Annotated in this window: 55 protein-coding genes, 1 tRNA gene and 1 pseudogene (1 of these 57 running past the window's edge); 39 read left to right on the top strand and 18 right to left on the bottom strand. The window is 28.0% G+C overall.

What is annotated here, in order from left to right; genetic code table 11:
* Window positions 1–102: 102 nt before the first annotated feature.
* The 4 genes from A966_RS08210 to A966_RS08225 form a co-directional block, all read right to left on the bottom strand.
* Window positions 103–1,992 (bottom strand): tetratricopeptide repeat protein, encoded by a 1,890-nt coding sequence (locus A966_RS08210; RefSeq protein WP_008724500.1) that lies wholly within the window; start codon window positions 1,990–1,992, stop codon window positions 103–105.
* Window positions 1,964–2,509, bottom strand: a complete 546-nt coding sequence (nusB, locus tag A966_RS08215; protein ID WP_008724501.1) for a transcription antitermination factor NusB — start codon at window positions 2,507–2,509, stop codon at window positions 1,964–1,966. The genes A966_RS08210 and nusB overlap by 29 nt, the downstream gene beginning before the upstream one ends.
* A 119-nt stretch (window positions 2,510–2,628) precedes the next feature.
* Window positions 2,629–3,186, bottom strand: a complete 558-nt coding sequence (locus A966_RS08220) for an adenylate kinase (RefSeq protein WP_008724503.1) — start codon at window positions 3,184–3,186, stop codon at window positions 2,629–2,631.
* A gap of 92 nt (window positions 3,187–3,278) precedes the next feature.
* The gene (locus A966_RS08225) at window positions 3,279–4,877 is read right to left on the bottom strand and encodes a PEGA domain-containing protein (protein ID WP_008724505.1); all 1,599 of its coding nucleotides are present in this window, start codon (window positions 4,875–4,877) and stop codon (window positions 3,279–3,281) included.
* A gap of 320 nt (window positions 4,878–5,197) precedes the next feature.
* On the opposite strand from A966_RS08225, the gene A966_RS08230 reads away from it, so the two are divergent.
* From A966_RS08230 to galT, 5 genes are all read left to right on the top strand, one after another.
* Window positions 5,198–6,394, top strand: a complete 1,197-nt coding sequence (locus tag A966_RS08230; RefSeq protein WP_008724506.1) for a pyridoxal phosphate-dependent aminotransferase — start codon at window positions 5,198–5,200, stop codon at window positions 6,392–6,394.
* Window positions 6,395–6,556: 162 nt separating this feature from the next.
* Entirely contained in the window at window positions 6,557–7,756 is a 1,200-nt protein-coding gene (locus tag A966_RS08235) for a pyridoxal phosphate-dependent aminotransferase (RefSeq protein WP_008724508.1), read from the top strand.
* 525 nt (window positions 7,757–8,281) lie between these two features.
* Window positions 8,282–9,073, top strand: a complete 792-nt coding sequence (gene proC, locus A966_RS08240) for a pyrroline-5-carboxylate reductase (RefSeq protein WP_008724510.1) — start codon at window positions 8,282–8,284, stop codon at window positions 9,071–9,073.
* Window positions 9,074–9,211: 138 nt separating this feature from the next.
* A complete protein-coding gene (locus tag A966_RS08245; RefSeq protein WP_008724512.1) occupies window positions 9,212–9,574 on the top strand; it encodes a response regulator in 363 nt (120 codons plus the stop codon).
* Window positions 9,575–9,581: 7 nt separating this feature from the next.
* Window positions 9,582–10,583, top strand: a complete 1,002-nt coding sequence (gene galT / locus A966_RS08250) for a galactose-1-phosphate uridylyltransferase (protein WP_008724515.1) — start codon at window positions 9,582–9,584, stop codon at window positions 10,581–10,583.
* Here galT and proB read toward each other — a convergent pair.
* Both proB and A966_RS08260 read right to left on the bottom strand, forming a co-directional pair.
* Window positions 10,578–11,723, bottom strand: coding sequence for a glutamate 5-kinase (proB, locus tag A966_RS08255; protein ID WP_008724517.1), 1,146 nt, complete (start codon window positions 11,721–11,723; stop codon window positions 10,578–10,580). The genes galT and proB overlap by 6 nt on opposite strands.
* Before the next feature lie 63 nt (window positions 11,724–11,786).
* Window positions 11,787–13,034 carry a hypothetical protein gene (locus A966_RS08260; protein WP_039955724.1) on the bottom strand — a complete coding sequence of 416 codons (1,248 nt, stop codon included), beginning with the start codon at window positions 13,032–13,034 and terminating at the stop codon, window positions 11,787–11,789.
* 233 nt (window positions 13,035–13,267) lie between these two features.
* Between A966_RS08260 and A966_RS08265 the strand changes: the two genes are divergently transcribed.
* The 9 genes from A966_RS08265 to A966_RS08305 all read left to right on the top strand — a co-directional run bounded on the left by A966_RS08265 (window position 13,268) and on the right by A966_RS08305 (window position 20,821).
* Window positions 13,268–14,143 carry an ankyrin repeat domain-containing protein gene (locus A966_RS08265; protein ID WP_008724521.1) on the top strand — a complete coding sequence of 292 codons (876 nt, stop codon included), beginning with the start codon at window positions 13,268–13,270 and terminating at the stop codon, window positions 14,141–14,143.
* A 67-nt stretch (window positions 14,144–14,210) separates the two neighbouring features.
* Complete coding sequence (locus A966_RS08270) at window positions 14,211–15,041, top strand: RecB family exonuclease (RefSeq protein ID WP_008724524.1); 831 nt, start codon at window positions 14,211–14,213, stop codon at window positions 15,039–15,041.
* A gap of 54 nt (window positions 15,042–15,095) precedes the next feature.
* Window positions 15,096–16,364 (top strand): GNAT family N-acetyltransferase, encoded by a 1,269-nt coding sequence (locus A966_RS08275; RefSeq protein WP_008724526.1) that lies wholly within the window; start codon window positions 15,096–15,098, stop codon window positions 16,362–16,364.
* A 50-nt stretch (window positions 16,365–16,414) separates the two neighbouring features.
* On the top strand, window positions 16,415–17,320 hold the full coding sequence (locus tag A966_RS08280) for an Rpn family recombination-promoting nuclease/putative transposase (protein ID WP_008724528.1): 906 nt from the start codon (window positions 16,415–16,417) through the stop codon (window positions 17,318–17,320).
* 9 nt (window positions 17,321–17,329) lie between these two features.
* A complete protein-coding gene (locus A966_RS08285) occupies window positions 17,330–18,526 on the top strand; it encodes a class I SAM-dependent RNA methyltransferase (RefSeq protein ID WP_008724530.1) in 1,197 nt (398 codons plus the stop codon).
* A 93-nt stretch (window positions 18,527–18,619) separates the two neighbouring features.
* A complete protein-coding gene (gene rfaE2, locus A966_RS08290) occupies window positions 18,620–19,081 on the top strand; it encodes a D-glycero-beta-D-manno-heptose 1-phosphate adenylyltransferase (protein WP_008724533.1) in 462 nt (153 codons plus the stop codon).
* 31 nt (window positions 19,082–19,112) lie between these two features.
* Window positions 19,113–20,069 carry an ADP-glyceromanno-heptose 6-epimerase gene (gene rfaD, locus A966_RS08295; RefSeq protein WP_008724534.1) on the top strand — a complete coding sequence of 319 codons (957 nt, stop codon included), beginning with the start codon at window positions 19,113–19,115 and terminating at the stop codon, window positions 20,067–20,069.
* A gap of 72 nt (window positions 20,070–20,141) precedes the next feature.
* Window positions 20,142–20,588, top strand: coding sequence for a CAP domain-containing protein (locus A966_RS08300; RefSeq protein WP_008724536.1), 447 nt, complete (start codon window positions 20,142–20,144; stop codon window positions 20,586–20,588).
* A 23-nt stretch (window positions 20,589–20,611) separates the two neighbouring features.
* The gene (locus tag A966_RS08305; protein ID WP_008724539.1) at window positions 20,612–20,821 is read left to right on the top strand and encodes a hypothetical protein; all 210 of its coding nucleotides are present in this window, start codon (window positions 20,612–20,614) and stop codon (window positions 20,819–20,821) included.
* Between the two features lie 79 nt (window positions 20,822–20,900).
* Here A966_RS08305 and A966_RS08310 read toward each other — a convergent pair whose 3' ends face one another.
* The 3 genes from A966_RS08310 to gltX all read right to left on the bottom strand — a co-directional run bounded on the left by A966_RS08310 (window position 20,901) and on the right by gltX (window position 24,346).
* On the bottom strand, window positions 20,901–21,869 hold the full coding sequence (locus A966_RS08310) for a glycosyltransferase family 32 protein (RefSeq protein WP_008724541.1): 969 nt from the start codon (window positions 21,867–21,869) through the stop codon (window positions 20,901–20,903).
* A 621-nt stretch (window positions 21,870–22,490) separates the two neighbouring features.
* On the bottom strand, window positions 22,491–22,883 hold the full coding sequence (locus A966_RS08315) for a response regulator (protein ID WP_008724544.1): 393 nt from the start codon (window positions 22,881–22,883) through the stop codon (window positions 22,491–22,493).
* Between the two features lie 17 nt (window positions 22,884–22,900).
* Window positions 22,901–24,346 (bottom strand): glutamate--tRNA ligase, encoded by a 1,446-nt coding sequence (gene gltX, locus A966_RS08320; protein ID WP_008724547.1) that lies wholly within the window; start codon window positions 24,344–24,346, stop codon window positions 22,901–22,903.
* A 233-nt stretch (window positions 24,347–24,579) separates the two neighbouring features.
* Between gltX and gmk the strand changes: the two genes are divergently transcribed.
* The 12 genes from gmk to A966_RS08380 all read left to right on the top strand — a co-directional run bounded on the left by gmk (window position 24,580) and on the right by A966_RS08380 (window position 36,092).
* Window positions 24,580–25,131, top strand: coding sequence for a guanylate kinase (gene gmk / locus A966_RS08325; protein WP_008724551.1), 552 nt, complete (start codon window positions 24,580–24,582; stop codon window positions 25,129–25,131).
* 30 nt (window positions 25,132–25,161) lie between these two features.
* Window positions 25,162–25,578: a DNA-directed RNA polymerase subunit omega gene (locus tag A966_RS08330; RefSeq protein ID WP_008724553.1), complete on the top strand. Its 417-nt coding sequence runs from the start codon at window positions 25,162–25,164 to the stop codon at window positions 25,576–25,578.
* Between the two features lie 7 nt (window positions 25,579–25,585).
* Entirely contained in the window at window positions 25,586–26,512 is a 927-nt protein-coding gene (gene miaA, locus A966_RS08335) for a tRNA (adenosine(37)-N6)-dimethylallyltransferase MiaA (protein WP_008724554.1), read from the top strand.
* A gap of 115 nt (window positions 26,513–26,627) precedes the next feature.
* Window positions 26,628–27,128 (top strand): CinA family protein, encoded by a 501-nt coding sequence (locus tag A966_RS08340; RefSeq protein ID WP_039955727.1) that lies wholly within the window; start codon window positions 26,628–26,630, stop codon window positions 27,126–27,128.
* A gap of 221 nt (window positions 27,129–27,349) precedes the next feature.
* Window positions 27,350–29,053, top strand: a complete 1,704-nt coding sequence (gene fliF / locus A966_RS08345) for a flagellar basal-body MS-ring/collar protein FliF (RefSeq protein WP_008724558.1) — start codon at window positions 27,350–27,352, stop codon at window positions 29,051–29,053.
* A gap of 47 nt (window positions 29,054–29,100) precedes the next feature.
* Window positions 29,101–30,132, top strand: a complete 1,032-nt coding sequence (gene fliG / locus A966_RS08350) for a flagellar motor switch protein FliG (protein WP_008724563.1) — start codon at window positions 29,101–29,103, stop codon at window positions 30,130–30,132.
* Window positions 30,133–30,172: 40 nt separating this feature from the next.
* Window positions 30,173–31,075 carry a flagellar assembly protein FliH gene (gene fliH / locus A966_RS08355; protein WP_008724565.1) on the top strand — a complete coding sequence of 301 codons (903 nt, stop codon included), beginning with the start codon at window positions 30,173–30,175 and terminating at the stop codon, window positions 31,073–31,075.
* 34 nt (window positions 31,076–31,109) lie between these two features.
* Window positions 31,110–32,567, top strand: coding sequence for a FliI/YscN family ATPase (locus tag A966_RS08360; RefSeq protein ID WP_039955729.1), 1,458 nt, complete (start codon window positions 31,110–31,112; stop codon window positions 32,565–32,567).
* 31 nt (window positions 32,568–32,598) lie between these two features.
* On the top strand, window positions 32,599–33,051 hold the full coding sequence (locus A966_RS08365) for a flagellar FliJ family protein (RefSeq protein ID WP_008724568.1): 453 nt from the start codon (window positions 32,599–32,601) through the stop codon (window positions 33,049–33,051).
* A gap of 11 nt (window positions 33,052–33,062) precedes the next feature.
* Window positions 33,063–33,794, top strand: coding sequence for a lytic transglycosylase domain-containing protein (locus A966_RS08370; protein WP_008724570.1), 732 nt, complete (start codon window positions 33,063–33,065; stop codon window positions 33,792–33,794).
* 73 nt (window positions 33,795–33,867) lie between these two features.
* Window positions 33,868–33,940, top strand: a tRNA-Thr gene (locus A966_RS08375).
* Between the two features lie 49 nt (window positions 33,941–33,989).
* On the top strand, window positions 33,990–36,092 hold the full coding sequence (locus tag A966_RS08380) for a 6-bladed beta-propeller (protein ID WP_008724572.1): 2,103 nt from the start codon (window positions 33,990–33,992) through the stop codon (window positions 36,090–36,092).
* 191 nt (window positions 36,093–36,283) lie between these two features.
* Here A966_RS08380 and A966_RS08385 read toward each other — a convergent pair.
* From A966_RS08385 to A966_RS08395, 3 genes and pseudogenes are all read right to left on the bottom strand, one after another.
* A pseudogene (locus A966_RS08385) lies at window positions 36,284–37,229 on the bottom strand (Rpn family recombination-promoting nuclease/putative transposase).
* Between the two features lie 115 nt (window positions 37,230–37,344).
* Window positions 37,345–39,324 carry a lysozyme inhibitor LprI family protein gene (locus A966_RS08390; RefSeq protein ID WP_008724574.1) on the bottom strand — a complete coding sequence of 660 codons (1,980 nt, stop codon included), beginning with the start codon at window positions 39,322–39,324 and terminating at the stop codon, window positions 37,345–37,347.
* A gap of 132 nt (window positions 39,325–39,456) precedes the next feature.
* Window positions 39,457–41,124 carry an ankyrin repeat domain-containing protein gene (locus tag A966_RS08395; RefSeq protein ID WP_008724576.1) on the bottom strand — a complete coding sequence of 556 codons (1,668 nt, stop codon included), beginning with the start codon at window positions 41,122–41,124 and terminating at the stop codon, window positions 39,457–39,459.
* A gap of 231 nt (window positions 41,125–41,355) precedes the next feature.
* Between A966_RS08395 and A966_RS08400 the strand changes: the two genes are divergently transcribed.
* Window positions 41,356–42,951, top strand: a complete 1,596-nt coding sequence (locus tag A966_RS08400) for a potassium/proton antiporter (protein ID WP_008724578.1) — start codon at window positions 41,356–41,358, stop codon at window positions 42,949–42,951.
* Between the two features lie 154 nt (window positions 42,952–43,105).
* Here A966_RS08400 and A966_RS08405 read toward each other — a convergent pair whose 3' ends face one another.
* The 4 genes from A966_RS08405 to def form a co-directional block, all read right to left on the bottom strand.
* The gene (locus tag A966_RS08405; protein WP_008724580.1) at window positions 43,106–43,933 is read right to left on the bottom strand and encodes a GGDEF domain-containing protein; all 828 of its coding nucleotides are present in this window, start codon (window positions 43,931–43,933) and stop codon (window positions 43,106–43,108) included.
* Between the two features lie 131 nt (window positions 43,934–44,064).
* A complete protein-coding gene (locus A966_RS08410; RefSeq protein WP_008724582.1) occupies window positions 44,065–45,303 on the bottom strand; it encodes a M23 family metallopeptidase in 1,239 nt (412 codons plus the stop codon).
* A 99-nt stretch (window positions 45,304–45,402) separates the two neighbouring features.
* Window positions 45,403–46,065, bottom strand: coding sequence for an HAD family hydrolase (locus A966_RS08415; RefSeq protein ID WP_008724583.1), 663 nt, complete (start codon window positions 46,063–46,065; stop codon window positions 45,403–45,405).
* 6 nt (window positions 46,066–46,071) lie between these two features.
* Entirely contained in the window at window positions 46,072–46,635 is a 564-nt protein-coding gene (def, locus tag A966_RS08420; RefSeq protein WP_008724586.1) for a peptide deformylase, read from the bottom strand.
* Between the two features lie 193 nt (window positions 46,636–46,828).
* Between def and A966_RS08425 the strand changes: the two genes are divergently transcribed.
* The 8 genes from A966_RS08425 to A966_RS08460 all read left to right on the top strand — a co-directional run bounded on the left by A966_RS08425 (window position 46,829) and on the right by A966_RS08460 (window position 53,014).
* Window positions 46,829–47,488, top strand: a complete 660-nt coding sequence (locus A966_RS08425) for an HAD family hydrolase (RefSeq protein WP_008724588.1) — start codon at window positions 46,829–46,831, stop codon at window positions 47,486–47,488.
* Between the two features lie 4 nt (window positions 47,489–47,492).
* Window positions 47,493–48,569, top strand: coding sequence for a tetratricopeptide repeat protein (locus A966_RS08430; protein WP_008724590.1), 1,077 nt, complete (start codon window positions 47,493–47,495; stop codon window positions 48,567–48,569).
* Between the two features lie 94 nt (window positions 48,570–48,663).
* Window positions 48,664–50,079: an AAA family ATPase gene (locus tag A966_RS08435; protein WP_008724591.1), complete on the top strand. Its 1,416-nt coding sequence runs from the start codon at window positions 48,664–48,666 to the stop codon at window positions 50,077–50,079.
* On the top strand, window positions 50,080–50,793 hold the full coding sequence (locus tag A966_RS08440; RefSeq protein ID WP_008724593.1) for a hypothetical protein: 714 nt from the start codon (window positions 50,080–50,082) through the stop codon (window positions 50,791–50,793).
* A 94-nt stretch (window positions 50,794–50,887) separates the two neighbouring features.
* On the top strand, window positions 50,888–51,316 hold the full coding sequence (gene flgB / locus A966_RS08445) for a flagellar basal body rod protein FlgB (RefSeq protein ID WP_008724596.1): 429 nt from the start codon (window positions 50,888–50,890) through the stop codon (window positions 51,314–51,316).
* Between the two features lie 35 nt (window positions 51,317–51,351).
* Window positions 51,352–51,813 carry a flagellar basal body rod protein FlgC gene (gene flgC / locus A966_RS08450; RefSeq protein WP_008724603.1) on the top strand — a complete coding sequence of 154 codons (462 nt, stop codon included), beginning with the start codon at window positions 51,352–51,354 and terminating at the stop codon, window positions 51,811–51,813.
* Window positions 51,814–51,838: 25 nt separating this feature from the next.
* Window positions 51,839–52,207 carry a flagellar hook-basal body complex protein FliE gene (gene fliE, locus A966_RS08455; RefSeq protein WP_008724605.1) on the top strand — a complete coding sequence of 123 codons (369 nt, stop codon included), beginning with the start codon at window positions 51,839–51,841 and terminating at the stop codon, window positions 52,205–52,207.
* Between the two features lie 21 nt (window positions 52,208–52,228).
* Window positions 52,229–53,014: a hypothetical protein gene (locus tag A966_RS08460; RefSeq protein WP_039955610.1), complete on the top strand. Its 786-nt coding sequence runs from the start codon at window positions 52,229–52,231 to the stop codon at window positions 53,012–53,014.
* A 1-nt stretch (window position 53,015) separates the two neighbouring features.
* Here A966_RS08460 and A966_RS08465 read toward each other — a convergent pair whose 3' ends face one another.
* Both A966_RS08465 and A966_RS08470 read right to left on the bottom strand, forming a co-directional pair.
* Complete coding sequence (locus A966_RS08465) at window positions 53,016–53,363, bottom strand: nitrogen regulatory protein P-II (RefSeq protein WP_008724609.1); 348 nt, start codon at window positions 53,361–53,363, stop codon at window positions 53,016–53,018.
* A gap of 72 nt (window positions 53,364–53,435) precedes the next feature.
* The gene (locus A966_RS08470; RefSeq protein WP_008724612.1) at window positions 53,436–54,188 is read right to left on the bottom strand and encodes a hypothetical protein; all 753 of its coding nucleotides are present in this window, start codon (window positions 54,186–54,188) and stop codon (window positions 53,436–53,438) included.
* Between the two features lie 160 nt (window positions 54,189–54,348).
* Between A966_RS08470 and A966_RS08475 the strand changes: the two genes are divergently transcribed.
* The 4 genes from A966_RS08475 to A966_RS08490 form a co-directional block, all read left to right on the top strand.
* Window positions 54,349–55,383 carry a mechanosensitive ion channel family protein gene (locus A966_RS08475; protein ID WP_008724614.1) on the top strand — a complete coding sequence of 345 codons (1,035 nt, stop codon included), beginning with the start codon at window positions 54,349–54,351 and terminating at the stop codon, window positions 55,381–55,383.
* A 38-nt stretch (window positions 55,384–55,421) separates the two neighbouring features.
* A complete protein-coding gene (locus A966_RS08480; protein ID WP_008724615.1) occupies window positions 55,422–56,276 on the top strand; it encodes an aldo/keto reductase in 855 nt (284 codons plus the stop codon).
* Window positions 56,277–56,363: 87 nt separating this feature from the next.
* Window positions 56,364–57,062 (top strand): glycosyltransferase family 8 protein, encoded by a 699-nt coding sequence (locus tag A966_RS08485; protein WP_008724617.1) that lies wholly within the window; start codon window positions 56,364–56,366, stop codon window positions 57,060–57,062.
* 469 nt (window positions 57,063–57,531) lie between these two features.
* Window positions 57,532–57,671: the 5' portion of a hypothetical protein gene (locus tag A966_RS08490; RefSeq protein WP_008724619.1), read on the top strand. It continues 907 nt past the right edge of the window; only the first 140 of its 1,047 coding nucleotides appear in the window; it begins with the start codon at window positions 57,532–57,534; the stop codon falls past the right edge of the window.

Here is a 57,671-nt window from a genome sequence, read left to right on the forward strand (position 1 = left end):
GTTTTTGAATACTATAAAATCCAAATATAAAAATTGTGAGCCTATAGCAAAGTCATTTGCTATATATTTTTAGCGAACAATTTTTATTAGCAATAATAAGTATTAATACATAAGTTCTTTTTTGCTGAGTACCTGTCTTAAACCGTCTTTAGCCTGAGAATTTCCGCTGTCATAGCTTAAAGCATTTCTATAACTTTCTTCAGCATTATCAAGCTCATTCATTCTGTAATAACATTTACCCAAAACTAAATTAATATCAAACATATCCCTTTTTGATGATGCCAAATTTAAAGCTTCATTATATGCATATATAGCTTCATTGTATTGAAGTCTTCTATAAGAAAATGAACCGTAAAGCATGTAATTTTCAACACTAGGAGACATCTCTACTAATTGTCTGTAATAGGCAGAAGCATCATTATAAGAGCGTATTTCTTCCATCATTGTAGCCAATGTTATCCAAGCATTTTCTCTTACCAATGTAGTATTATTTTCATCATTAGCAGCTATTAGTAATGATTCTTTTGATTTTTCATAATTCTTAGTTTTATAATAAAGCATTCCTGCTCTGTATATACTTTCTCTGTCTTTAGGGTATTTAGAAAGAGTGTAATTATAATAATTTAATGCCTCATTATTATTACCTATACTTTCATAATAAATAGCTAATGTTCTGCTAGGGAAGGCATTTCCAACATCTTCTGCAATAGAGTCTTTTAATAATTTTATTCCTTTATCAGAGTTTCCATAGTATAATTCTAATTCTCCAAGTCTAGGCATAAATATTGCATTATTAGTTTCTATGCTGTATATTTCCTGATAGTATCTTAAAGATGAGATAAAATCTTTTTGTCTGTATGTGATATCTCCAAGTCTTTCCAATGCAGTTTTATATAAATCATCTTTATTATCAGCCATTATAATTTTTTTATAATTTGATTCTGATTCTTTTAACATACTTCCTTTGTAGTATGCATTAGCAAGCAAACCTATAGCTTCATAAGTATTGGTATAATCTTTCATTTTTACCAATTTTAAATAATATTTTATAGCCCTGTCATAAGCATTTTCTTTTTCATATAATTCACCCAATGCAAGTATTGTATCCACATCATTAGGATTTTGTTCTAATATCTGCTCATATACTTTTTTTATGCCGTCATAATCTTCAACCTGCTCATATATTTTCACAAGTCTTTTTATAGAGTCTGGTTTTGTATCTGAATTAGCCAAACTTTTCAAATACATTTCTATAGCACTGTCAGTATCTCCGGATATTACATATATATCACCTAATATTGTAGCAGCCTTATCAGCATATTCTCCTTTGCTTCTTCTCACTAATTTAGTTAAAGTATCATAAGCAACACTTTGGAAGCCTTCATTAAGTGCTATTAATCCTACATAAAATAAAGCCTCATCATTTTCTTCTAAATTTAAAACTCTCTCATAATATCCTTTAGCCAAACGAGGCAGATCTCTTTCCATATAAAATCTTCCCAATGTGAGCAGGCTAGGTATATAATTGCTGTTTATTGATAATGAAGTTTCTAATGATACTAAAGCTTCATCATACATTTCTTTTTTGAGATATGATATTCCTAAATTATGTTTTAACTGCTCATCTAAATACAATGAATTTGTCATAGTATTAAATACTTTTATAGCATCATCATAATCTTTAGTTTCATTGTATATTTTTCCTAGAAGTATATTAGCTTCATATTCTTTTTTAGGATCTATTGTGTTTCTTATTTCTTTTTTCAATATGGATTTGGCTTTATTATAATCTTTATTTTTATAATATTCTTTAGCCAAAGTATAATCATCTACAATTTGAGAATTTAGTTTTACTTTTCCCTGTATTATTGCTACATTTAAAGATATTATAGCTATTAAACCTAATGCCCCTATAGATAATATAAAAACTATCATCTGAATATTTTTATATTTGGCTAATCTTTTATTGTATGTCTTTTTCTTGTATACCATCTAAAATCCCATTTACAAATTTATAAGAATCTTTATCGCTAAAAATTTTAGAAATTTCTACAGCCTCATCTATTACTACAGATTTAGGTATATCTTTCAAAAATATTAGCGAATATATTGACATTCTAATAATTGATTTATCTACATATTGTATTCTTTTTATATCCCAATTATTAGAATATTTTTCTATTAAATTATCTATTCTTTCTAAATTATTTATAGTTCCTTCTACCAAAGTTCTAGTGAATGCAAATATATTTTGAGGTATTTTTTTATCATAATCAAAACTAAGTATTTCATCTATATTTTCTTTTCTATCATTAATTTCATAGGAATATAATGACATAACAGCATATATTCTAGCCTGTCTTCTTGCTCCGTAAGATGATAAATCCAAATCTTTGATATTTTCTTTATTTTTAGATTTTATTATCATTTTTTTCTTAACAGCTTTTCTAGGGAGAGCTTCAGTATTTTCAATTTCATTATTATTATTTATCTCTTTTTCTTCAGACATACACAAACCTGCTGATAATATTTCTTTTTTATATTTTCGGAATATATATCATAAAAATAATTTGCATATAAAAAAGGCTATGATTATAAATCATAGCCTAAAAATATAATAATTATAAATTATAATACATCTAATTCTTTTTTTATTTTGGCATACACTTCTTCAGGAGTGCCTATACTTTCTATTTTTATTATTTTTGCTTTATCTTTATAATAATCTAATACAGGCTTGCTCTGATTTTCAAACACTTTTAATCTGTTTTTAATTGTTTCTTCATTATCATCAGCACGGCCTCTTTTTAATAATCTTTCTATGATTACCTCTTCTGAAACATATATATCTATTACCGCAGATATTTTATAGTTAAGACTTTCTAATATATTAGATAATTCTTTAGCTTGTTCTATAGTTCTAGGGAAACCATCAAGCATAAATCCGTTTTTACAGTCATCTTTTTTTATTCTGTCTTTAAGCATATCAATTACTAAACTGTCAGGCACCAATTCACCTTTATCCATATATGATTTAGCTGTTTTTCCTAATTCTGTACCATTTGAAATATTATCTCTTAACATATCGCCTGTAGCAATATGTGATATGTGATAATCTTTTTCTATTAAGGCAGATTGAGTTCCCTTTCCAACTCCGGGAGCTCCTATAAAAATTATATTAAGCATATTATAACTCCTAAAATTATATATTATGTTAGTAGTATAGTAAATAATAATGTTTTGTCAAATATAATTTAGAATTTTATTTATGTAGGAAGCTACCACCGCCAGGCATACATGAGGTTAACTCCGCTGTAATCTGCATTAAATGAAAGTTCCTCAACAGAAAAATTGCTTTCATTTATCCAAAGCATATAATATACTCCGGTAGTTAAAGCAAAAGCACCTGTTATTACCATTCCAGCTATATATATATTCATCGCTGTATTATAATTATTTAAATTTATAGGCGGTCTGTTAGCGGCATTTTTATATTGATCATAATAGTTAACCATAGTAGAATCTAATATTTCCCCAGCATATATATATGTTCCGACTGTGAATATGGCACTTGCTATAGTAAGTCCTAAAAATATTTTTGTGTTTCTTTCATAATTTTTAAATATTTTGTCAGCTAAAGTAGGTTCATGATATTTTTTCATATTAGGTGTGAGAACTAGAGAGTTCGTACTGTCTACTGTAAATGTTCCATAATAATCTATATAATTTGTGTTTGTTATTTTTATAGAATATGTTCCGAATCCGAAATATCTATTTATTACATTAGTTGGCGTTTCTTTTATTCCATTAATAACTACAGAACTTTCTTCTTCTCCGGGTATATTTATCTGAACCCTTGCACTTTCACTTAGTTCTTTTAATTTGAAATTAAGAAGAATGTTTTCATTGGTTTTTTCAAATGAAAGCATAGTATCTATGGTTTCATAATATTCTTTTTTTATTGTGAATCTGTGATTATTTGTTGTTAATGCCGGCACATATAATGTTTGTCCGCTTTTTCCTATAAATACATCATCTACATATACAAAAGCATCTTCCGGACTTACATCTATTGCTATAACTCCTGTTTTATCTAAGTAACTTATTTTGTTTGCTATTTCCAATGCATAATTTGGTATTTGCTCGTCAATCTTTGCTTCCGGTATCGTTATGGAATACGATGTTATTTTTCTATCTTTAATATATGCTATGTATGTTACAACATTTATATTTGGTCTATCATATTTTATTGAGCCGAATATAGCTATATCAGAATCTCTAGTGAATATATATTTTTTTATATCATCTCCGAAATATTCATAGTAAGTTTTACCTATATCTACTTTTTGGATAAAATCATTGGTGCCTTTTAATATTACATTACTTCCATTATAGTCAAATAGCATTTCATTGGTTTCTAAGAAAAAACCTTCAGTATCTGGAGTAATTAATTGAACATTACTTCTTACATCTCCCCAATTAGTATAAGTTGTGGTTTCATAATTAGTGATAATAGTTATATTGCTCCCTTCGCTTCTGCTGGTATAAGTTATGTTTGTAAATTTAAATACTTTGTAATCGTATGCTTTTTCAAAATCTACAGGAATAATTGTGTAGTTAGTTTCTGACTGAAGTCTTAATGTTTTATTATATTCTATTTGATTTGCAACCGCATCAGCTACTGCGAAGCATAAATAATTATAATTTGTATTATCTCCTAAATTAGTATATACAAATATGTCTATTTTTACATTTTCTTCAGTTGTATAATAAGGTCTTACTTTTTCTATTGTAATTGGTTTTCCGCCGAAAGGGTATAGCGGAATACATAGTAAAACAGCTGCGATTATTAATGTTATAATTTTTTTTATATGCATACCTAAAATTCATTTTTTTATTTTATCGGTCATTTTATATCAAAAAACATCTTTTATCAATATTTTTTAATATTTTATTGACTTACATAAAAAAATAATTTACAGCTATTGTAATTTAATAATTATAATACTATTTTTTTCACTTTATAATGTTATTTATATAATTTTAATATAGTTTTTATTCACAGATAATGTTGTATTTAATGATTTTTTTTATTTATTTATTAATAATGAAATAAAATATCTTGACAATTTTTAATGTTTCGTATATATTTAATTAGTTAAAAAATTACTATTTATAATAATTACGGAGAGCCATCATGGATATATCTAAAAGAATTCAGAGATTAAAAGTTTCACCTGTTAGAAAGTTAAATCCTTATGCTGAAGACGCTGTAAAAAGAGGTATAAAAATATATCATCTTAATGTAGGTCAGCCTGATATAGAAACACCTAAGATATTTTTTGAAGCTATATCTAAATACAGCGGAAAAACTCTTAAATATGAACATTCAAGAGGTATGAAGCCGCTTATTAATAAAATTCAAGCATATTATGATAAATTAGGTGCTCATTATGAGGAAGAAGATATAGTAATTACAAGCGGAGGTTCTGAGGCTATATCTTTTGCTATGCTTGCTATATTCGATGAGGGTGATGAAATATTAGTATCTGAGCCTTTATATGCGAATTATAAAAGTTTTTATGATGTTTATGATATAAAATATAATGCGGTAAGAACTTATGCTGAAGACGGTTTCCATCTTCCTAGCCGTGAAGAGATAGAAAAACATATTACTCCTAAAACTAAAGCATTTATGCTTGCTAATCCTTCTAACCCTACAGGTGTTGTTTATACTCAAAGAGAGTTAGACGATATTGCTTATATTGCTAAGAAATATGATTTATATATTATAAGCGATGAGGTATACAGAGAATTTGTATATGGAGATAGAAAAGCTATTAGTTTTTGTACTTATAAAGATTTAGAAGAAAATGTTATTATAATAGATTCTATATCAAAAAGATTTTCAGCATGCGGAGCTAGAGTGGGCTGTCTTATAAGTAAAAATAAAAAATTGATGACAGCTGTATTTAGAGAATGTCAGGCTAGATTATGTCTTCCTACATTGGATATGATAGGAGCTGCTGCTTTATATGATTTGCCTGATAACTATTTCGACGAGGCTTTAAAAGAGTACGATCATAGAAGAAAGATCATATTTGAAGAGCTTGCTACTATGGAAGGTGTTGTTGCTAAGGAACCTGAAGGTGCTTTTTATGTACTTGCTAAACTTCCTGTAAAAAATGCTGAAAATTTCATAATTTGGCTTTTAAAAGATTTCAATATTAATGGAGAGACTATAATGTTCGCGCCGGGCGAAGGTTTTTATGCCACTGAGGGATTAGGAAGAGATGAAGTGAGAATCTCTTATGCATTAGATGCGAATGATTTGAGAAAATCTATGCATATACTTAGAGAAGCGTTGATTAAGTATAGGGAAATAGATAAATAATAGTCTTATGAATATGAAGAGAATTAAAAGGGGCTGTAATTTATCTTATAGCTCCTTTATTTTTTTATATAGCATATATTAAAATATTACTTATTATTAATAAATAATTTTTTATATTATTAAAATTTTATTTATTATGTATATAACAAATTGGAGTTTATCATGTATCTATCTAAAAGAGTACAGCAGCTTAAAGCTTCGCCTATAAGAAGATTAAATATTTATGCTGAAGAAGCTGCAAAAAGAGGAATAAAAATACATCATCTTAATATAGGGCAGCCTGATATAGAGACGCCTAGTGTATTTTTTAATGCCATTGCTAATTGCAATATGAAAACAGTTAAATATGAACATTCAAGAGGAACAAAAGAACTCATAAGAAAAATTCAGGCATATTATAAAAGATTAGGACTTCATTATGAGGAAGATGAAATAATAATAACCAATGGAGGAAGCGAGGCGATACTTCTGAGTTTGATTGCAATATTTGATGAAGGCGATGAGATGCTAGTGGCAGAACCTTATTATGCTAATTACAATAGCTTTTATGATATACTTAATATAAAAAGGAATATTATTAGAACTTATGCTGAAGATGGATTTCATTTGCCGAGCCGTGATATAATAGAAAAAAGTATTACAAAAAAAACTAAGGGGTATTTATTTTCAAACCCTTCCAATCCTACGGGGGTTGTATCTACAAAAAGGGAATTAGATGATATTGCATATTTGGCTAAAAAACATGATTTTTTTGTTATAAGTGATGAAGTATATAGAGAATTTGTTTATGGGGATAAAAAGGCTATAAGTTTTGGAAGTTACAATGATATAGCGGAGAATGTTATTCTAATAGATTCTATATCGAAAAGATTTTCTGCATGCGGAGCTAGGATAGGGTGTATAATTAGTAAGAATAAGGAATTTATGGAGGCTATTTTTAAAGAATGTCAGGCTAGATTATCAGTACCTACGCTTGAAATGATAGGGGCATCTGCTTTATACGATCTGCCTGCGGATTATTTTGAATCTTCAAGAAAAGAATATGATAGCAGAAGAAAGATTCTTTTTGAGGAGCTTACAAAAATGGATGGGGTGTTTATGAGAGAGCCTGAGGGGGCTTTTTATGTTCTTGCTAAACTTCCTGTTAAGGATGCTGAGGATTTTGCTATTTGGCTTCTTAAAGATTTTAATATTGATAATGAAACTGTGATGTTTGCTCCTGCTGAAGGTTTTTATGCTACTGAAGGACTTGGAAAGAATGAGGTAAGAATGTGTTATGTAATTGATTCAAAAGATTTGAAAAAGGCTATGAGAATTCTAAAAGAGGGTTTGATTAAATATAAAAGAGAAGTAGAGAAGTAAATAATTATTTTATTTTTAAAAATGATGGGAGAGATTAATTTTATACCCTATTTTTATATTAGAGTTGTTTAAAAACTACTTGAAAATATTATTTATAAAATTGTACGATCTGTTGATTTAGTGTATAAATAGATAGTTATTTACCTGACAACTGCTGATGTAAGAATTATTAGTGATGTATACTTTATCTGCACATAGGGTCATACTTACCTAGTATGTGGCACCAACTAGTATTTATCTTTCCTATGGCCGTAAATTTATATGTTACAATATGGGTAGGCTTTGCATTAATTAATAAATAAAATTAGTTTTAAAATAAGTCTAAAGCTAAGGATTATGCAGCTTTAATTTATATATTGGAGGCTTGTAATGTATAAATATATTAGAAAATATGAATAAAGTATGTTCTAAAATAATAAATTAATATAATTATTTATGAAAGTTTAATAAAATATATTTTTACATTTTTTTATATTTTGGTATTATTTTATATAAGTTTTAATTTTTATATAAAAAGGAGTTAATATGATAATAGGATTTATTGGTGCCGGAGCTATGGGCGGAGCTTTAATAGAAGGCTTTATCAAATCCGGAATAGAGTATACCAATATTGTAGCAAGCGTAAAAACTATGGAAAAGAAAGATTATCTTGAAAAGAATCTAGGAATAAAAGTTTATACTGATAATAGAAAAGTAGCCAGCGAAGCAGATGTTTTATTTTTGGCAGTAAAGCCTTATATGATTCCTGCTGTTGCTGCTGAGATATCATCATCTATTAAGGTTGGTGCTACTATTATAAGTGTGGCTGCTTCTGTATCTAAAAAGGACTTATCCAGATATTTTAGCGGAAGCAGAATAGTGAGGATAATGCCTAATACTCCTGTTAAAACATGTAATGGTTTTACATCTGTTGTTGAAACAGAAAATAAGGTTGTTGAGAATGGTGTTGTAGAATTGATGAAAAAAGTAGGAATGGTTAAGGTAATTAAAGAAGAAGAAATACATGCTTATAATGCTATGGCTGGCTGTTCACCTGCTTTTATGTACATATTAATAGAAGCTATGAGCGATGCAGGAGTTGTTATGGGAATAGACAGAAAAACATCTATAGAAATGGCAGCACAGGTTTTTAAGGGAACAGGAGCTATGGTATTGGAATCAGGAAAGCACCCTGCTCAATTAAAAGATGGTGTATGCACTCCTGGAGGACTTACTATAAAGGGAGTTGAGGTTTTGGAAGAAAAGGGACTTAGAAGCGGTATTATAGAAAGTGTTATTGCAAGCTATAATAAATCTATAGAAAGTGAAAAAAAGTAAAAATTGTAGTATAAAATGCCGTTTTTTTATAATCGTTTATTGATAAAAAATATAATTGTAATAATCAAATTAAAAAATTCTATTTGACTTTTTTAACTCAATTATTATAATATGAATATAAGATACTTGGAGAATACTATGGCTAAGAAGACAATTTTAGTTTTAGATGATGAAAAAAGCATTAGAACTCTTTTTGAAGAAGAGTTTAAAGATGAAGGATATGATGTTGTATCCACAGATAGCGGGGAGGAAGCTTTAGAAATGCTTGATAAAGGTACTCCTCATATTGATCTAATAACTTTAGACATAAAAATGCCTAAAATGGACGGCTTGGATTTTTTGGCTAAGGTTAGAGAAAAACATAGAGAATTACCTATCATAATATGTACAGCATATAACAATTACAGACATGAGTTTTCTGTTTGGAATGCTGACGGCTATATATTAAAATCAGGAAATCTTACAGAGATTAAAGATAAGATAAAAAGATTAATAGGTTGATATTTTTATGCCGCATATTCGTAAAGACCCTGTAACAAAGCAGTCTGTAATTATTTCATCTGAGAGAACAGGAAGACCTAGTGATTATGTTAATTTAGATAAAAATCATATAGTTAATTCTGAGCTCAGTTGTCCTTTTTGCAGAGGGCATGAGATGAAAACTCCGGATCCTGTTTATACTGTTTATGCTGAACAAGAAGAAATTTGGCAGGTTAGAATTGTACCTAATAAATACCCTATAATATCTGAAACTCATGAGAATGAATTGCCTAAAGAAAATAAGCTTTTTCATGCCAGCAGTTCTAAGGGGTTTCATGATGTAATTATAGAACATCCTAATCATTATTTTAATTTTTATCATGCACAAACAGAAGATTTTTTCTATATTTTTAAAGCTGTTATGATGAGGCTTAAGGATTTAGGAAAAAATGAAGATATGATGTATAGTCTTTATTTTAAAAATTTCGGACCAGAGGCAGGAGCTAGTCTTTATCATTCACATTCTCAGATTATAACAACTCCTTTTATACCAGTTCAAATGTACGAGGAGATTAGCGGTGCTTTAGAATATTATACTGAAAATGAAAGATGCGTATACTGTGATATAATAAAAGAAGAAAAATCTTTAAATGAAAGGGTAATATGTGAAAATGAAAACTTTATAGCTATATGTCCGTTTGCTTCAAGATCTCCGTATCAGATATATGTCATTCCTAAAGAGCATGCCGACAGCATTATACATGTTTCTAGTTCTAATATTTTGGATTTTTCAAGTATATTAAAAGATATATTCGACAGATTATATAAACTTTTGGGTGAAGTTAGCTTTAATTATGTGCTTCATACTCTTTTGCCTACACTTGAAAATAAATATAAAAATTCAAGTCATTGGTTTTTAGATATAATGCCTAAAATGAGTAAATTGGCAGGCTATGAATTGGGAAGCGGAGTATTTATCAATTCTATTACTCCTGAAGATGCCGCCAATCAATTAAGAACTATATTATAATAATACTATATAATCTCTTGTAATAACAGCGTCATAATTTTTATAGCCTAGTATTTTTAATATATCATCAGAGTGATGTCCAATTATTTTCTCTACATCATTAGAATTGTAATTAATTATCCCTCTAGCAAATTCATTTCCGTTTTCATCTATTATACTTACAATATCGCCTTTTTTGAAAGTGTTAATTACTTTTGTTATACCTATAGGAAGAAGGCTTGATTCTTTTTCTAAAACTGCCTTTTTAGCTCCAGCATTAACCATTAATTTACCTATTATTGTTGTGGCATAAGCAATCCATCTTTTTTTTGTAGAAAGCTCATCATGCTCTTCAACAGGATAGAATATTGTTTTATCTTTTGTTTCAAAAATATCATTAAGTACATTAGGTTTTTTACCATTTGCTATGAATAATGCACATCCGGATCTTGTAACTATTTTAGCAGCCTGAAGTTTTGTTTTCATTCCGCCTCTTCCGCCTTTTGAAGCATCGAGTCCTAAATCTTCTATTTCCTTTGTAACTTCAAATACTTCATGTATGAATTTAGCATTAGGATTGGTTTTAGGATTATCATCATAAAGCCCATTTATATCTGATAGTATTATAAGTAAATCCGCATCCAATTCGCTTGCTACCAAGGCAGAAAGTTTATCATTATCAGAAAAACTTATCTGGGTAACATCATATAATTGTTTAAGCTCATCGCTTGATACTGTATCATTTTCATTTATGATAGGTATAACTTTATATTTTAAAAGCATACTCAAAGTAGAATGCAAGTTTAAATATCTTCTTCTGTTGGAGAAATCTTCTTCGGTTAGAAGTATTTGTGCAGTGATTATATCAAATTTTGAAAATCCGTCTTCATATATTGACATAAGCTGCGACTGTCCTATAGCGGCACAAGCCTGTTTTAAAGCCACTTCATCTAAATCTACGGCATTAATTTTTTTAGCACCTAATCCCACAGCTCCTGAAGTAACTATTAAAACTTCTTTTCCCATTTTATGAAATTTGGCAATGGCTTCTATAAATGAATATATTCTAGCTAAAGATATATAACCGTCATCATTTCTCAAAACATTAGTACCGAATTTGAATACTATTCTATTTATCTTGTTTAAATCTATACTTTTCATGCGAAGTATTATAAACTATATAATAAAAAAATAAAGATTTTATTTTTAATTATTTTTAATAGTTTATTTATTACCCCATACTCCTCCGAATTTAAAACTTAACCCTAAATAAAAATCATTATCTACAGTATAATGTCCGTTTTTTTCATTATAAGAAATAACCCCAACCTGATTTCTATTTTCTAATTCATAATATTGATAATTATTTTTATATACAGGATCATAAGTAAATGTATCTGAAATCATTATTTTAAAGTCATCAGTTACATTAAAAGTTATTTTTAAGAAAGCTCTGTATTTAAGCTGATAAATATCTTCGGCATCAGAAAATATATTATTATCATGTATACCGAAATGAGCAGTTATATCGAATTTCCATAATCTTCTAGCCTCAAAAAATATGAATCCGCTCATACCATAATATGGTTTTCCGCCATTAAAAGTTTGTACTGAAAAATCTGTATAATATCCATTATTGAAGTTAGGCGTATTTGTGTTTGCTTCTCCGGGAAAATATTCATTATCCACTCTTATACCATGTCTGAACCAAAAGCCTTCTATTCCGACCGTAAATCTTCCGTCTCTTCCGTTCTTAAAATAGAAAAATGCATTAACACTGTCGCCCCATTCTTTAATAGGCTGAGAACCTATTTCTGTAATAATGCCTGCTACACCTGTATTAATATAATCATTGCTGTATGCCACTTTAGCCATTAAGCCTTTAGATGAATTGGCATCAAGTCCCATTTCTCCATTGATTAAACCAACTCCAATAAAAACTCCAAAGAAATTTGCTTCTACCATCAAACCTGTATCATATCTTGGTATAAATTGTGTTTCATAACCTATAGGCATGTCTCTTGGTCCTGAAAGTACCGTTGCTTTATTGCTGCTTACGGTGTGATAATAAAATAATGTAGGGAAGTATGATGTCATGGGTATATTTTTTGTGTACGGCTCCAGAACTCCTGCTCTTATTCCTACATATTTAAAATTGATAAATATATTCATTTTAGAGAAATCAAAAACAGGAGGAGACATGTTTTGATAAAATCTTGCTTTATGTGATAATGGCTCATAGAATCTGGCATTAAATTCTGCTTCTATTGATGCATATTTATATTCTTTTATGTAATGCAAATCTCCGTATAATAAAACTCCTAATGTATCTTCATTTCCTGTCTGTTCTATTAAATCGCTCATTCTTCCGTAAGCGACCATTTCTAAAGATGCTGATAATTGTCCGTATCTTTTTATATCATTGGTATTTGTAGTTTGAGAATATGCTTTAATATTTAAGCTAATTAACATAATACAAAAAATAGAGAAATAAAAAAAATTAATTTTACTAATCAACTTTTTATAGTGTTTTTTATTATACTTATTCATAAAAAGAATCTCCTTTTTTTAAATATTTAGATATATTAGTTTATATGTTATAATATATCAAGTAGTAAAATATGAAAATTATTATATTAATTGTTGTATATTTTTAAATATATACTATAATTTTATAAAAATATAATATAGTTGAGGGTATTTCTATGAAAAAAATGTTTGTTGCGGTTAGTTTGTTTTTATTTAATTTTATATTATATTCACAAAATATGACAAATTCCGAAACTTTGGAAAATAATACACTTACCAACTCCAACAATGAATTTTTTGATTATATAGAAAAAGGTGATATTAATAAAGTCAGAGAATTGTTATCAAAAGGAACAAATGTTAATAGCACTAATTCTGAAGGCTGGTCTGCACTACATTTGGCAGTTAAATCTGATAATGCTTTAGTGGTAAAAGAATTATTATCTCATAAAAGGATCAATATGAATCCTGTACTTCCTGCTGATACAATATTAATTGATGAAGAAAATAATAATGGAGAAAATAAATGGTATGCTGATGGTCAGACCCCTCTTTTGCTTGCTTCATATTACGGATATGCGGATATAGTGAGTATGCTTTTGAGCTATGGTGCCGATGTACTTGCTAAAGATAATATAGATAATGCTATGTCTATTCATATTGCTTCAGCAAGGGGATATCCAAATGCAGTTGCTACAATATTAGAATCTGCTGCTGCAAAAAACTCAGGTATAGATATAGTTAATGTCGGCGACAGTACAGGTACTACTCCCTTAATGTGGGCTTCTATGAATAATCAGGTAACAGTTATAGCAGTATTAATTAGATATAAGGCAGATGTTAATATTCAAGATGATGATGGTTGGACTGCTTTGCATTTTGCTGCTGCTTCTGATAGTTATAGAGCTGTAGAGATTCTTTTGAAAAATAATGCAGATGCCAATATAGCCGATATAGAAGGTAAAAAACCTGTGGAGCTTACTACTGATACCGATATAAAAGCTTTGCTCAATAAATATACTTCAGAAGAATCTGTAAATAATAATGAATAATTTAAATAATTGTTAGTGTCATGCAAGTATATTTGCAGGCAATTTTTATTAGTAATAATAAAAAATTATGGAAGCTAAGAAGTTACAAAGATTTAGTGAATACAGCATGTCTACATATTTGCTTTGTCCTAGAAAGTATAGATATACTTATATAGAAAAACCTTTTAAAAAACAAAAAAGAAGTGTTAATGTTTATTTTATATTTGGTAATGCTATACATTTAGCTTGTAAAGAGTTTTATGAACAGAGGGCTGAAGAAAGAACTTTAGATAATTTATATAATATATTCAGAAATGTATGGAAAAGAAGCGGTATAAGGGCATTTTTCAATAGCAGGGAAGAAGAGAAGGAACTTGGTGAGAGAGGTCTTTATATGCTTTCTAATTTCTTTAATTCATTCGGACAGAAAGTACCTTATAAAATAGAAAGCTATATGGAAAATAGGGTTAGGGATTATATTTTATTTGGAAGAATAGACAGAATAGATTTATCTGCTGATGGAACATTACAGATTGTAGATTATAAAACAACAAAGTATTATGATGTCGGTGAAGATAACGAGGAGAGAGAAAGAAAGACAATACAGCTGAAATTATATGCCTGTATATTGGACGGACTTAAATGTAAGGTTACAAGCGGTTCTTATTATCATTTTGAAGATGACAAATTAGATACTATAGAGTTTACTCCTCAATCCATTAATTATTTAAGAGAATGGTTTGATGAGATAGTTGATGATATAAGATATGACAGAGCTTTTGATAAAAAGGTTGGAAGACATTGCGAGTTTTGTGATTTCTTTAAATTATGTCAGGGAAAAGAAGATAATATTGAAAATTTAGTTCTTCCTTCAGATGAGTTATTTATGGCAAGTATAGAAAATTCAGAAAATAATTGACGGCAATTTATTTATATTAACTATGTATTATGTAAGATAATAGGTACAAAATTAATGAGCGTTCATAATAATAAAGATAATATAATCAAGAAGAAAAAAGATAAATTTAGAATAAGATATTTAACATTAGAAGATTTAGATGATTTTAACAATCTATTAAGATATGCATTTCAAGTGAGCAATAATGAGCTTATAAATTTAGGCTATGATATTGATGAAATAAAACAGGCAAAATCTGCTGTATTAAGTAAGGCTAAAGTTTTGGGCTGGTTTGACGGTGAAAAGTTAGCTTCTCAAATTGCTGTTTATCCTATGAAAATGAATATACATGGGGTTATATATAAAATGGGAGGAGTTACCGGGGTTGCTACTTATCCTGAATATTCTAATCTCGGACTTATGAATGATTTAATGATAAAGAGTATCGAGAATATGAAAAAGGAAGGTCAAACTATATCTGTTTTATATCCTTATTCAATACCATTTTATAGAAGAAAGGGCTGGGAAATTATTTCTGATAAGATGAGTTTTGAAATAAAAGATACTCAGCTTCCAAAAAACATAACAGATAGGGGAAGGGTAGAGAGAGTTTCTTCTGACAGCGAAGATTTAATAAATCTTTATAATGAATTTTCTAATACAAGACATGGTTCTCTAATCAGAGGAGATTTAGAATGGGAAGAGTATTGGCGATGGGAAGTAGATGATACTATAGTTGCAATATATTATGATGAAAAAGAAGAGGCTAAAGGTTTTTTGGTTTATGTTATAGAAAATGATGTGTTTCATATAAAAGAACTTGTTTATCTTAATTTTGAAGCGAGACTCGGACTTTGGAATTATATATCGGCACATTTCTCTATGGTAGATAAAGTTCAAGGTTATAATTATACTAATGAGCCTATAGCATTTTTGCTTGAGGACAGCGAAATAAAAGAAACCATAAGACCTTATATAATGGCAAGAATTACTGATGTTAAGGCATTTATTAATGATTATCCTTTTTTAAGAAAGCCTAAAAATAAAAAAATCAATTTAATAATAAAAGATAATATGGCTAAATGGAATAACGGAAGTTTTTTAATTTATTGGGATGAGAATAAAAATACTGTTTGTAAAAGACTTAATAAAGAATATAAAAGAAATGGTAAAGACAGATATATTATAAGAATGAATATTCAAACTCTTACAACAATGCTTATGAGTTATAAATCTCCTTCTTACTTGTACAAAATAGGAAGAATAGAATCTAGTTTAAAAGGAATAAATTTATTGGAATCTATTATACCGAAAGAACAGGTTTATTTTTCTGATTATTTTTAATATTAAAATATTATTTTGACAAACTTTATGATTTTCAGTATAATATATTTATGAGAAAAAATTTAAATACTGCAAAAACTTTTAATCCTTTAAATGATTATTTTATGCGTTATATGTTTGCCAAGGAAGGACATGAACATATATTAAAAAATCTCATTAATTCTGTGAGAATAGACTCTAATCAAGAGCCTTTTGAAGATATAGAAGTTTTGAATACTTTTAACTTAAAAGAAAATGTTTTTGATAAAGAATCAATAGCAGATGTTAAGGCTAAAACTAAATCAGGCGAAACTATCATAATAGAAATACAAAGAATAGGTAATCATTCATTTATATATAGAAGTTTATACTATTGGGCTAAAAATTATTTTACAAATTTAAAATCTAAAGATATATATTCAGATTTAACACCTGTGATAAGTATTAATATTCTTGATTTTAATTTGATAAAAGATATAGATAAGCCTCATAGCTGTTATTTTATTAAAGAGTTAGAAACCAATCATATATTAACTAATCATTTGGAGATTCATTTTCTTGAATTGAAAAAATTTGTTAATAATAATAATTTATATAAAGATTTATCAGATTGGTTTGAGTTTTTAAATTCAAAAGATAAATTGGAGGATACTATGGAAATATTAGTGAAGAAAAACCCTATAATGAAAGAAGTATATGATGAATATAATAAATTTGTTAATAGCAATGATTTGTATAATGGATACACTAATTATGAGAGAGATTATTTTAATGTTCTAATGCTTAATGAAGAGCGTATAAAGGGTATTGAGGAAGGAATGAAAAAAGGTATAGAACAAGGTATAGAACAAGGTATAGAACAAGGAGAAAAAAATAAGGCATTATCTATAGCTAGAAGTCTTAAAAAATCAGGTTTGGATGTAAAATTTATAAGAGATAATACAGGATTAACTATAGAGGAAATAGATAAACTTTGATATAAATTTATGGAAGTTAAAATTATAGACACTGCTTACGGCGGATATGGAATTGCAAAGGATGAAAACGGAAAGGTTATATTTGTAGTCCATAGTGTTGAAGGCGATATATTAGATATTACTATAACTAAAGAAAGCAAAAAATTTTCTTATGCATCTATAAATAGAATAATAGAATCTTCTAAGTATAGAATAAAACCAAAATGCAAGTATGCTGGTATATGCGGAGGGTGTTTATTTAATCATATAGAATATAATAAGCAATTAGATATAAAAAAGAATATAGTTTTAAATGCTCTTAGAAATATTAATTTTAACAAAGAGATAAAAATAATTTGCAGTAAAAATTTTAATTACAGACTTAGAGTTAATATGATAGCCCATAACGGCAAAATTGGTTTTTATAGATTTAAAAGCAATGATTTTGTAAATATTGATGAATGCATTATTTTAAAAGAGAGTTTATTTGAAAGAATAAAAAATTTTGCATCTGAAAACAATATAACAGGAAATATTTATGCTATAGAAAATAATAACATCGAAGCTCTTGCTTTTATTGAACTTAATAAAAAAATAAATATAAAGCCTTTTGAAAAATATTTTAAAGGAATAACAGTAAAGTATAATAAAAATATTAAAAGTTACGGAGCTGACACTATACTTTATAAAACTAAATACGGTAATATTCCAATAGGGCATAAAACATTTTTTCAAAGTAATTTATATCTCCTTGATGATTTTCAATATAATGTTATTAAGTATTTAAATGATAATGACAGCAGCATAATTGAGCTTTATGCAGGAAGCGGGTTTTTTACAGCAGCTTTAGAAAATAGAATAAAAAGTTTTAATAATAATTATAGATTTATTTCTTCAGAGATAAATAATGATTCTGTACTTATAGCAAATAAATATGGTTTTGATATAAAAAATGAAGATGCTTTAATAACATTAAAAAATATCAATTATAATATTGATGTTTTAATATTAGATCCGCCTAGAGAGGGAATTAATAAAAAAGTAATAGATGAAATAATAAGAATTAAGCCTAAAAAAATCATATATGTTTCATGCGATCCTATGACTTTTGCCCGTGATGTCAACCTATTAAAAGAGTATTATAATTTATCAGATTTAAATATTATAGATATGTTTGCTGATACTTATCATATAGAGCTTATTTCTTTTTTAGAATATAAAGTTTAACTAATTATTTATTAAGTTTATTTTGATTCTTGTTATTAATATGTTACATGATATAATTAATATCATAAATATAAAAATTGGAATAAATCAATAATGATAAATAAAAAACTCATAGAAAGAAATAATTTAGACACTGTATTAAATAAATATAGAGAAGAGAATAAAAAGATAGTATTTACAAACGGCTGTTTCGACATACTTCATCGCGGACATGTTGAGTATTTGCAGAAGGCTAGAGAGCTTGGGGATTTACTCATATTGGGACTTAATAGTGATGATTCTGTAAAGCGTTTAAAAGGAAATGACAGACCTATTAATAATGAAATTGACAGAGCTATTGTTCTTTCTGCTTTAGAATGCATTAATTATATATCTATATTTGATGAAGATACACCGCTTGAACTTATAAAAATAGTAAGACCGGATATTTTGGTAAAGGGCGGCGATTATAAAATAGAAAATGTTGTCGGAAGAGAATATTCAAAAGAAACTGTATTAATTGATTTTGTTGATGGATATTCTACTACTAATATTATAAAAAAAATTAATAGTTAATAATAAAATTATAAGAATCGGAGGATTTAATATGATTATAGTAACAGGAGGAGCCGGATTTATTGGTTCTAATATAGTAAGGGGATTAAATGATTTAGGGATTGATGATATATTAATAGTAGATAATTTGAAAAACGCTTCTAAACATAAGAATTTAAATAGAATTAAATTCAGAGATTATATTGATAAAGAAGATTTTAACTCGGATTATTTAAATTCATTTGTAAATGATAATAAAGTTGAGGCTGTATTTCATCAGGGAGCTTGTTCTGATACTATGGAGACAGACGGCAAATATATGATGAAAAATAATTATGAATATACAAAAAATATTTTACATGTATGTTTGGATAAGAAAATAAGATTTTTATATGCTTCAAGTGCTTCAGTATATGGTAATGGTGAAAATGGTTTTGAAGAGAATGAAAAAAATGAATATCCTTTGAATGTTTATGCTTTTTCAAAATATCAGTTTGACAGATATTTAAATAAATTATTCAAAGAAAATAAAGTTCAAAGTCAGGTTGTAGGACTTAGATATTTCAATGTTTATGGACCGCAGGAGAATCATAAGGGAAGAATGGCTTCTGTTGCTTTTCATTTGTTTAATCAGATAAAAGCAGGGGAGAGAATGAAAATATTTGAAGGAAGTGAGAATTTCCTTAGGGATTTTATACATATAGATGATGTTGTATCTGTTAATAATTTCTTTTTTGAGAATGAAAATAAATCCGGTATATTCAACTGCGGCACAGGAAATGCTGAGAGTTTTGTAGAGATTGCTAAGGCACTAAAAGAAGTTTATAAATCAGCTGAAATAGAGTATATAGCATTCCCAGATGCTTTGAAAGGTAAATATCAGAAATATACACAGGCGGATTTAAAGAAATTAAGAGCTATTGGTTATGATAAGAGTTTTATGAATGTTAATACGGGAGTAAAAAAATATGCTGAAGTTTTAGAAAAAAGCGGCGGCTATTTGATGTAAAAATAGTATAAAGTCTTTTACGATTATGATTAATCATGATTATATATTATATAAATATTTCAGGATTTTATTATGAAAAAAATTATTTTAATCACATTTAGTATTTTATTTTTAGCATTGCCTTTATTTTCTCAAGACCCTGAGCAGTCTGCAAAACTTCTTAAGTTAATAAATGAGGAGAGACAAAGAGCAGGGCTTGAAGCATATCAAACAAGTGAAGATTTGCAAAAAGTAGCAGCTATTAGAGCAGAAGAGATATCAAAAGTTTTTGAATCTAAAAGACCTGACGGAAGAGAAATGCATACTGTATATTTAGAAAATGGTATAAAAGTAGCTTATTACGGAGAATCTATAAGAACGGGATATGAAACAGCAAGCGGTATATTCAAAGCTATGATTGAAGACCCAAGCGATTCTTCTTCTATATTAGATATGGATTATACTCATATTGGCATTGGAATATATAAGAATGCTAAAAATACTTATTGGGCTATACTTTACTGTTCATTAGCAGAATAAAATATTTTAGGAGTGAAAACTTTATGAAAAAAATTATTTTTATTTTTTGTATAATATTTTCAATGATTTTTGTATCTTGTGAAGATGATAAGGTTGAAAAAAGTATAGATAAAGTTACTGACAAGATAGAAAAGTCAATGGATAAAGCCGAAGAAAATATGGAAAAAGCTGGTGAAAAGGCTGAAAAGGCATTAGATGAAGCAGGAGAAAAGATAGAGAATCTTTTTGATTGATTTGTTATATTTTGCTATGAAAATAAAAAAGGCTTAAGTTTTTAATAAACTCAAGCCTTTTATTATTATTTATTTATAACTATTTATTATTTTTTAGTATATTATCAAATTCTTCATTAAATTTATTAAATAATGAATTTTGTTCTGCTTTCGTATTCCATTGATTATGCCAATGATATGCATAACATCCGCTGAAGAATTCTTTATATGATGTTATATTTCCAGAATAATTTTGAAAAAAATCTTCAAAAGATAATATTGGATAGTCGTATTTAGTTTTATCTGTTATATTCCAAATAGGATCAAAATAAGAACAAGGAAGCACTGTCAAATCTTCTAATTCTTTATTTGAATAATTGAATATCACCCAAGGTAAAACAGATTGATGTATTTTTATTAAAGTATCAGTTTTCTCTATTATTTTTTTATCATTAAAAAACAATATTGCTGTATTAGCATAAGGCTGTTTTTCCCACTGATAACAAAAACTATTATTTAGTATATTAGAAAAATCTCTTAAAAATAATACATCTAAATCAAAATATATTATTCCATCATATTTGTTTTCAAGTAGATACTTATATGGTATTAATAATCTGAATGCATCTGCTCTAGCTGGTAAATTTTTTTTTTGATTAAATATATAATCAAATTTTTCAAAGCATGTATTTTTTATTTCTATTTTAGGATTGTAAGTTTTTATTTCAATATAATTTTCTATTTCTTTAATATATTTGTTATTTAAATTATCTTTTGTAGTCTTTTTATCAATCCATAAGTATACTTTTTTATTATTTTGAGTGCATAAAAGAGATTTTATTGAAAAAACATGTTTTTCATTTATTTTTCCGTACCAATAGGCATGATATGAAATGTTTTTTGTGTTTACAGCACCATCATCTATATTATTTTTTAAAAACTCCAATGCATATTCATTGTCATTGTATAATTTTTCATCATTGATATGTTTAAAGTTTGTATATGGTGAACCTGAAGAAGGCTGATTTGGAAATTTCGCTTTCTTATATAACTTACCTAATAGGAACATATATTCCTCCATAAAAGCAAAATGGAATGATTGTTTTTTTATCAACCTCAAACTTATAGTTTAGAATAATAAAATTATACATATATTTTATTATATATCATATATCTTATTATGTCAATTTTTTAATATTTTTATAAAAGTATAAAGTACTTTACAAACAATTTTATGCTAAATTATTAGACTTGTTTCAAAAGTACTTGACAAATAATTTTATGAGTTTGTTATTTTATGGTAAATTGTATAATATTAGTTGTTATACCAATAGTATGTTTTACATGTTGTATAATTTATCGTTTTTAATATATAAATATGCAGTCTTTTTGCTTCTTTGGGTCACCAAAAGAAGTGGGGGTGCGGGGGCTAGTCCCCGCAATTATAAATAAAAATAGTTTTGAAACAAGTCTATTATAATAATAAATGTTTTTGAATATTGTATTCTAATATACTATTTTTAATTGCTATAAATAGTTATTAAAATAGTTTTGAAATAACTCTATTATAAAATATATTATTAATAAATATTATTTAAAATAGCATTATAGAATCTTATGAATATAATAAGAAAAAGGCTTTAAGTTTTTTATGAAACTCAAGCCTTTTTTATTTTTATAATGAAATTAATTATTTATTTTCCTGATCTTTCTTATATTCTATAGCTTCATTTACTATAGGAATTAATATGTCAAAATCCAATGGTTTTTCTATTAGTCTGAAAACACCCTCGGCAATAATCTCTTTTACCATTTCAGTATTACCATAAGCTGTAATTATTATAATAGGTATAGAACTTTTTCTTTTTTTCATTTCTCTTATAAGAGCAAGCCCTGTCATAGAAGGCATTAGCAAATCTGTAATAATAACATCAACAGGGTTATGTTCTAATATAGTTATAGCTGATTTACCATTTTCTGCTGTAACGATTTCAAAATCATGAGGCTCAAAAGTATATTTAATAAGATTCCTAATAGATTCTTCATCATCTACAGCAAGTATTAAAGGTTTACCATTAATCATATTTTACCCCAATTATATTAAATGTATTTAGATAATCTGTATAGAACATTTTTTTTGCCCAGAAGCTCACATATATGAGATAATTCGCTTCCTGCGGCACTTCCTGTTAATACATAGCGTATTGGGTGATATAGATTAGGACCTTTTAATCCTGTTTCTTTCTGAGCTTTTTTAATGAGGGCTTTCATATATTCATCAGTGATTTCATCAGTATTTTCTATGTCATTTTTAATGAATTGAAGAAGTTTTTTGCTTTCTTCTTTATTTACAGCTTCTTTCATTTCATCTGTAAGTTCAAAATCATTTTCAAAGAAAACAGGAACATATTTTACAATATCTGATAAAACAACGCAGTTATGTCTTATAACGGATACTAATTTTTTAGCCCAAGCATGTTCTTCTTCAGTATAATTTTCTTTTAAAAATCCGCTTTTTACTAGATATGGTATGAATAGTTCAGTAATTTCATCTAAATTTGTATTTTTAATATGCCAAGCATTCAAATGCCTTAATTTAGCAGTATCAAAGATTGCAGGACTTTTAGAGAAACGGTCTAATTTAAAAGCTTTAATCATATCATCATCAACCATAGTCTCTAAAGCATCTGGGTGAGTCCAGCCAAGCAATGCTAAGAAGTTTCTCATAGCCTGAGGGAGGAATCCCTCATCTTTATATTCCATTAAAGTTGCAGCGCCATGTCTTTTTGATAATTTTTTTCTGTCATTACCAAGTATTGAAGAAGTATGAGCAAATCTAGGAACTTCAGAACCTAATGCCTCATATATAAGTATTTGTTTAGGAGTATTTGATATATGATCTTCTCCTCTTATTACATGAGAAATTTTCATAAGCATATCATCTATAACAACAGCATAGTTGTAAGTAGGAAATCCATTCTCTCTTACGATAATGATATCACCTATTTCATCACTATTTGTCTTTACAACGCCCCTTACATAGTCATTAAAAGTAATTGTTTGATTTTTTGGAACTCTGAATCTTATTTTAGCAGGCTCTCCATTAGCAACCCTTCTTTTAGCCTCTTCTAAAGGTATATCCCTGCATTTGCCGTCATAAATAATAGGCTGATTGAGAGTTCTCTGCATATTAGATTTTTTTTCTAATTCTTCGGAAGTACAAAAACAATAGTATGCTTTACCTTCTTCCATTAGTTTTTCAGTGTATTTTTTATATATATCAAGTCTTTCAGACTGAAAATACGGACCGTAATCTCCTCCTACTTCAGGACCTTCGTCCCAATCTATTCCAAGCCATTTTAATGATTTTATAGCCATGTCAACAGCTTCTTTAGTGCTTCTTTCTTGGTCTGTATCTTCTATTCTTAAAATTAATTTTCCTTTTATAGCTTTGGCATACAGCCAATTAAATAATGCAGTTCTGGCATTTCCTATATGTAAAAAACCTGTTGGAGACGGAGCGAAACGAACTCTAACTTCTGACATAAAATAACCCCTTGATTTTTGAACTTGAATTATTATACATTAAAATAAATAAATATCAATTAATATAATAGTTTTATGCAGAAATAAATTTTTAAGCAAACTAGCTTATTTAATGTATGATATGTATGATATATTAGTAGCAGATGTGTAAATATATGAATATTTTTAATATAAAACTTGAAATATTTTTATTAATATAATATAATAAGATGCAATTCTATATTTGGTGTATTATGAGCAATATCGTTGTTATTACAGCCCCTTCAGCAGCCGGCAAAACTACTTTAATAAAGAAGTATATGGCTAATCATTCGAATGCAGTTTTCAGTGTTTCGCATACCACTAGAACTAAAAGAGAAAATGAAGTTGACGGTAAAGACTATTATTTCATAGATAAAGAAAAATTCGAGGCTATGATATCTGATGGAGAGTTCATAGAATGGGCATTAGTTCATGATAATTATTACGGAACTTCATTTAGGGAATTAGAAAAAGCTGATGATGAAAATAATATTTTGATACTAGATATAGATATTCAAGGTGCCTTATATATAAAAGAAAAAGGAATAGAGGCTAATTATATATTCATAACTCCTCCTTCTATGGAAATTCTAAAAAAAAGACTAGAAGATAGAGGAACTGAAACTGAAGAAAGTATAAAACTCAGAATTTGGAATGCCAAAAGAGAATTAGAATATAAAGATCAATTTGATGTTATCATAGAAAATGATGATATTGAAGAAGCTTATAAAAAATTAGAAGAAGCAATCAATTCAAAATTATAAATTTAAATTATATATAATGGAGTTTAATATATGGGTATAATACCGTTAGAGAAACTTATAGAATATAAAGGAAACCGCTATGAACTTAGCAAAGCTATGATTGAATTAGCTAAAAACGGCGGTACGCTTCTTAAAGGTGAAACTAAATACAGAGGCGGAAAATATATACCTACTGTTATGAAGAACATACTTGACGGAAAAATTAAGTATGAATATGAAGAAGGTGTAGATATGATTGTAGATGAAGAAGCACCTTTTAAACATTCTGAGGCTGCTTATGATGAAAGTGAATATGCTTCAGAAGATGATTCTTCAGAAGAGGAAAATGATTCTGAATATGCAGCTTCCGATTCAGATGATGCCGATGATGATTATGATGACGATTATTCTGAAGATGAAGAAAAATCCAAAAAGAAGAAAAAATCTTCAAAGAAAAAAGATGAATAAATAAATAGTGAAAAAGATAGTATTTATATCAGGGGCAACAGCTTCAGGTAAAAGCAGTTTTGCCCATAAATTAATAGATAACTATTTCAATAATGCCGCCATAATATCTATAGACTCCATACAAGTTTATAGATATATGGATATAGGCTCTGCCAAACCTTCCAATCAAGAAATAAAAAAATACAATTATAAAATGGTAGATATATTAGAACCTTCAGTCAATTTTAATATAAAAGAATACCTTGATATATTTAAAAATGTAATAAACAGCATAGATAATGTTCCTATATTCGGTGTTGGAGGTACAGGTTTTTATATAGATGCTATAAAGTATGGTATTTTTGATGAAGAAAATGATAATCAGGAATCCTCGCAAAAAATTAGAAAAGAGCTTTATAAAAGAATAGATAGATACGGACTTGAAAGTTTATATTTAGAACTTTTGAGTATAGATAAAGAGGCTGCTGAAAATATAGACAGATTTAATGCAAGACGAGTTGTAAGGGCTTTGGAAGTTTATTATAATACAGGAAAAAAATTCTCTGAGTTAAAAAAATTAAGAAAACCTGTAATTGATTTGAATTATTTAAGCTATGTTATCGATATTGATAGAGAAACTCTTTATGATAATATTAATAAGCGAGTTGATATAATGTTTGAAAAAGGCTTACTTGATGAGGTAAAAAGAATTATTGATATGGGAATAAATAATACTTATACATCAATGCAGGCTATTGGTTATAAGGAGATTTATGATTATTTAATTAATCAATCTATGAGTTTAGAAGATACTGTTGAGCTTATAAAAAAAAGAACTAGAAATTTTGCTAAAAGACAGCTTACTTGGTTTAGAAGAGAAGAGCATAGAAGAATAAATGAAAATGATTTGCATAAAACTGCAGATGAAATAAAAAAATTTTACAATATAAATTAAAAATTATAATATATAAAAAATAATTTTGACAAAGAATAAAAAATATTTATAATTATATTATATTAAAATTTAGGTGTTAATTATGAATAATGAAACAAGTGAAATAAATGAAGTAATGAAAGCCATAGAATCAAAATCAATAGAAGAAAAATCTATTGAAGTTGTAAAACTTTTAATAAATAGAAAATTAAAGATAACATCAGCCGAATCATGTACAGGCGGATTATTTGCTTCAAGCATAACATCAGTTGCAGGTTCTTCTGAATGTTTTGAAGGTTCTTTCGTAACTTATTCCAATGAAATTAAGCATAGGATTATAAATGTTAAGAAGCAGACATTAGAAAAATACGGAGCTGTAAGTGAAGAATGCGTATTAGAAATGGCAGAAAATACTAGAAAAATAATGAAAAGTGATATATCAATAGCAATAAGCGGAATAGCAGGACCTTCAGGCGGAAGCGATGAAAAACCTGTTGGTTTGGTGTGGATATGTATAGCAGCAGAGGGCTATATTAAGGCTTATAAAAATATATTTTCAGGTGACAGACAATCAGTAAGGGAACAAAGCGTGTTATTTTCTTTGAGTTTAGCTGAGAATTTTATAAAAAAATGTTAGTCTATAATAACATTAATATTAAATGATTAAATTTAAGAAAAAATTCTAAAAAGTCCAATATAAATTTGAAAAATATTATGTTTACTTGTTGACAAAAATAATTATGTAAACTAATATTCATAAAAAAAGAAAAATAGTTATGTAACCTCATAATTTTTTCATAAAGTAAACATAACTATATCCGATAAATTCTAAAGATAACTTTTATTAGGTGGTTTCTAATGCAGGACTTTATAAATAAATTAACAAGTCAAATAAAGAATATTTTTGCTAAAACAACAACATTGCAAAAAGCCGTTTTAATAGGTATTTTAGTAATAGGTCTAGGAGCAATAATAGCAACAATAATGCTTACATCAAGAAGAACAGGAACATTATTGTTTCAGCAGCCATTGACTCAGGAAGATGCTAGAAATGTTATAGCAGTTTTGGATGCAAATAACATAAGATATCAATACAGAAACGGATTCATTACACTTAATAGCGAAGCTGATAAGGCTAAAGCAGAATTAGAATTAGTAAAAGAGGGAAGAATGCCTACAGGAGTTGACGGCTGGGAATTATTTGATGCCCCTCGTATCGGTATAACAGATGTTGAACTTGATATTAATAAAAGAAGATCATTAACTAAAGCTATAACTCAGCTTTTAACTAAATTAGACTTTGTACAGGAAGCTACAGTTGATTTGGCATTTCCTAAAAAAGAATATTTAACAGATATAGATTCACCTGTTACAGCATCAGTAGTTATTAGAGCACAGCCTTTTAAAGAGGATATTTTAAGAGATCCTAAAACAGTGAGAGGCTTGCAGCAATTAATAGCAATGGGTGTTGATAAATTAAAACCAGAGTATGTAACAATTACAGACAGTACAGGTTATGTATTAACTGACTTTACAGATGAAGCTGCAAATTTAAAATTAAAAGTAGCTCAGGAAGAGTTAAAAATAGTTGACAGAGAAAGAAAAAAGATAGAAAATAAAATAAGACAAACATTAGGAAGAATATATACTAACAGAGTAGAAACAACAATAGCATTAGAACTTATATGGGACGATGTTAGTATAACAAATAATTTAGTTCTTCCAATCATATTGAAAGAAGATGATCCTACAACACCTTATGATGATAGTCAGTTTACTAATAAGGTTCAAGTATCAAGCCGTACAGTAACAGAGGATTGGAAAGGTCAGCAATTTATACCTCAAGGTGCTGCAGGTGCTGAAGAGAATGTACCTCCGGGATATAAAGATAAAAGCGACAGATGGCAGACATATACAAAAACTGATTCGCAGGACAATTATGAATTAAGCAAAAGATATGAAGCTATCAAGAAAGGAAGTTATCAAATAGGAAAAATATCTGCTGCAGTTGCTTTAGACGGAAGATGGACTAAGGCTTATGATCAGAATGGAGATCCTATCATAACTAATGGAAATAGTTATGTGAGAGAGTATCACCCTGTAACTACAGAGGAGATAAGAAATGTTACATCATTGGTACAGGCTGCTATTGGTTACGATTTGAAAAGAGGAGACCAAGTAAGTGTAACACATATTCAGTTTGACCATTGGGATAGATTTAATGCTGAAGATGCCAAACTTATGCGTGACAGATTTATAAGAAAGACATTAATCATAACAATGATTTCTTTACTTATACTGTTTGTATTAGCATTAGCAATAAGAGCTATACAGAAAGAACTTGCTAGAAGACGCAGACTTAGAGAAGAAGAGCTTGAACGCAAACAGATGGAAATGCGCAGACAGGCTATGATGAATGCTAATGAAGAGCCTATAAGCGAAATGAGTTTAGAAGATGCAGCTCGTAAGAAACTTATGGACGAAGTTATAAGAGTAAGTCATGAAAGACCTGATGATGTTGCTCAGTTGCTTCGTACTTGGATGGCTGATGATAAAAGCTAATTAATGTAAATAATAAAATTGAGTATAATAAAAATTAGGAGTAAATTATGCCTGCAGAGAAAGAAAAAGATAAAAAACAACGAGTGCTAAGCGGCCGTCAAAAAGTTGCTATATTTTTAGTATCTCTCGGAATGGAAACTTCAAGTGAAATATTTAAACATTTGAGAGAGGAAGAAATAGAGCAGATAACATTTGATATCGCGAGACTTGAAAATATAGAATCCGCTGATAAGGATGCAGTATTTAGAGAATTCCAAGAGATGATGATAGCTCAGGACTTTATCACTCAAGGCGGTATAGATTATGCAAGAGACTTGCTTGAAAGATCTGTGGGTAGTCAGAAAGCCAGCGATATAATCAATAGATTAACTTCTTCATTACAGGTAAGACCTTTTGATTTTATACGCCGTACAGACCCTGCACACTTGCTTAACTTCATACAGGGTGAGCACCCTCAGACTATAGCACTTATTTTGGCTTATTTGGAAGCCCAGAAAGCTGCTAGTATATTGGGAGCTTTGCCTACAGAGATTCAGCCTGATGTAGCTAAAAGAATTGCTATAATGGACAGAACATCTCCGGAAGTTTTAAGAGAGGTTGAAAGGGTACTTGAGAGAAAACTTTCTACTCTTGCTAGTGAAGACTTTACTTCTGCCGGCGGTATTGACTCTATAGTAGAAATTATTAACAGTGTTGATAGATCTACTGAGAAAAGTATTATTGAGAGTTTGGAAGAGGATGATCCGGAACTTGCAGAAGAGATTAAGAAGCGTATGTTTGTATTCGAAGATATTGTATTGCTTGATGACAGAGCTATACAGAAGGTACTTCGTGAGGTTGATTCAAGCGATTTGGCTAAGGCACTTAAAAGTGTTGATACTGATGCTCAGGATAAAGTTTACAGAAACATGTCCAAACGCGCTGCGGCATTGCTTAAAGAGGATATGGACTTTATGGGACCTGTTCGTCTTAAAGATGTTGAAGAAGCTCAGCAGAAAATCGTTAATATTATTCGTAAGCTTGAAGAGCAAGGTGATATCGTTGTTGCCCGTGCCGGTGAAGATGAAATGGTTGTGTGATTTTTTAGGATAATAATATAATAATAATTGGGAGTAAATTATGCCAGAAAAGGTTTTTAAATCCAGAAGTATTGTTGAACTTACTCAGAAAGTAAATATTGCTGTACCTCATCATAAATCGCAGGAAGAATTAGATTATGAAGAGGCCCAAGAAGAATACAAAGGTCCTTCTATTGAAGAGATTGAAGCTGAGATTGCAGGACTTAGAGCCCAATGGGAAGAAGATCTAAGAGATATGAGAAGAAAGGCCGTTGATGAGGCAGACAGAATTATTGAAGATGCTAAAACACAGGCTTTTGAGATATTTAAATCCAAGCAAAATGAAGCACATGTTATTTCTGAGCAGGCTAAAGTTGATGCTTCAAGAATAATACAAGATGCTAATGCTGAAAAAGAAAAAATACAAAGCGAATCTGAATCTATAAAAGATGCAGCATACAAAGAAGGTTATGCAAAAGGATATGATGAAGGTTTTGAAAAATCTTTCTCTGACAGCAATAATGATTTAATAAAATTAACAGAAAAGATGAAAAAAATCTTGGCAGAAACTATTAATAAAAGAAATGAAATAATAGATGCAGCAGAATCTCAAGTTATTGAAGTAGCCGTACTTATAGCTAAACGCGTAGTAAAAATGCTTACAGAAAGAGATAAAGGTATAGTTATTAGAAATATTCAGGAAGCTTTAAGGAGAATTAAAGGAAGAACAAAAATCACTATCAGAGTTAATATTGATGATTTGGAAGTTTCTGCTAGACATAAAGATGAGTTTTATCAAATGCTTGATAAGATTGAGGGTGTAACAGTATTGGAAGACCCTAATGTTGATGTAGGCGGCTGTATGATAGAAACTGACTTCGGAGATATTGATGCTAGAATAAATACTCAATTAAATGAAATAGAAACTGCTATTAAAGAAGTAGAGCCTATAAAAGGTTTCTAATTTGTAATAATTTATTTTAGGGCTTGATAATATGATGGTTAAAGATGAAAATGTAGATTTTGATAAAGAAGTAAAAAAGACATTTGAGAAATATAGAAAAGTAGTTGATGATGTAGCTTTATTAAAATCTTACGGAAAAGTTAAAGAAGTTATAGGTTCATTGGTAATTAGCGAAGGACCTTTCTGCCGGCTTGGCGATATGTGCCGTATATATATGAATGATAATACTTATGTTGATGCTGAGGCTATAGGTTTTAGAAATCAAGATGTATTATTGGCTACTTACGGACCTGTTAATGGAATAACTTTCGGTAATATGGTTTATTCTTTTGAAAGACCATTATCTGTCATGTGCTGCGATGAGATATTAGGTACAGTTCTCGATGCCAGAGGGAAACCTCTTGCAGGGGGCGGACATAATTTTTATGAAACACCTGTTCCTGTATCGCATAATGCTGTAAACCCTATGAACAGACCTAGAATAAAAAAGCATATACAGACAGGGGTGAGAGCTATAGACGGACTTCTTACTGTAGGACAGGGGCAGCGTATGGCTATAATGAGCGGTACGGGTGTAGGTAAATCTACACTTTTGTCTATGATAGCTAGAAATACTAATGCTGATGTTAATGTTATAGCATTAATTGGTGAAAGAAGAAGAGAGGTAAGAGATTTTATAGAAAGAGACCTTGGAGAAGAGGGATTAAAAAGAAGCATATTAGTAGTTGCTACAAGCGATGATGCTCCGCTTTTGAGAGTGCGTGCTGCTTATACTGCCACTACCATAGCTGAATACTTCAGAGATAAAGGCAAGAATGTTATGTTTATGGTTGACTCTGTAACTCGTTTTGCTTTGGCTCAAAGAGAGATAGGGCTTTCAAGAGGCGAGCCTCCTACAACCAGAGGTTATACTCCAAGTGTATTTTCTGAACTTGCTAAACTTTTGGAGCGTACTGGTACTTCTAATAAAGGAACTATTACTGCTTTTTATAATGTATTAGTTGAAGGTGATGATTTGGACGAACCTATTACTGATACTGTTAGAGGTATATTAGACGGGCATATAGTTTTATCAAGAGATTTAGCCAATAGAGGGCATTTTCCTGCTATTGATGTTAATAAAAGCATATCGAGGATTATGAATGAAGTAGTTTCCAATATGCATAAAAAGGCAGCAAGAGAATTTTTAAAGATGAGTGCTGACTATAATGAGGCTAAAGAACTTATAATGATTGGCGGTTATGCTAAGGGCAGTATGCCTGATGTTGACAGAGCTATTGATTATAAGCCTATGATGGATAGATATTTGCAGCAAGATGTATATGAGGTTTCAAGTTTTGCTGACAGTAAAGAGGCTCTTCTATCTATGTTCTATTCTAAGGAAGAGATAGAAGAAGATTTAGTAAACAGCGGAGATGTAAAAAGAGCAGAAGAGAGAACAAATATTTCCGACAATGTAGAATATGCTAATAATGATGTTGTTATACTTTAGATAAATTAAAAATTGTTGGATTTATTTTAGTATGAAGAGATTTGATTTTAAGCTTGAGCCTTTATATAAACTTAGAAAAAATATAGAAAAGCAAAAACAGGCTGAGGTAGCTGAGGTTTCTGCTTTATATAATAAAGAAAAAGATGGAAAAGAAAGCTGCATTTCAAAAATTAATGATGGAATAAGGATAGTAGATAGTATTGAAGATGATAATGAAATGCTTACTATGAGTATTTATTTGGGAGAATATATAACGGCTTTAAACTCACAGATAACTATTCATGAAGATAATATGGCTGAAATAAGTGTGGAGCTTAGAAAAAGGCAGGAAGTTTTGCAGGAGGCTTCAAGACAGAGAAGGGCTGTTGAACTTTTGAAAGAAAAGAAATTGTTAGAATATAAAAAATTGATGAATAAAGAAGAACAAGCTAAGCTGGATGAATGGAAAAAAGAGTATATTGCCGGCGATGCTTATGAATATTAAGAGGTATTATTATGATAGAATCTGTACAAAGAATACAAGCAAGAATAGGGGAGATTCAGGAAACTTTTAATAAACTTGGATTTGCTCCTATTAATACTCCGCTTCCTTCAAAACCATTTGCTGAACATTTAAATGAAGCTATGGCTGAAAATAAAGTTAATAGTGTAGAAGCTAATAATAATTTGGACGGTTCTGTTATTAATGATACTAATAAAAAATTAGATAATGGCAAAGTTATTAATGGAGATACTTCTTCAGATGCTTTTAAAGGAAAAATATCTTTTGGAGTTTATGAAGGAAATACAAATAATTTTGCTAAGGCTATTAATGCATATAAAAAGGCTTCAGTAGAAAGTTTCCCTACTAAGTATGATGATATAATTAAAGAGGCAGCTGAAAAATATTCTTTGCCGGAGAATTTGATTAAAGCTGTTATAAAACAGGAATCAAACTATGTACCAAATGCTGTTAGTCATAAGGGTGCTGTAGGTTTGATGCAGATAATGCCGCAAACTGGTGTAGGCTTGGGTATTACAGATGAAGAAATGCTTAAAGATCCGTATACTAATATTATGGCTGGAAGCAAGTATTTATCTCAAATGTTAAACAGATATGATGGAAGACTTGATTTGTCTCTGTCTGCTTATAATGCAGGACCTAATTTGGTCGACAGACTTAAAAGGATTCCTAACATTGAGGAAACACAAAATTATGTTAAAAATATTATAGGATATATAAAGTAAAGTTAACATAACTAAAAAATAATTAGTTTGCTTGACTTTTTTATTCTGTAATTTTATAATATTTTACAAAACTGCCCGCTTAGCTCAGCAGGTAGAGCATCACCATGGTAAGGTGAGGGTCATCGGTTCAATCCCGATAGCGGGCTTTTGTTCACTATTATAAAGCAAAATATCACAAACTATAAAAGAGGATTTATGAGAATAAAACTTCTAGCGGTTATAGTTTTATTTTTAATGACTATATCGCTTTCATACACTTTCGACAAAACTCCGTATTATGTAAACACAGAAACTTATGACTCATACAGAGAGTTATTAAGAGGTGTGCATTATTATAATCAGGAACGATATGATGCATCCATAGCTAGTTTTAGAAACTCTCTTAATACAAATCCTACTGACAAGTTCATAAGATATTGGTATAGTAAGGCTTTATATAAAGCAGGATATATGTCTTTGGCGATTAATGAATGGCTTAATATTACCAGAATGGGTTATGAAGATCCTATAATACTTTCTAAAATTAATAAATATGATTCGGCGAATGTCGTTGAAGAGAAAAAGGATACTTTGAGTAATTTTATATATTTAAAAGCGTTCTCTACTAATCTTAATTTTAGAAAAAATATAAATCAGCCCATACAGATAAAAGTAATGCCTGATGGAAGTTTATATGTGTTGGATTACAGTGATTCTGCTTTGAAAAAATTTGATATTAACGGAAATTTAATTGGCAAGATATCTCATGGAAAAAGGTTAGAAAAACAGCAGACTAGCTGGTGGAGAAATGTACTTCAGTTTGTAGCTAAAGTTTATCCTTATGAAAAGTTGGAAAATCCTAGAGGTTTTGATATAGATGCAAACGGATATATATATATAGCAAATACAAAAAAAGATAAAATATTAAAATATGATTCTAATCATAATTATATTACAAATATCGGAGTATCTGGTGTAAGTAATGGACAGCTTCTTGGTCCTTCTTCAGTTGCTCTTGATAAAGATGGTAATTTATATGTTTCTGATACAGGAAATAATAGAATAGTGGTATTTGATGTTGATGGAAATTTCTTATTTAGTTTTGGAAAACTTGGTGAAAATGAAGGAGAGTTCTTTTCTCCTGCCGGAATAGCGGTTAATGAGCAATATATTTATGTTGCAGATATGGGTAATAAAAGAATACAGCAATTTGATTTGAGCGGTAACTATATTCAAACTATCAGACATAATTTATTTAATGAGCCTAGAGGTTTATCTTTTGCCAGAGATGGAAACCTTTATATAGCTGATGGAAGCAAAGTTTTTTATTATGATATAATTGAATCTGATTTTACAGTATTTAATAATTCTGAGAGATATACTGTAACTCCTACTTCTGTTGCTGAGGGGGCTAATGGAAATATATATTTGACAGATTTTATGTCTGGAAGAATAGATGTATATACTAGAAAAGAAGAGTATTATGCTAACTTGGATGTGTTTGTAGACAGGGAGTATTTGAATAGATTTCCTGTTGTTGTAGCTTCTGTTACAGTAAGAGACAGAGCTATGAATCCTGTTATTGGATTAACTCCGGAAAATTTCTTCGTTACTGAGAATTCAACTGTAGCTCATAAAGTTAATTTCTATGATGCTCCTGAATTGCATGAGTACAGATTTATATATTTGATAGAGGATAGTCTTGCTGCTAAACCTTATGAAAGTAAAATAAAAGATGAAATCAGCAACTTCACTATGAGTTTAACTAATAATGATGAAGTTTTAGTTATACATTATAATGATCAAGTTTATAAGGCTGATAATTATGATGCAAGAAATTTAAGAATACTTGAAAATGCTAATGCTTTCCATTTTACAGGTGGAATATCAGCTTTAGATGATGCTTATTATGAAGCTGTAAGACTTTCAGGAAATAGTTTCAAGAAAACTGCTATTATACATTTTTCAGTAACTAGTCCTGATGACAGAGTATTTGATATGATGAATTTTAATGATGTGGCAAGTTTCGCTAAAAATAACGCTGTATCGTTAAACCAAGTTTATATCGGTACGAATAAATCTAATTATTTCTTGGATTTAATGACTAAAAGTACTTATGGCTATATTATAAATGCTGATCACTCTATAAATTATACCGGTGAGCTTAACAAAATGAAGAATATAGATTTTGGAAGATATTTCATATATTTTAATAGTTTTAAAAATTTAGCTCAGTCGGGACAGTTTAGGGCTTTGAATGTAAAAGTACAGTATAGAGATATGTATGGTGAAGAAGAAGTTGGTTATGTAGTGCCATAATAATTTATAATAAAAAAAGGTTTTTCATAATATGTGAAAAGCCTTTTTTATTTATGTATTATAAATTGTTATTTTGAATATTAATGCTATATAATAGAGTTGTTTCAAAATTATTTATATATATGGCAAACTTATTGACTGAAATATTTATAAATTGATTTTGGTCATTTTTAGTAGAACTTAAAACACTCTTATAGTTCTTCTATTTCTTCTACACTTATCCTGTATATTTAGAGATTGTATTAAAATCTACTTTATCTTTTTTCATATTTCTAGCCATAGATATTGCTTTATTTTTTTCGCCTTGTTCTATACCTTCTTCTTTGGCTTTTTTTAGATCTAATTCTATACTCCTATCAAAGAAATATGCATCTATTTCACGCTTTTTATATTTATCCATTACAGAAGTATTATTGACGAAAGTATGGCATTTCTTTTCAACTTCTTCAAATATAGTATTTTCTTTCATTAAAACAGACATATTTTCCCACTTAAAAAATTTTACCCAAGAAATAAATTCTTTATGTATATTGTCTAAATTTTCTCTTTCATTAATATCTTCTAAATTGAATTTAGGAAGTTCAAGGCACAGCCCACCTTCGGTGCAAAATGTAATTTACAATGATCCGTTAGAATTTTATTATTGTTTAATTCTTTTAAAACATAACAGCTATGTACTTTATCTTCATCTGTTAATATAAAATTTGTAATATTTATACTTACAGTAGGTTTTAATTCATCATAAAAAGAACCTCTATTTACACTAGAACTATAATTATAAGCCCAATAATATAGAGTTCTTTTGATAAAATCTTCATTACCTCTAGCCTAAATTTCTATTAATACCGTTATTCCTGTTTCTGTAGTAGCCTTAATATCTAGGTGTCTGCCCACCTTCGGTGCCACGGATTCTTTTTCATCATAATTTTCTGCAATATTAAAAGGATTTAATATTTCTATCTTCTTAAAAGTTTCAAAATCTAAATCTTTAAATACTGCATTAATAAAGTTTAAAACTATATTTTCATTACCTGAATGCGAAAATAGATAGCGTATAAAATAGTCATTGATTCTATTTAAATTATCAACTGTAACAGGTTCATTTAATATTTGTTTTAATCTATCCAAATCTTTCATAGTATTATTATACAAAAAATAATTATAAAAGTAAAGTTCATTAAATTTAGATATTTTTAACGATAAAAAAGTGCATACATATAATGCATACACTTTTTATTGAAACTATTAAAAATTATTGTATATTCAAAATCTTAAGCATTTCAGCTTCTATTAATTTAATATCTCCTTTTGCTTCTTGAATAGCTTTTATTTCTGCTCTTCTTTGCTCCAACAATTCTTCCTGACCTTGTTTATCCAAAGTAGACCTTTTAGCAAAATACGTATCGCTTATAAGTTTGTCAGCTACTCGCAAAGTTCTGTCGGATACTATTGCTTTATCTGATGCATTCTCTGCTTTAGACATATCAAAGCTGGCATCAGTTTTTAAAGTTCCTTCAGGTACTCCATTAAGTATGCTTCCTTTCCATTCCAATTTGGGCTGATAACTATATGTAATATAATCAAAAACTTCTGCATTCTTTATTTCATTATTATCAACGAATATATCAAATGCTTCATTATTAAGAGTATCCAATAAAAGCATTTTATTTTTGCCGTTTTCTGTGTATGTTTTTTGAGTACATCCCAAATGTTGAAAATCAGGATTATTAATAAGCAGTCCTGTTTCTGAATCAAAATCTACTTCCAAATTATCTTTTAAAAGTAAAGTATAATGTGCTATACCGCCTCTTCCTGCAGAACTTGTATATTCGCCTGAAAGCATTAATTCATCCTTGCCGTCATTATTGATATCACATAAGAAGAAAGATACGCTATGCAAAGGATAATATATGTTGCTGGCCATATAAGATGAATATTGTTCTATATCAAAGTTTCCTGAATCTATAAATTTGGAGTCTTTAGTATAATCTTTCAAATCATTTGTAGAAATTGAATTAATTTTGGCAGATTCTACATTATCTATATCTCCAAGTCTGAAATTATAATTTTTTATCTCTTTAAATGAAGCATATAAATTATCTTTTATGAACTCAGGATTATAATAATGCATATTTACTAATCCGTTCATAGTGCTTTCAATTAAAAATGTATTCTTTTTAAACTCAAGTAAATTAAGGTTATTCCAACCATCATAACAATAAACGGCATTAATATTGTAATAATTTTGATAATATTCTAAATAGTCTCGTATATCATCATTAGATAATCTATTATTTACATAAGTTTTTATATATTTGTTCATTATATTTGTATTGCCTATTTCTCCTGCTATTTCTACTGAAGATAAACGGGCTGTACCTTCCAATTCAATTGAAGTTAAAGAATAATTATTTTCATTGAATAAATCTATATATCCATTATCTTTTACAATGTATCTATAGAAATTATCTTTATAAGCATCAGCAGCTAATTTTTCTGCTCTTAAAGAATCAGGAGCTTCTATTATATAATTAATTAAATTCATCTTTTGTATATAACTACTCTCATTATCATTTTTTCTCATCATCATAGCAATATTACTGCCGCCTGCTTTTTTCCATTCTGTTAAATATTTTTTCTCTTCTTCAAAATAATAAAGCGAATCGCAGGCAAAATGAGATAAGAATAATGCTAAATAAACATCAGCATCTTTTTTATTTAATTTTAATAATTCTTCTCTTGCTTTTTTTAATGCTAAATTTTGATCAACATATAAATATTCAACAGCATAATAATCATATTCATCAGGTCTATAGAAGTCTGCTTCAAAAGTAGAATGATTAACATTTGATATAAACTCTATAGAATATTTTTTTCTTTCATCATCATTGGCAAATTTCCTATTTAGAAAATCAAAATTTCTTTTTGCATATTCATTATTTTCTCTTAATTTTTTAAGCTTCTCATCAAATTTTGTTTTATCTGCTCTAACACATTTATATACATATTTCATATCAAAGAATTCTTTTTGATTATTTGTTTGTTTACTTTGATTAGCTGAAGTATTATTTTGAGTATTTTGAACTTGTGTATTGTTGTTTTGTGATGTTTGATTAGTTTGAGTATTTTGTTCTGATTGATTTGTTTCTTTATTTCCGCTGTTTCCACCGCCGCATGAAATTACAGCAATAACTAAAATAAATGCTGCAATTATAGAAATAATATTTTTCATATAGTACCCAATGTATGTATTATTGTTTTCGCATTATAAATTAAAATGAGTGAAATTTCAATTATAGAATATTAATAAAAAAGTGCGTACATATATAATGCATGCACTTTTTTATTTTATTGTTTTTTATATTTATATAGTAAGATAGTATTCTAAAGTGTCTGGATTATTTAAATGATGAAGTGCTGCTTTGTCATCTTCTTCTATAACAATATCCATAGCTGTTTTTCCTTCTTTGTTTTTAATGTTATAATCGGCTCCCATATTTATAATAACTCCTAACATACCATAACTTCCAACAACATTTTCTACGGCAACTATTAATGGAGTATCTCCGTTATCATTTTTTTTATTTACATCAGCACCGTTTTTTATCATATAGTAACAAGCATCTGTCCCAAACCAAACTTCACGTACTAAATATGTTAAAGGAGTATCTCCTGTTGCTGAACATATAGCATTTAAATCAGGCTTCAAATCAATAATATCTTTAACTAAACCAATATTACGATACTTCATTGCTATTATTAAGGGAGTATATCCATATCCGTCTTCTAAATTTATATCAGCGCCTTTCTCTGCTAAAAATTTAACCATTTCTTTATCATTTCTAGCAGCAGCTAAGCCAAGAGGTGTAATCTTATCATATTGTTTATTCAAATCAGTATCATCTTTTATAAGTTTTTCTAATGCTTTCATATCACCTTTAGATACAGCATTCATTAATTCATCATATCCGTCTATATTATTTGAATCTTCACTTGATAATAATTTTTCTATTTCATAATATTTGCTATCTTTTACTAATTCTATAGCTTCTTCTCTAGTTGTATTAGTATTAAGGTTAAAAACATCATTATCTACTAATAATTTAGTTATATCATAATTATTATACGCATAAAGCATATAATCATCAGCTGAGTTTAAATTAGCTCCTTCATCAATTAAAAATTTAGCCATTTCTATATATCCGTTTTCAGCAGCTACTTTCAAAGGAGAATCAACCCAAAATCCGTCATAAAATATCTGAGCATTTATATCTTGTCCTATAGATAATAAATATTTAACCATTTCTATGTTATTTTCTCGTACTGCTTCTGGAATTAAAGTTTCTTTTGAATCTCCTCTTTTTACAAGAAGTTTAAGTATATCAAGATTGTTGTTGCCAATAGCAATATCTGTCAAATAAGTAGAATATTCATAACCATAATCTCTATTTTTATCAAGTCCTTTATCAATTAAGATTTTAGTCATTTCAGGATTATTATTTCTAACAGCATAGTAAAGCATATCAACACCGCCTTCTGTTTCCATATCATCTACTCTGGCATTAACATCAGCACCTTCTTTTATAAGCTCTTTTGCTAAATCATTGTATCCGAATTGTACTGCCAAAAATAAAGGAGTAGAATCTTTAAATATATATTTATCACCAAAATTTGTCATTTCAGTAATTTTTCCTTCTAGTCCTTCCTCTGCTATTAGTTTTGATATTTCGTATATTGGTGCTTTATATTTATATTCATTAAGTATTTCATCTATTTTTTTATATCCTGTAGGCATAGGGTCTAACTCTGTACCTTGAATATATTCATTGGTATATTTAGTTGTATCAAAGTTAATATCAATATCTGTATTATTATTTTCATTTGTAGTTGTTGGATTGATATATACTTTATTAGTTTCTGTTTGATTAGTTTGAGTATTTTCTGTTTGTTCTGTTTCTTTATTACCGCCTCCGCAGGAAATTATAGAAATCATTAAAATAAATATTAGAATTATGGAAATAATATTTTTCATAGTAAACCGTCCATAGTATTTTGATTTTTATATCATAAATTAAAATAAGTAAAATTTCAATTATTTATTATAATATAAATATTTTTGACAAATATTATATTTTTTTATATAATGGCATACATCAAAATATTTGTTTTTAATAATCAATATGTTTTTTGAAATAACTGTTAGGTTATCAATTTATTATAATCTATATTTTTATTAAAATATTATTTACACAATGGGATTTTTATGAATATATCAATACTGCTTTCTTCTATAATTATTATTCTTTGTATAATAGTGAGTAAAATTTCAACTAAGGTTGGAGTTCCGTCTCTTTTGCTTTTTTTAGTTTTAGGTATGATATTTGGTACTGATGGGCTTTTAAAAATAGAGTTCGACGATTATAAGGTTGCTGAACAATTATGTACTATAACATTGATATTTATAATGTTTTACGGCGGATTTGGTACTAATTGGAAGGCAGCAAAACCCGTTGCAAATAAGGCATTTCTTCTATCTTTTATAGGAACATTTATAACCTCTATGATAACAGGAGCTTTATGTCATTATATTCTTAAATTCAATTTTTTTGAAAGTTTTTTAATAGGTTCTGTTATAGGTTCAACGGATGCAGCCTCTGTGTTTTCAATACTTCGTTCTAGAAATTTGAACCTTAAAGATGGACTTGCTTCATTGCTTGAGCTTGAAAGCGGAAGTAATGACCCTATGTCATATATGCTTACAGTTATATTTCTTGGACTTATAGGAAGAACTTTAACTAGTCCTCTTTCTATTTTGTATATGGTTTTTGCCCAGATAGTTTTTGCCTTGATAGTTGCAGCATTAGTATCATTTTTAGCTTATAATATGCTTAGGAAATTTAAATTTCCTGTAAACGGATTAGATACCATATTCACATTAGCAGTGGCACTTCTTTCATATTCTCTTTCTTCTACTATAGGCGGAAACGGATATTTAACAGTTTATATAGTTGGAATAGTATTAGGAAACAGCAAGATTAAGAATAAAGTTACTTTGGTTCATTTCTTTGACGGAGTTACAGGACTTATGCAAATGGTACTATTTTTCTTGTTAGGGCTTTTATCATTTCCTTCAAGAATATTCAATGTAGCTCCTACAGCTCTATATGTAGCATTATTTGTAACATTTGTGGCAAGACCTATAGCGGTATTTTCCATATTAACGCCATTTAAAGTTTCATTAAAAAAACAGATTCTTGTTATGTGGGCTGGACTTAGAGGGGCAGCTTCTATTGTATTTGCAATATTTGTAATAGTTAATAATAATTCTATAAGCTATGATATATTTCATGTAGTATTTGTACTTGCTATTTTATCCGTATTACTTCAAGGTACACTACTTCCTCTCATAGCCAAAAAGCTGGATCTTGTAGATTCTGGAGAAAATGTACTTAAAACTTTTAACGACTATGTAGATGATTCAGATATGGAGCTTATACAAGTGAAAATACCAAATAATCACCATTGGATTGGAAGACCTATAATGGAAATAGAGCTTCCAGAAGATTCAATCATAGTAACAATAGAAAGGGGAGGGGATACTATTATTCCTCATGGAAATACAATTATTGAAAAAGGAGATATTGTAATACTTAATGCTAAAAGAACAAAATATTATGATATGAGTTTAAGAGAGGTTAATATTAATAGTAATCACCCTTGGAAAAATAAGGAATTAAAGGATTTAAATCTCCCTAAAAATAATTTGGTAGTGATGATAAAAAGAGAAGGAGGAAGTGTTATACCTAGGGGAAATACTGTTATTAAAGATAAGGATATTGTTTTAATTAAAGATGTATAAATTTTTCATTTTATTTTTTACCATACTATGTATGAATGGTTATAATATATAGTATTTTTCATAAATAATCTCCCACTTTTATTTAGCTTTATTTTATAAAGCTAAATAAAAGTGACTTTTTTATTAACTATTAAGATTATTGATTCTTAATCATTTATAAATCTAATATTACAGACTTATTTCTTCCTGTTTCTTTGGCATTATATAGTGATTGATCCGCTTTATTTATAAATGTTCTTAATTCTGTATTTTTTTCTTTTATTGCTCCTCCCAAAGAAGCTGTTGCTTTAAGGGAATATTCTTCAGTAGAAAAATCAGTTTCTGTAATAAATTTTCTTATTTTCTCCATAGCATTAAAAAGTTCATTTTTATCTTGTATATCAAATACAACTATAAATTCTTCTCCGCCGTATCTTGCGAGTACAGATTTATTTTCTATTCTTTTTAGAGAATCCTTCATCACTTTTGAGGCTAATTTTAATACATGATCTCCTATATTATGACCATAAGTATCATTATAATGCTTGAATTTATCTAAATCTATTATTACTATAGAATATATTTCATCTGAAGTCTCTTTTTCTTGAAGATATTTAATAATATATCCTCTGTTGTATAGTCCTGTAAGTTTATCTCTGTTTGCTAAAAACGATAATTTTTCACTATATAGTATTATTGCAAGGTAATTAATAAGTATTAATATTTCATTTTTCTTTTTATTTGTATTTATTATTATAGAACCAAATCTATTTCCTCTTGCAGATAATATATACTCTCTATTGTTTTCTTTTTCATTGATAACTAATTTATTTTCTGATACATACCATAATCTTGATTCTGCAGTATTATCTTTATGAAAATATATTGCAAAACTTTTTACAAAATCTTTAGTACTAGCTTCAAAAGTTTTTATTATTCCATCTACAGAAAATGGTTCTGGTATTTCATTTAATATGTTTATTACTTTAATAATGTCATTCATAATGAAAGTATTATACAAAAATAAATATAATTGTAAATAGTATATAATAAAAATATATAAATTATATCAATATTAAAAAATAGAGGGACTCTTGAAAAGAATCCCTCTAATTAGTTTTAATTTAACAGTTTTTATCTTCTTCCTCTTAGAAATTTCTTTATAGGTATAAAGTCAGCCGGATTAAGTGCGACACCATTTCTTCTAACCTCAAAGTGTAAATGGCTTCCTGTAGATCTTCCTGTACTTCCCATTCTTCCTATCATAACACCAACTCCTACAGTAGCACCGGATCTTGTAGTAATAGAGTTAAGATGTGCGTAGTATGTAGTATAACCCTTATCATGTCTTACTATTACTAAATTTCCATATCCTCCGCTGTATCCTGCGAATATTACCTTTCCTTTTCTTGCTGCATATACAGGAGTATTGAGTCTTCCAGGTATATCAACACCCATATGTTTAGTTCTTACCCCTGTGATAGGGTGAACTCTATATCCAAATACACTGCTTATTCTAGTTATAGTTGTAGGAATGCTGAACATTTGTCCGAACTTATCTATTCTTTCATCTAATGTATATTTAGCGCCAGGTAAGAATATATCATCACCTTCTTCTATGGAAGAAGTATCAGATATTTTATTTAGATTAAGAATTCTGCTCAATGAAACATCATATCTTTCTGCAACATCTTCGATAGTTTCATTTTTTTTCATTGTATATAATAATCCGTTACGATTAGGTATAACAATTTTTTGTCCGGGTCTTAATCTATTTGCATTACTCATCTTATTGACACTTACTAATGTATCTAAATTAACACCTATTTTTTTTGATATTACTGTAAGATTATCTCCCTCTTCTATTATATATTCATCATATTTCATTCCTATAGTTCCGTCTCCAACTAAAGTGTTATCGGAGGTTATATAGTTATAAAATATATCTGTAGCATTCTCTAAAGTTACTGCTGATGTTACAGTAGGAACTTCGGATATACTTGAGGTATTATAACTCACTTCCTCAGGAGATATTTCATCTAATACTTTAGAATATGCAGCACTAACAGGCATTTTATCTTTAGGAAGAATTGCGGCATTGGAAGTATGGCGTATATTCATTATTAAAAAGTTAGATAAAATTATAAATAATGACAGCGATGCTGCAGCCAGCGAAAATTTCTTGATTATTGATATAAAAATATTATTTTTTTTACCTGTATATCTTGTAGAATGTACATAAGTTGTTCTTATTCTTTGAATACTATTTGATTTAGCAAATTGAGATTTGATTTTAAATAGAATATCCTCTATTTTAGAAAAAATATTATTATTTTTTCGAATTTTGGTGTACTTAAATTTGTTATTTTTCATGTTTTTACTGTTAAATTAATACTTACTTTGATTACTAATAAATAATACATTCTAATATACAAATATTTTATAGTATTGTCAAGTATATAATTTTTTAAATTAAAATTTTTTATTAATTATATAATCGGCAATCTCATTGAATGAATTTAAATAATAATTGTTTTTTAATTCTAACAAAATATTTTTATTTGTTATTCCGTATAATACTAATAAGCATTTTATATTTGAATTACATGCAAATTCATAATCCGGTATTCCGTCTCCAATCATGACAGTTTCATCTTCTATTAGGTTATACTCTTTTTTCAAATTGTACCATATATTTGGATCAGGTTTCCTATATGCGTAAATACCATCTCCTATAACTGCTTTGAAATATTTTAGTATATTTAGTTTTTCTACTGTTTTTATTGCCATTTTATTAGGTTTATTGCTTATAACAAACATATTAATATTATGATTATATAATAATTCTAAAGTTTCATAAACTCCATTATATGCTTTAGTGCTGTCTACACAATGCTCTTCATAGTATTTTATATAGTATTTATATACTTCTTCTTCTATTTTCTCATCATGACTGTATTTATTAACAGCTCTTTTTATAAGAAGTTTTGCCCCATTTCCTACAAAATTATGTGTATCTTCAATTGATATTGTTTCTAAGTTAAAATGTTTCAAAGATGCATTAACACAATTATATATGTCTGATATAGAATCTGCTAAAGTTCCGTCTAAATCGAATATTATATTTTTTATCATAATTAATCAGCTATTTTTTAACATTTCTCTGTTTTGTACTTTTTTTATTTCTCTAACAGTATTATTTCTAAGTTCTTTTAATTCTCTTTTTAACCTTCTTTTTTGATATGATTCTAATCTGTCTATAAATGATATGCCGTTTGTATGATCTATCTCATGCTGAAGCACTTTAGCTATATAATTTTCAGCATCGAGTATCTGTTCATTTCCTTCTTTATCCATATATTTAACTTTTATTTGAGTATATCTAGCAACATCATCTCTTATTTCAGGAAATGATAAGCATCCCTCCTCCAATATTTCTTTTTCTTCTCCATGCCATATTATTTCCGGATTTATTAAAGCCAACTTAAAATCCGGTTTTGTTTCATCATCAAAATCAGGTACAGATATTACTATTAGTCTCTTAAGCACACCTATTTGAACAGCAGCAAGTCCTACGCCTTTCTCTTTATACATAGTTTCAAACATATCATCTATTAAAGTGAGTATTTCATCATCTATTTTTTCTATCTTTTCTGATACTTTCTGCAGTCTTTCATCTCCGTATATTACTAATTTTCTTAGCATATTGTCTCCTAAAATTATCTTTAATAAGATATTATTTATAATTATTATTAATTAATATTAAATCTAATATATAATATTAAATTTTTTATTTATAGTCAAGTGATTTTTTAGTTTACATAATTTTTTGGTTAATTGCAGTTTAAAATTATAAAATTCCTTTGACAAATGATTTTTTTGTAGTAGAATAAACTTTATGATGAGAGTTGCTTATTTTGATTTGGATAAAACTATATTAAATAAAGATTCTATATTTCCATTTATGATATTCTATTTGAAAAAGAATCCTTCAAGTATAATACATTATATAGCTTTGCTGCCTTATTTTTTATTATTTTGCTTTAAAATAATAGATAATCAAAGTATGAAGTATAGAATAGCTCATATATTTACAAATATAAATATAGAATTTGGAGACAGTATAGGAAAAGAGTTTGCTGATAAGATTGTACCAAAATTATACTATAAAGATGCTTTAGAAGAGATAAATAAATTAAAAAAACAGGGCTATACATTAATTATGGTTACAGCAAGTTTTGAAATTTATGCTAAGTATATAGCATCAAATTTAGGCTTTGACAGATGTATGGGTACTGAATTATGGACTTTCAGGGGAAAATATACAGGATATATGTACGGTAAGAATTGTTATGGTGCTGCTAAAAGATACAGATTATTCACCGAGCATTTTTTTCCGCATCATAGCAATAAAAATATAGCATATAGTGATTCTATAAGTGATTTACCTCTTTTTAATTTTGCCGACACTAAAGTATGCGTTAATCCAGATAAAAAATTAAAAGATTATGCTTTAAAAAATAAGGATAAAGGCTTTACTATAGTTAATTGGAGATAAAATTATGTTAGCTAGCGAAACTATAAATAATATTAATGCTGATGATGAAATTAAAGAGATTATAAAAGAAAGTAATGATATTGTAATAGAAAAGATAAATAATTTAATAGATATAAATAATATTTCTTATGCTAAAAAGCTAGCTTTAGAGCTGATAAAAAAAGATCATAAATATAAATACGGCTATTTAGTCTTATCGGATATATATTATGAAGAAGAGGATTATAAATCTGTAATAGAACTTATTAATAATGCTCTTAATTATATCAAAAATGATAAAGATTTGCTTGAAAACAAGATAGAAGCTCTTATCAGTGTATACGAATATGAAGAAGCAAAGAATGTTATAGAAAAATTGATATCTTTAGGAGATGTTAATTCTAGTGTTTATGGGCAGTATGGTATAATACTTTCTATGGAAGGTAAACATCATGATGCTATAGAAAAGTACCAAAAGGCTGTATCAATAGATAATAATGATGTTTTGTCTATGATTAATATGTCTGTAGCATATAAGGCTATATACGATTATGATAAATCACTAGATATTTTGGAGAGAGCATTAACTATAAATAAAAATGATTCAAATATTATAAATAGAATTAATAATACAAAATATTTAAAAGAAAGTTCTCAATTTCATATTGATAAGCTAGTACCTATTAAAGCTAATCCAGACAGATTTAATTTATTAGTTCCAGAAAATTTTGATGCTTCTATAGACGGCTCAGTATTAAAAATAGAAAGTCCTGATAAAAGAATATCAATAATAATAAGTTATAGCGATAAAAAATACGATGATAAGGCTATAAAAGAGCTTTTTGACGGATTTAGAGATAGAAGAGGAGAGCTATACTCCATAATTACTCCTATATCTATAAAAAAAAGAGAAAAACATAATGATTTATTTGCCGAGTATATATTCACTTCTAGGATAAATAAAAATGATTTCTTTAATGCCATAGCTGTAGTTGGTAAAGGTGAAGAATCAATAATACTGACAATATCTTCTACCGTTGCTATAAGCGATAGATTAATATCATTTGCTAAAGAAGTCATGAATAGTTTGTATTTCAAATAAAAATATAATGTAAAAATTGGTATTTACAAAGTTTCAAAAAAATGTATACTAATTTCTATTATTTGAATAAAAGACAAGGATTATTATATAAAAAATGTTAGTTAAATTTTCAGTAGAAAATTATAAATCTATTTATGATAAAATAGAATTAGACTTTAGAATAAATCCAGAAAATTATGATAATGAGGAAAGTATTAATAATAATCCTTTTGTACTAAAGATAAATAATGATTATATTTCAAAATTATGTTTATTTTATGGGCATAATGGTTCAGGTAAAACCAATATATTTGAGGCTGTATTAAATTTATGTCTGTCCAATGTTAATAATAGTTTTTTATATAATATGTATAAACCTAATATTATTTATGGAGAAAATGAAGAGTCTAAATTTGAAATAGAATTTTATTCTAATGTCTTGAATGAAAATAAAAATGAGTATTCATTATATAATTACAAGTTAAATGTAAAAAATAAAGAAATAGATGATGAATATAAGAAAAGCATACAAATTACAAAAGAAATTCTTACAGAAAATGGTAATATAGTTTTTGAAAGAAAAAATAATGATTTGATAAAAAATAAAATAGCAAGTGATAAAAAAAGTGGAATACGTTCTGATGAAACATTTATATTATTTTTAATGAATATTTATACAAAAGAAGAAAAAGAAATTGATACTATAGTAAAATATAGAAAACTTATGACTTCTATATTATCTACTAATTTAGGTATCAATTATTTAGAAACTCCCGATTTTACTAATACTTTTTTTAATGAAATATATAATGATTTAGATGAAATTAATTTATTAGAATTTTATATAAGTTTAATAAAAATAGCTGATGTTGGCATAGATAATATTGTTTTTGAATTATATGAAAATACTCAGAATATTTATGATGTAAAAAAATCTATGGATTCATTAAAAAAAGATGGGATAAAATCAAAGAAAAATATTTCTAAAGAAGAAAAAGCTATTATTTCTATAATAAAGAATTTAGAATTTTTAAGCAGTAAAAATAATGATTTTATAAAAAAACGTAAAAAAGTTATTTCATATAGAAATGGTAAAAAAGCTCCGTTTGATGAGATAGAATCGGATGGGACTAAAATATATGCTTTTCATATGTACAATATCGTAAAGTCTTTAAAAAACGGTTCTCTATCGTTACATGATGAATTTTACGGAGTTCAGCCTGATTTAATAAAAACAGCATTTTTGTTATTTAAAAAAAATAGATATAAAGAGATTGAACAAACTGCTCAGTTATTTATGACTACTCATGATGTAGTGCTTATGGAGTTTAAATATTTACTTTTAGAACAAATTAAATTTGTTGTAAAAGAAGATAATAAGACTTATGTTTATTCTGCCTCTGATATAAAAGGATTAAAAAAAGAAAATTTAATTGAAAATTATAAAAATAATAAATTAGGTGCAAAATATTTTCCTAGAGCTTATGATTTACCTATAAAAATGTATGTTAATAATAATAGTGAGTTGTAAATGAGTTTTACCATACCTGATCTTTTAAAAGAAAGTAAAAAAAATAAATTAATATGTCTTTCAACTGGTATTTATGAGAAGAAATATTTATATTTTTTATTAGAGAATCATAGAGAAATAATAGACTATATTTGTAATCCTAGTGAATTAGAATTAATAGATAATATAAGAAAATATCCTAATTTTAATAAAGATTTTGAGCAGATAGATGGTCGTTATAAAAATGCAGATGAGGCTTCTAAAGCAATAAATGAAATATTAGAAATTGTACAATTAAAACTTGAAGATCAGTTTGCATTAGTGAATGATAATTCTAATTATATATTAGCTATGATAACAGATTGTGATAAGGGTCCTTTAGATGCTTTTAATAAATTAAAAAATGATGTAATGGAAACTATAAATAGAAATAATTATAACATTGATTATTATTTTATATTTTCTTATAGAGGCTTTGAAGATTGGATGAAATTCTATCTTGAAAATGGAGAATGCATTTCTAATCTTCAGAATATAAAGGATAATATTAAATCTATGATAAAAGAAAAACATTCTACTATTTTTAATAGGCATAGAGACGCTATAAATAAATATAGGCAATTAACAAATTATAATTCACCATTAGATAATTATGAAAGTATAATTGATTATCCATATTCTGATTTTCCGTATTTTTTAGAATATTTAGAACAACAATATAATATACCTATATAATTTACATAATATAATCCCAAAAAAATATTAAAGCACTTTTTATTAAAACCGAAAATAATTGTAAGTATAATTTTATAATTTAGGACTTATAACTATGAGTATGTTTGCTGATACAACCTATGCTAAAACTATGACAGTAGCAAAAAAGCTTTTAAATGTTTACGGACTTAGAGCTGAAGTTATAGCGGATAATATAGCAAATGTATCTACACCTAATTTCAAAAGAAGTGATGTAACTTTTGAATATCAGCTTGCAAGGGCGTTGGATAGTGAAAATTATAATGGTATGGAAGCTAAAAGAACAGATTCCAGACATTTTCCTTTTAATATGCCTATGGACTATAAGCAAGTTGCACCAACTCTTACAGTAGATTATGATACTAGCTATAGAAATGATAAAAATAATGTTGATATAGATAAAGAAATGGCAGAAGAAGCTAAAAACACTTTAAGGTATCAAATGTTTACACAAATAGTAAATGCTCAATATAGAGAAATAAGAAGAATGATAGGCAATGCTTAATTTGTACTGCTTAAATTCTTGAAGGAGTAACAGAAATGGGAATATTTTCAATTATCAATACATCAGGAAGCGGTTTAACAGCACAGAGAACCAGACTTGATGTTATAGCAGATAACATAGCAAATGTTAATACAACAAGAACAACAGAAGGCGGAGCTTTTAGAAGAAGCAGAGTAATATTCAAGCCTAGAGATGACGGCAACAAATATAGAAGTCCGTTTTTACCAGAGGCTTTGCAGCCTAATGTAGGTACAGGAGTAAGAGTATTCAGCATAGAAAAGGATATGGAAACTGCAACTAGATTTGTTTATGATCCTTCTCACCCTGATGCCATAAAATATGGTGAAAAAGCAGGTTATGTGGAAATGCCTAATGTCAATCCTGTTACAGAAATGGTTGATATGATGGAGGCTTCAAGAGCTTATGAGGCAAACTCTACTATGATTCAGTCTGCTAAAACTATGTTTGGAAGTGCTTTGAATATTATTAGATATTAATTTTTTATAATGGTAAGGATATTTTATGAATATTAATAGTGTAATGAACTCTTATAGTGCTACTACAAAAACAGGAAATGTGGGTGATAATTACGGATTTGTACTTAAAACTACAGATCCTAGACATTACGGACCTGCTCAGCAATTAAGAAGAAGTTCAAGCAATGATTTAATAAGTAATTTTGGAACAATGTTAAGCGATGCTATTGATACTGTAAATCAGAAGCAGGTTGACAGAGATAATATAATAGTTCAGGCAGGCATTAGACCAGATCAGGTTGATGTATCCGATGTGATGAATGCTATTGCTGAAGCCGAATTATCTCTCAGCTTTACAAAGGCTGTAATTGACAGAGCGGTTAGAGCTTATCAAGAAGTAACAACTTACAGATAATTAATAATTTAGTTAGTAATAATGAACAATAATAAGCTGTTCTCCTTCAAAAAAGAGTTATTAAGGGCAAGCATCTATGGTGTAATAGCCATAGTGTTTGCCAACTTAATTTTCTTTTCAATCTATAACAATAATCAAATATATATAATCATAACATTAATAATACTTGAAATAATCACAATAGTTTTTTTATATCTTGATATTGCTAATATTAATAATAGAAAATTAATATTCATCAAAAATAATTCTGTATTGGAACATAATATAAATAAAACGGTAAGCAAAGATAATATAATAGACAGATTAAAATATTTTGGATATAGTATGTATTCTATTAACTCTTCAAGAGTTTTCATAAATGCTGATGTTATAAAAAATAAAAAATCTATTATAATACATGCATACTATTTCTTTTTAGTTGATATAGACAAATACGGAGAGGCTGTACTTAATAATATAAAAAATGAGATAAATGAAATATTTGATTTATATGTTGATGATAATCAAAAACTTTTTCAAAAAGATAATGCCAATAATAATAAAGATAAAATATTAAAAGCTAAATTATATAATCATGCAGTTTTTATTTTTTATGGAGATAATATACCAAGCAGAATAATAGAAATGTCTGAATACGGATATACTAAAGAAAAATTATTAAACAGCAATTCCCAAATATTCACTGTATCATATTTGCCAAGTAATAATAAATTATACTTTGCCGATGCTATAGAAAATGTGGTCAATATAAATAAGTTTCCTAAGAATGATTTTGTTTATATTATAAAAGATATATTTTCTTTATAAATCAATAGTTTAAATTTACATCGAATCTGTCATTTAAAAGCGGGATAATATTTATAACAGGCTCCTCATAAGGGTGAACTTCTTTCATAACTTTTATAATATTTTCTATATTTTTGGCATCTGTTGAAAACTCTACCTTATCTTCAGGAGCTTCTGATATCTCATTAACTTTTCCGTCAAAAGGATTAGCATTTTCTAAAGGACGCCAATAACCTGTAATTTTTGTTACAGACATTACATTATCATAATTTCCAACACCTAATGCCCCTATATCATTCAATGCTTCTCTTAATTTTTGAGTGTATTCTTCCGGTATGTATATTTCTATTTTTACTTTTTTTATATTCATAAATACTCCATTATTTAAAATAAAGAGCATAGTAAAAATACCATGCTCTTTTTTTAATCATATTAAATTATATTATTTTACTTCTGTTAAAGTACCATTAAGTTTTATTATATTATTTTCAAAAGTAGCTTGAAGATCACCTTTCCAATAAGGATTTCCTTCTTTAGCTTTATCAACTATTAAAAGAGCAGAATCTGTATTAAAATCAAAATCATTTGTAAGAGCAGTTTCGCTTCTTTTGAAGTTTTCAGTACCGGCACCGATTTGGAATACTCCATTAGCATCAGATTTCATTTCAAATACATAAGGATCAACTGTTTTACCGCCTGCATGTACAAATCTTATAGTAATAACTCCGTCATCACCTTTTGTAATACCTGTACCTGTAACTTTAGGACCTGTAGTACCATCAACAGTTCTTTGAGCTATACCGGAACCAGACATACCGTCATCAATATATCTTGATGAATTAGCTGTACCAAATAATAAGAATTGTCCCATACTTACTTCTATTCTGTTATTTAATACATTGTTGTCAGCAGATCTGTATTTGTTTAATAAGTCTGGTGTTCTAGTAGGAACAGAAGCTCCTGTAGCAGCATCTATTTTACCGTCTATGTCTCCATAAGAACCTGTAATTTTTAAATAAGAGTTGCTGCTTATTGTGGTATTGTTAGTATCCCCAATTATAGCTTGGAAATCAATAGTTAATGTTGCAGCTTCTGCATTATTAGCTGCATCATTAGCAGTAGTTGTTTCTGTTTTTTGACCGCCGCATGCGATAGCTAAAACAGAGATGACAAAAATAATAAGAATCTTTTTCATTTTTACCCTCACTTTTATTAAAATATTTTACATTATTGTAATATATTGTTTATTTTATGTCAAAAAATTATCAATATTTTATTATAAATATAATTTATTTATTTAAAAAAATGCAATTTTATAATAGAATTAGCCTATAATTTAACTTTTAGGAGAATATATGCAGTATTTAAAAGAAACGATTATTTGGAATAATAGTTTATTAAGGTACTTAATATCTTTATCTGTATTTATTATTAGTTTAATACTAATGAATATTATATTAATATTTTTTATGAAGATATTATTAAAAGTAAATACAAAATTTCAAAGCCCATTTTTATCAGAGCTTGTTAATAGTATTAAAAAAAGAGTAAGACCTATTATATTTATGATATCTTTATCTTTTGGAAGGGTGGGGTTAATACTTAGTAAAGAGGTTGGAACATATTGGATAAGAATACTCATTGTACTTATAATAATATTTGTAATAATGTTTATATGCGATATTATAAGCAATTTCAGTAATAATTATCTGTCTAATAAAAAAGGCGTTGTAATATCTGACGGTATTATCACTATATTAAAGGCTTTGGTATGGATAATTGGTTTTTTAACTATACTTTCAAATTTAGGTGTTAATGTTAATACTTTTATAGCCGGACTTGGTATTGGAGGTGTGGCAGTTGCTTTTGCTGCACAAAGTATAATAGCCGATTTATTTAATTATTTTGTTATAGTATTTGATAAGCCTTTTTTGAAAGGTGATTATATACAAATAGATGTTGATAAAGGGGTAGTTGAATATATTGGTATAAAGTCCACTCGTATAAGAAGAAACAGCGGTGAGCAGCTTTTGATATCAAATACTAATTTGCTTGCCTCAAGAATACAAAACTATAGAATATTAGAAAAGAGAAGACAGTATATGATGTTAGGAGTTGAGTATTCTACACCTTTAGAGAAATTAAAAGTGATACCTGAACTTTTAAAGACAATTATAGAAACTAATGATACTGAATTCGTAAGTGCCAGATTTATAGAGTTTGCAGATTCTTCTCTAAATTTTGAAGTAATATACTATGTAAATACAGCAGAGTATAATGAGTTTGTAAGAGTAGTTGAGGATATAAATTATAAAATAATAGATGAGTTTAATAAACTTGGAGTAGGATTTGCATTCCCTTCAAGGACTTTGTATATAAGCAAAGAATAATATTTTATAAAAATCAAAGAATTATTAAGGAATTATTTATGAATTATACTTTAAAATCTTCAAATATAATGCCTAAATTCGGAATAGGCACTTGGTGTATGGGTGAAGTTGAAACGGAATTTAAAAAAGAGTCTGAGGCTATAGCTTTTGCTTTAGAAAATGGGGTAAGGCTTATAGATACTGCTGAGATGTACGGAGAAGGAAAGGCTGAATCTATAATCGGAGATGCATTAAAAATATCAAATATCAAAAGAGAAGAACTTTTTATAGTTTCCAAAGTGTATCCTCATAATGCTGGAAGAGATAAATTATTTAAAAGTTTGGAAGCCTCATTGAATCGTATGGGGTTAGATTATTTGGATATGTATCTTCTTCATTGGAGGGGAAGAGTACCTTTAAGTGAGACTGTAGAATGTATGGAAGAAGCAAATAGAGAAGGGCTTATAAAAGATTGGGGCGTTTCTAATTTTGATATTGATGACATGAAAGAACTTGAAGCAGTAAAATACGGCGATAAATGTACAGTTAATCAGGTATTGTACCATTTAGGCTCTAGGGGGGCAGATTATTCTTTAGCTCCTTATATGGAAGAGAGAAATATTGCTTTGATGGCCTATTGTCCTTTGGCTCAGGCTGGTAATTTAGGTAAGGATATATTAAAAAATAATACTATTTTAAGCATAGCAAAAAAACATAATGCTGCACCTTCTCAAATAGCTTTAGCATTTATTATGGGGTTTAATAATAAAATAGCTATTCCTAAAAGCTCTAACAAAAAACATATAATAGAAAATATAGAGTCTCAAAAAATTAAACTCGATGATGAAGATATAGCACTTATAAATAAAGAGTTTCCAAAACCAAATAGAAAAATGCCTTTGGATATAGTTTAGTTGTTTTTTTACTATAGTAATATATAATATTTATGGTATATCATTTTTTATTTATATAATTATATTTTTTATTATGGATATAGTAGTATGATAGATATAAATGTATGTTTTGCTTCAAATGATGCTTATGCTCCGTATATGGCAGCGGCAATAGCTTCTTTACTTTCAAATTCAAAAGATGATGAAAACATTAATATATATATAATATCTGAAAATATTAATAATTCTAACATAGAAAAGATATTATCATTAAAGAAAATAAGAGAATGCCATATAGACTTTATTAAACCTAAAGAAGAAATTTTTAAATATATTTCAAAATACAATATGAAAGCCAATTCCACTTGGTTTAGATTGTCTATTCCGTCATTAATACCAAATGCTGATAAGATAGTATATTTAGATGGCGATATGATAATTAATTCAAGTTTAAGAGAATTATTTTTAGATGATATGTCAGATTATTATGCTTATGTAGTAGAAGATCTTATGGATAAAATAAATGAAGTAAAAGCTTCTATAGGTTTTAGTAAATCAGATAAATATTTTAATGCAGGCTTCTTGATGATAAATAATAAACTTTGGATAAAAGATAATTTAGAAGATAAATTCTATAATACTATAGATAATATGCCTATATTTACATTTAAAGATCAGGATACGCTTAATTATTATTTAAATGGAAGAGTGAAATTTATAGATAAAAAATGGAATTTTTTGGATTCTAAATTTTGTCATGAATACACGATTAGTTGTGATATAAAAGATGTTAATATTATACATTAGACTTGTTTCAAAACTCAATTTCTTAATACTTATAGTTTTTTAATTTAATATTTTTTTTAATTATAGTTGGGGCTTTGCTGCGAAGCACACAGTCGTGCACCGCTCTGCGTGCTTACGCAAAACCCCACTTCTTTTGCCGAATAGGCACCTACTCGGTGGTGACCCATACGAAGTACGCCTCGCTGTGCGTGCCGACGAAGTCCACCTTTGGTGTCGGCAGGCGAGAAGCATACGAAGTACGCCTCACTGTGTGTGCCGACGAAGTCCACCTTTGGTGTCGGCAGGCGAAAGACTGCATATTTATATACTAAAATAATATGTTATAAAACATGTAAGACATTATTTTATAATTGACTATTACTAATTTTTTTATATATAATTTTGTCAAGTAGTTTTGAAACAAGTCTATTAATATATTTTAAACTAATACCATTAATTACCGTTAATATTTTATATATTTGGTGGTTTCATGTATAAAAATAGAAAAATATATTTATTATCTTTTTATAGTTTTAATCTTTATCCTTCATCGCTTAGATTTTTACATCAGGCTGAAGAGTTTAACATTTTTGATGATATTTATATATATAATCAATATACTTTACCAAA

It is taken from the genome of Brachyspira hampsonii 30446 (assembly GCF_000316195.1).
Taxonomy (GTDB): domain Bacteria; phylum Spirochaetota; class Brachyspiria; order Brachyspirales; family Brachyspiraceae; genus Brachyspira; species Brachyspira hampsonii_C.

What these genes read in the sequence shown, in the direction of transcription:
- A966_RS08210 (WP_008724500.1), bottom strand. Translation starts at nt 1,992, where the DNA reads ATGGTATACAAGAAAAAGACATACAATAAAAGATTAGCCAAATATAAA.
- nusB (WP_008724501.1), bottom strand. Translation starts at nt 2,509, where the DNA reads ATGTCTGAAGAAAAAGAGATAAATAATAATAATGAAATTGAAAATACT.
- A966_RS08220 (WP_008724503.1), bottom strand. Translation starts at nt 3,186, where the DNA reads ATGCTTAATATAATTTTTATAGGAGCTCCCGGAGTTGGAAAGGGAACT.
- A966_RS08225 (WP_008724505.1), bottom strand. Translation starts at nt 4,877, where the DNA reads ATGCATATAAAAAAAATTATAACATTAATAATCGCAGCTGTTTTACTA.
- A966_RS08230 (WP_008724506.1), top strand. Translation starts at nt 5,198, where the DNA reads ATGGATATATCTAAAAGAATTCAGAGATTAAAAGTTTCACCTGTTAGA.
- A966_RS08235 (WP_008724508.1), top strand. Translation starts at nt 6,557, where the DNA reads ATGTATCTATCTAAAAGAGTACAGCAGCTTAAAGCTTCGCCTATAAGA.
- proC (WP_008724510.1), top strand. Translation starts at nt 8,282, where the DNA reads ATGATAATAGGATTTATTGGTGCCGGAGCTATGGGCGGAGCTTTAATA.
- A966_RS08245 (WP_008724512.1), top strand. Translation starts at nt 9,212, where the DNA reads ATGGCTAAGAAGACAATTTTAGTTTTAGATGATGAAAAAAGCATTAGA.
- galT (WP_008724515.1), top strand. Translation starts at nt 9,582, where the DNA reads ATGCCGCATATTCGTAAAGACCCTGTAACAAAGCAGTCTGTAATTATT.
- proB (WP_008724517.1), bottom strand. Translation starts at nt 11,723, where the DNA reads ATGAAAAGTATAGATTTAAACAAGATAAATAGAATAGTATTCAAATTC.
- A966_RS08260 (WP_039955724.1), bottom strand. Translation starts at nt 13,034, where the DNA reads ATGTTAATTAGCTTAAATATTAAAGCATATTCTCAAACTACAAATACC.
- A966_RS08265 (WP_008724521.1), top strand. Translation starts at nt 13,268, where the DNA reads ATGAAAAAAATGTTTGTTGCGGTTAGTTTGTTTTTATTTAATTTTATA.
- A966_RS08270 (WP_008724524.1), top strand. Translation starts at nt 14,211, where the DNA reads ATGGAAGCTAAGAAGTTACAAAGATTTAGTGAATACAGCATGTCTACA.
- A966_RS08275 (WP_008724526.1), top strand. Translation starts at nt 15,096, where the DNA reads ATGAGCGTTCATAATAATAAAGATAATATAATCAAGAAGAAAAAAGAT.
- A966_RS08280 (WP_008724528.1), top strand. Translation starts at nt 16,415, where the DNA reads ATGAGAAAAAATTTAAATACTGCAAAAACTTTTAATCCTTTAAATGAT.
- A966_RS08285 (WP_008724530.1), top strand. Translation starts at nt 17,330, where the DNA reads ATGGAAGTTAAAATTATAGACACTGCTTACGGCGGATATGGAATTGCA.
- rfaE2 (WP_008724533.1), top strand. Translation starts at nt 18,620, where the DNA reads ATGATAAATAAAAAACTCATAGAAAGAAATAATTTAGACACTGTATTA.
- rfaD (WP_008724534.1), top strand. Translation starts at nt 19,113, where the DNA reads ATGATTATAGTAACAGGAGGAGCCGGATTTATTGGTTCTAATATAGTA.
- A966_RS08300 (WP_008724536.1), top strand. Translation starts at nt 20,142, where the DNA reads ATGAAAAAAATTATTTTAATCACATTTAGTATTTTATTTTTAGCATTG.
- A966_RS08305 (WP_008724539.1), top strand. Translation starts at nt 20,612, where the DNA reads ATGAAAAAAATTATTTTTATTTTTTGTATAATATTTTCAATGATTTTT.
- A966_RS08310 (WP_008724541.1), bottom strand. Translation starts at nt 21,869, where the DNA reads ATGTTCCTATTAGGTAAGTTATATAAGAAAGCGAAATTTCCAAATCAG.
- A966_RS08315 (WP_008724544.1), bottom strand. Translation starts at nt 22,883, where the DNA reads ATGATTAATGGTAAACCTTTAATACTTGCTGTAGATGATGAAGAATCT.
- gltX (WP_008724547.1), bottom strand. Translation starts at nt 24,346, where the DNA reads ATGTCAGAAGTTAGAGTTCGTTTCGCTCCGTCTCCAACAGGTTTTTTA.
- gmk (WP_008724551.1), top strand. Translation starts at nt 24,580, where the DNA reads ATGAGCAATATCGTTGTTATTACAGCCCCTTCAGCAGCCGGCAAAACT.
- A966_RS08330 (WP_008724553.1), top strand. Translation starts at nt 25,162, where the DNA reads ATGGGTATAATACCGTTAGAGAAACTTATAGAATATAAAGGAAACCGC.
- A966_RS08340 (WP_039955727.1), top strand. Translation starts at nt 26,628, where the DNA reads ATGAAAGCCATAGAATCAAAATCAATAGAAGAAAAATCTATTGAAGTT.
- fliF (WP_008724558.1), top strand. Translation starts at nt 27,350, where the DNA reads ATGCAGGACTTTATAAATAAATTAACAAGTCAAATAAAGAATATTTTT.
- fliG (WP_008724563.1), top strand. Translation starts at nt 29,101, where the DNA reads ATGCCTGCAGAGAAAGAAAAAGATAAAAAACAACGAGTGCTAAGCGGC.
- fliH (WP_008724565.1), top strand. Translation starts at nt 30,173, where the DNA reads ATGCCAGAAAAGGTTTTTAAATCCAGAAGTATTGTTGAACTTACTCAG.
- A966_RS08360 (WP_039955729.1), top strand. Translation starts at nt 31,110, where the DNA reads ATGGTTAAAGATGAAAATGTAGATTTTGATAAAGAAGTAAAAAAGACA.
- A966_RS08365 (WP_008724568.1), top strand. Translation starts at nt 32,599, where the DNA reads ATGAAGAGATTTGATTTTAAGCTTGAGCCTTTATATAAACTTAGAAAA.
- A966_RS08370 (WP_008724570.1), top strand. Translation starts at nt 33,063, where the DNA reads ATGATAGAATCTGTACAAAGAATACAAGCAAGAATAGGGGAGATTCAG.
- A966_RS08380 (WP_008724572.1), top strand. Translation starts at nt 33,990, where the DNA reads ATGAGAATAAAACTTCTAGCGGTTATAGTTTTATTTTTAATGACTATA.
- A966_RS08390 (WP_008724574.1), bottom strand. Translation starts at nt 39,324, where the DNA reads ATGAAAAATATTATTTCTATAATTGCAGCATTTATTTTAGTTATTGCT.
- A966_RS08395 (WP_008724576.1), bottom strand. Translation starts at nt 41,124, where the DNA reads ATGAAAAATATTATTTCCATAATTCTAATATTTATTTTAATGATTTCT.
- A966_RS08400 (WP_008724578.1), top strand. Translation starts at nt 41,356, where the DNA reads ATGAATATATCAATACTGCTTTCTTCTATAATTATTATTCTTTGTATA.
- A966_RS08405 (WP_008724580.1), bottom strand. Translation starts at nt 43,933, where the DNA reads ATGAATGACATTATTAAAGTAATAAACATATTAAATGAAATACCAGAA.
- A966_RS08410 (WP_008724582.1), bottom strand. Translation starts at nt 45,303, where the DNA reads ATGAAAAATAACAAATTTAAGTACACCAAAATTCGAAAAAATAATAAT.
- A966_RS08415 (WP_008724583.1), bottom strand. Translation starts at nt 46,065, where the DNA reads ATGATAAAAAATATAATATTCGATTTAGACGGAACTTTAGCAGATTCT.
- def (WP_008724586.1), bottom strand. Translation starts at nt 46,635, where the DNA reads ATGCTAAGAAAATTAGTAATATACGGAGATGAAAGACTGCAGAAAGTA.
- A966_RS08425 (WP_008724588.1), top strand. Translation starts at nt 46,829, where the DNA reads ATGATGAGAGTTGCTTATTTTGATTTGGATAAAACTATATTAAATAAA.
- A966_RS08430 (WP_008724590.1), top strand. Translation starts at nt 47,493, where the DNA reads ATGTTAGCTAGCGAAACTATAAATAATATTAATGCTGATGATGAAATT.
- A966_RS08435 (WP_008724591.1), top strand. Translation starts at nt 48,664, where the DNA reads ATGTTAGTTAAATTTTCAGTAGAAAATTATAAATCTATTTATGATAAA.
- A966_RS08440 (WP_008724593.1), top strand. Translation starts at nt 50,080, where the DNA reads ATGAGTTTTACCATACCTGATCTTTTAAAAGAAAGTAAAAAAAATAAA.
- flgB (WP_008724596.1), top strand. Translation starts at nt 50,888, where the DNA reads ATGAGTATGTTTGCTGATACAACCTATGCTAAAACTATGACAGTAGCA.
- flgC (WP_008724603.1), top strand. Translation starts at nt 51,352, where the DNA reads ATGGGAATATTTTCAATTATCAATACATCAGGAAGCGGTTTAACAGCA.
- fliE (WP_008724605.1), top strand. Translation starts at nt 51,839, where the DNA reads ATGAATATTAATAGTGTAATGAACTCTTATAGTGCTACTACAAAAACA.
- A966_RS08460 (WP_039955610.1), top strand. Translation starts at nt 52,229, where the DNA reads ATGAACAATAATAAGCTGTTCTCCTTCAAAAAAGAGTTATTAAGGGCA.
- A966_RS08465 (WP_008724609.1), bottom strand. Translation starts at nt 53,363, where the DNA reads ATGAATATAAAAAAAGTAAAAATAGAAATATACATACCGGAAGAATAC.
- A966_RS08470 (WP_008724612.1), bottom strand. Translation starts at nt 54,188, where the DNA reads ATGAAAAAGATTCTTATTATTTTTGTCATCTCTGTTTTAGCTATCGCA.
- A966_RS08475 (WP_008724614.1), top strand. Translation starts at nt 54,349, where the DNA reads ATGCAGTATTTAAAAGAAACGATTATTTGGAATAATAGTTTATTAAGG.
- A966_RS08480 (WP_008724615.1), top strand. Translation starts at nt 55,422, where the DNA reads ATGAATTATACTTTAAAATCTTCAAATATAATGCCTAAATTCGGAATA.
- A966_RS08485 (WP_008724617.1), top strand. Translation starts at nt 56,364, where the DNA reads ATGATAGATATAAATGTATGTTTTGCTTCAAATGATGCTTATGCTCCG.